Origin of the sequence: Streptomyces sp. NPDC057137, from assembly GCF_042670825.1 — a bacterium.
Classification (GTDB): Bacteria; Actinomycetota; Actinomycetes; order Streptomycetales; family Streptomycetaceae; genus Streptomyces.
In genome coordinates, this window is sequence record NZ_JBHUUW010000016.1 from 91,915 (window position 1) to 141,941 (window position 50,027).

The window sequence follows — 50,027 nt, forward strand, 5'->3', positions numbered from 1 at the left end:
TCATCGACACCTACTGGTCGCGTTTCGAGGGCAAGTACTTCGCGGGCGACGGCGCCAAGAAGGACGATGACGGCGACATCTGGCTGCTGGGCCGCGTCGACGACGTGATGCTGGTGTCGGGCCACAACATCTCCACCACGGAGGTCGAGTCGGCGCTCGTCTCGCACCCGAAGGTCGCCGAGGCGGCCGTCGTCGGCGCCACGGACGAGACGACCGGCCAGGCGATCGTCGCCTTCGTCATCCTGCGCGGTACGGCGTCGGTGGACGACGGCCTGGTGGCCGAGTTGCGCAACCACGTCAGTACGGCGCTGGGGCCGATCGCCAAGCCGAAGCGGATCCTGCCGGTGGCCGAGCTGCCGAAGACCCGGTCGGGCAAGATCATGCGGCGGCTGCTGCGCGATGTCGCGGAGAACCGTCAGCTCGGTGACGTCACGACGCTCACCGACTCCTCGGTGATGGATCTGATCCAGACGCAGCTCCCGAGCGCGACCAGCGAGGACTGAGCACCCCACCGTGCAGCGGGAGCCCCCGGCGTATCGCGCCGGGGGCTCCTCTTTGTAAAGTGGGCGGCGCGTCAACAATGTAATAAGAATCCAAAGGTGCGCCGGGAAGTCTGGTCGGCAGGCAATTCGTCATGCCCGCCGAACCGACCGGAGGACCCCTCGTGGCCACCCCGCGCACCTTTCTCGGACGCCTCCCGCTCCCCGAGCGGACGTATCTCGCGAGCGCGCTGCGGACCGAGACGGTCGGCGGTGTCCTGCTGCTCGTGGCCGCGGTCGCCGCCCTGATCTGGGCCAACACCCCGCTCAGCGCCAGCTACACGACCGTCGGCGACTTCCATCTGGGCCCGGCCTCGCTCGGCCTGGACCTCTCGATCCGGCACTGGGCCGCCGACGGACTCCTCGCCGTCTTCTTCTTCGTCGCCGGCATCGAGCTGAAGCGCGAACTGGTGGCCGGTGAACTGCGGGACCCGAAGGCCGCCGCCCTCCCCGTGATCGCGGCGCTCTGCGGCATGGCCGTGCCCGCGCTCGTCTATGTGCTGGTCAACGTCGTGGGCGGCGGATCCACGGACGGCTGGGCCGTCCCCACGGCCACCGACATCGCCTTCGCGCTCGCCGTGCTCGCCGTCCTCGGCACCTCGCTGCCGTCCGCACTGCGGGCCTTCCTGCTCACCCTCGCTGTCGTGGACGACCTCTTCGCGATCCTGATCATCGCGATCTTCTTCACCAGCGACATCGACTTCCTGGCCCTGGCGGGCGCCTTCGTGGCGCTCGCCGTCTTCTGGCTCCTCCTGAGGAAGGGGGTGCGCGGTTGGTACGTGTACGTCCCGCTGGCCCTCGTCGTCTGGGCCCTGATGTACAACAGCGGCGTCCACGCCACCGTCGCCGGTGTCGCGATGGGCCTGATGCTCCGCTGCGTCAGGCACGAGGGCGAGGAGCAGTCCCCCGGTGAGCACATCGAACACCTCGTCCGCCCGCTGTCGGCCGGTCTCGCCGTGCCGCTGTTCGCGCTCTTCTCGGCGGGTGTCTCCATCAGCGGCGGCGCGCTGGCCGACGTCTTCACCCGGCCGGAGACCCTGGGGGTGGTCCTGGGGCTGGTCGTCGGCAAGGCGCTCGGCATCTTCGGCGGCACCTGGCTGGCCGCGCGCTTCACCAAGGCCGAACTGAACGAGGATCTGGCCTGGCCGGACATCCTCGCCGTGTCGACGCTCGCCGGAATCGGCTTCACCGTCTCGCTGCTCATCGGCGAACTCGCCTTCACCGGCGATCCCGGGCTGACGGACGAGGTGAAGGCCGCCGTCCTGACGGGTTCGGTGATCGCCGCCGTACTCGCCGCCGTACTCCTGCGGCTGAGGGTGCGCACGTACCGGGCGCTGTACGACTCCGAGGAGCTCGACGAGGACAGGGACGGGATCCCCGACATCTACGAGCAGGACGACCCGGCGTACCACTTGAGAATGGCCGCGATCTACGAGGGGAAGGCGGCCGAGCACCGCCGGTTGGCGGAACACGCCGCAGCGACGCGCGATGAGGGCGCCGGTCCGGCATGATCTGACATCCGACATTGATCCGGCTTCCGGCATGATCTGAAGGCGCGGAGCCGGAAGAATCGCAGATCTGCGAGAGCGCAGCCGAAACGAGGGAGTCAACGATGAGCGACCCCGGCAGCCATGCCGCCGTCACCACCGAACCTGTCGACGCCGTTCCAGCCGTCCGGGCCAACGGCGCCGACCGCAGCCTCGGTCAGTTGGTCTCATCGGCGACCGCGGAGGTGTCCGCGCTGGTGCACGACGAGATCGCGCTGGCCAAGGCCGAGGTGCGACAGGACGTCAAGCGGGGCGTGATGGGCAGCGCCGCGATCGGTATCGCGGGAGTGTTCGCGCTTTTCTCGCTGCCGGTGCTGAGCTTTGCCGCCGCGTACGGGATCCACAACTGGGGCCTCGGGCTCGCCTGGTCGTTCCTGATCGTGGGAGGAGCGTTTCTGCTCATCGCGGGACTGCTGGCGCTGATCGCCCTGCGAAAGTTCAAGAAGGTCAAGCCGCCGGAGAAGACGATCGCGTCCGCCAAGCAGACGGCCGCCGTGCTCCAGACGGTCAAACCGCATCCGCGCCCCGTCCATGAGGCGGACAAGACTGTGGCACGCTCGTCTGTATGACCGCCCCCGAAAACGGCCCTGGCACCAACTCCGGCACCGTTCCCGGCGCGACTGCCGCAGCCGTCGCGACTGTCGCGGCCGATGTGCGCCTCGACGGGCCCTGGACGCACCGGGACGTGGCGGCCAACGGGGCCCGCTTTCACATCGCCGAGATGGGCGACGGGCCGCTGGTGCTGCTGCTGCACGGCTTCCCGCAGTTCTGGTGGACCTGGCGGCACCAGCTTCCCGCGCTCGCCGAGGCCGGGTACCGGGCCGTCGCGATGGACCTGCGGGGCGTGGGCGGCAGCGACCGTACGCCCCGGGGTTACGACCCTGCCAACCTGGCCCTCGACATCACCGGTGTGGTGCGTTCGCTCGGCGAGCCGGACGCCGCGCTCGTCGGACACGACCTCGGCGGGTATCTCGCCTGGACCGCGGCCGTGATGCGGCCGAAGCTGGTGCGCAGGCTCGCCGTGTCGTCGATGCCGCACCCGCGCCGCTGGCGCTCCGCGATGCTGTCGGACATCTCGCAGAGCAGGGCCGGCTCGTACATCTGGGGTTTCCAGCGGCCGTGGCTGCCGGAGCGTCAGCTCGTCGCCGACGACGGGGCGTTGGTGGGTGAGCTGATCCGCGACTGGTCGGGGCCGCAGCCGCCCGACGACAAGACGGTCGACATCTACCGGCGGGCGATGACCATCCCCTCGACGGCGCACTGTTCGATCGAGCCGTACCGCTGGATGGTGCGGTCGATGGCGCGGCCGGACGGGATCCAGTTCAACCGGCGGATGAAGCGTCCGGTGCGGGTGCCGACCCTCCAGTTGCACGGGTCGCTCGATCCGGCGATGCGTACGCGCAGTACGGCGGGGTCCGCCGAGTACGTCGAAGCGCCCTACCGGTGGCGGCTGTTCGACGGTCTTGGCCATTTTCCGCACGAGGAGGACCCCGTGGCGTTCTCCACGGAACTCATCAACTGGCTGCGGGATCCCGAGCCGGACCGCTGATCAGCGCCGTGTTCGACGGGTCGACACCTCCCCCATGAACACTTGTACGACGAACAGCCAATTGCCTCACGCATAGGCCAATTGGCCGACGCCGGGGCGATTACCGACCATGGGCCCCGGGCAAACGTCGGGGTATGGGCTGGACGCACGACTACGGTGACGCAGCACGCAACCGCCGCTCGGCCTCGGTGCCGATCACCCACGAGAGGGGCGGCCCGGAAGGTCAGGGCCATGATCTCCGACTCGGTATTCCACTGATTCTCCGCCGAAGGGCCCGTTGGGTCTCGGCACGGCTGCGGCATCCGCGCAGCTAGGCACGACGGGATCAGGATCCGGGCCGGGCATCAGATCGGACATCAGGGATCAGGATCGGCGGAAGCGAGAAGGAGCAACGGAGCACGGGAGCAACGGAGGACAGAGCCGGGCCGGACCAGGATTTCCTGGCCCGGCCCGTCCTCGTTTCCGGCGCCGTCCGCGTTGTTCTCGTTCCAGCGCTGTCGGTTCCGCGTTCTGCCGCTAGAGCGCGCATCCCTGGCTGTCGACCTGCTGGTTCGCCTTGCGGCCCAGGTCGATGTCCTCGCGGATCTCGTCGGCCGTCAGGGCGTAGCCGGTGTCCGGGTCGTCCAGCGAGCGGGCGAAGATCACGCCGTACACCTTGCCGTCGGTGGTGAGCAGCGGGCCGCCGGAATTGCCCTGCCGGACGGTCGCGAAGAGCGAGTACACATCGCGCCGGACCTCGCCGCGCCGGTAGATGTCCGGCCCGTTGGCGTCGATACGGCCCCGGACACGGGCCGAGCGCACGTCGTACGCGCCGTTCTCCGGGAAGCCGGCGACGATCGCGCTGTCGCCGCTGCTCGCGTCCTTGTCGGTGAACTGGAGCACGGGGGCGCGCAGATCGGGCACGTCCAGGACGGCGATGTCCCGCTCCCAGTCGTAGAGGACGACCTTCGCGTCGTACAGCCTGCCTTCGCCGCCTATCTGGACGGTGGGCTCGTCCACGCCGCCCACGACGTGCGCGTTGGTCATGACGCGGCGCTCGGCGAAGACGAAGCCGGTGCCTTCGAGGACCTTGCTGCAGCTCTGCGCCGTACCGACCACCTTGACGATGGAGCGCTGCGCGCGGGCGGCGACGGGGCTTCCGACGAGCGCCGGGTCCGGCGGGTCGACCGCGGTGATGGGCTCGTTCGCGAACGGGCTGAAGACCTGCGGGAACCCCTTCTCGGCGAGGACGGAGGAGAAGCCCGTGAACCAGGTCGCCGTCTGACCGGGCATCACCCGCGAGACGCCGAGCAGCACCTTCGAGTTACGGACCTCCTTGCCGAGCGTCGGCAGCGAGGTCCCGGCCAGGGCGGAGCCGATCAGCCAGGCGACCAGCAGCATGGCGACGACATTGACCAGCGCGCCGCCCGTGGCGTCCACGGCGCGCGCCGGTGACCAGGTGATGTGGCGGCGGAGCTTGTTGCCGAGGTGGGTGGTGAAGGCCTGTCCCACGGAGGCGCACACGATCACGACGACGACGGCGACGACCGTGGCCGTCGTCGTGACCTCGGCCTCCTCGGTGATCTGGTCCCAGAGCACCGGGAGCAGATAGACCGCGACGAGACCGCCGCCGAGGAAGCCGATCACCGACAGGATGCCCACGACGAAGCCCTGGCGGTAGCCCACGATCGCGAACCACACGGCGGCGAGCAGCAGCAGGATGTCCAGCACGTTCACTGTCAATAGCCTCGCTAGCCTCGCTGATTCGTCTCCCGTCGCCCCGTCGGGCGGGGGTCCGGACCTGCGGCGGAATCACTGTCCGACAGCCGTACCATCGGGCCGCCGGCACAGCGATTGGGCAAGCCTGTCATGAGCGCCGGTCGAGCGGGACCTCCTTCGAGCGGTCCCATGGGCGCTCCCAGCCCGAGAAGTGCAGAATGCGGTCGATCACCCCGGCGGTGAAGCCCCAGACGAGCGCCGAAGCGACCGTGAAAGCGGGGCTGTTGATCCCGCTCGGGTGTGTGGCCATGACGCGGTTGGCCGGGTCCGTGAGATCCGCCACGGGCACGGCGAAGACCCGGGCCGTCTCCGCGAGATCGACGGCGCCGACCGGGGTGGGGGTGTGCCACCAGCCGAGGACCGGGGTCACCACGAACTCGCTCACCGGGATGTAGAGCTTGGGCAGCACGCCGAAGAGCTGGACGCCGGAAGGGTCGAGCCCGGTCTCCTCCTCGGCCTCCCGCAGCGCGGCGCGCAGCGGTCCGGTCGTGGCCGGGTCGCCGTCCTCGGGGTCGAGGGCGCCGCCGGGGAAGGAGGCCTGTCCGGCGTGCGAGCGCAGGGTGCTGGCACGCTCCATCAGCAGCAGCTCGGGGCCGCGCTCGCCCTCACCGAAGAGGATGAGTACGGCGGACTGCCGTCCGAGGCCGTTCTCGGGCGGCAGGAAGCGGCTCAGCTGTTCCGGCGCCACGGTCCGCATGGCGCGCACCACCGGGTCCAGCCAGTCGGGCAGGCCCTCGGTGGTGACGGGGACGTCGGTCCCCTGGTCGCCGTGGACGTGTTCTCCGTGGACGTGGTCGCCCTGGATGTGGTCGCCCGGGACATGTGCGGCACGCGCTGTGCGTGCGGTCCGTGCGGCATGCGTGTCAGCCCGTGTCATCGGCACCCCCGACGTACAACGCCCGCTGTCGCCCGGATCGTTCCAGCCGCATGTGCCGCAGCCCTTCCTCTCCCGCTCGTTCTGCTCGCCCCGTTCGCCCGCCGCCCCGCCGGTCTGTCCACCGGTCTGTCCACCGGTCTGTCCGGTGATACGGCTCCGGCCCGCCGTGCGCTCACCGCGCGGGCGCTCATTCGGCCCCGGCGGGGGTGCCGAGGGGCGGTGCGGGCTTGCCCGGGTAGTCCGGCGGCGGGGAGAGCCGCTGTCCCGGGTAGCCGCCCATCTCGTACTTGAGCAGCTTCTTGGCCTTCTCCGGGTCCGTCTCGCCCTCTCCGTAGGAGGGGCAGAGGTGTGCGATCGGGCAGGCGCCACAGGCGGGTTTACGTGAATGGCAGACCCGGCGTCCGTGGAAGATGATCCGGTGCGAGAGCATCGTCCACTCGCTCTTGGGGAAGATCGCGGCGATCTCCGCCTCGACCTTCTCTGGATCCTCCTGGTCGGTCCACTTCCAGCGGCGCACGAGCCGGCCGAAGTGGGTGTCGACAGTCAGGCCAGGGACACCGAAAGCGTTGCCCAACACCACATTGGCCGTCTTGCGGCCGACACCCGGCAGCGTCACGAGGTCCTTCAGCGTGCCGGGCACCTCGCCGTCGTAACGGTCACGGAGCGCCGTCGACAGCCCTATGAGGGACCTCGCCTTGGCCCGGAAGAAGCCCGTGGGGCGGATGACCTGCTCCAGCTCCTCGGGCACGGCGGCGGCCATGTCCTCCGGGGTCGGATACTTCGCGAACAGCGCGGGCGTCGTCTGATTGACGCGCAGGTCCGTCGTCTGGGCGGACAGGACCGTGGCGACGAGCAGCTCGAAGGGGTCGCGGAAGTCCAGCTCCGGGTGGGCGTACGGATAGACGTCGGCCAGCTCGCGGTTGATCCGGCGGGCGCGCCGGACCATCGCCAGGCGGGACTCCGGCTTGGCACTCTTCGGCCGCTTGGCGCTCGTGGCCTCGGTCGCGGGCTCGGCGCCCTTGCTCGCGGTCTTGGTCTTGACCTCGGACTTGGCCTTGCTCGCGGGCTGCCCGTCGGCAGGCTTCACGCTTGCGCCTTTTGCGGCTTTGTTCGACTTCACGGAGGGCTGTTCGCCCACAGCGGAATTCTGCTTCGGTGACACTCTTCCAGCTCCCTTGCGCTGCCCTCTCACCGGCGAGTTGGACACCCGGCCAGCCTAGAGCCCGGCACTGACATCCGCCCCGGGCCCGGCCGATCACCACCCGAATCGGGCCCCGGGGCACGGTCCGGGGCCGCTGTACGTCAAACTTGTGACTGATCGCACGTTTTCGACAACGGGTGACCGGTACGGAGACAGAGTCGCCGCCGGCCCGCGCCACCCTTGAACACGCAGCACGTCCGGCATCATGGGACCGACGGTCCCCTGAGCAGGTCGACAAGGAGAGATTTCGTGGACGATGTTCTACGACGCGCCCCGCTCTTCGCGGCGCTCGACGACGAGCAGGCCGCGGAGCTCCGCGCCTCGATGAGTGAGACGACGCTCGCCCGTGGCGACGCGCTGTTCCACGAAGGCGACCCCGGCGACCGCCTCTATGTGGTCACCGAGGGCAAGGTCAAACTGCACCGCACGTCCCCCGACGGCCGCGAGAACATGCTGGCCGTCCTCGGCCCCGGCGAACTGATCGGCGAGCTGTCGCTCTTCGACCCCGGCCCGCGCACCGCCACCGCGAGCGCCCTCACCGAGGTCAAGCTCCTCGGCCTGGGCCACGGCGACCTCCAGCCCTGGCTGAACGCCCGCCCCGAGGTGGCCACCGCGCTGCTGCGCGCCGTCGCCCGGCGCCTGCGCAAGACGAACGACCAGATGTCCGACCTGGTCTTCTCCGACGTGCCCGGCCGCGTGGCCCGTGCGCTCCTCGACCTGTCGCGCCGCTTCGGTGTGCAGTCGGAGGAAGGCATCCACGTCGTCCACGACCTCACGCAGGAAGAGCTGGCCCAGCTGGTCGGCGCGTCCCGCGAGACGGTCAACAAGGCGCTCGCCGACTTCGCCCAGCGCGGCTGGCTGCGCCTGGAGGCCCGCGCGGTGATCCTCCTGGACGTCGAGCGCCTCGCGAAGCGCTCGCGCTGACCCGCGCCGGCGTCCCAAGCACACGCGCCGGACGCCGCTGTACGACTCCGTGAAGGCCGCCCCGCTCCCCGAGCCGGGCGGCCTTCCGCATGCCGCCACGAGGCCGCCACGACCCGCCCCTGAGGGGTCCTACGGCCCGGAGATCAGCCCGTGCTCCCGCAGATACTCCAGCTGCGCCCGCACCGACAGCTCCGCCGCCGGCCACAGGGACCGGTCCACGCCACTGCCTCCGTACACATGCGCCACGATCTCCGCCGCCGAGCGGTAGCCGTTGTCCACCGCCGTCTCGACCTGCGCGAGCCGGCTCGCGCGGTGCGCGAGGTAGTACTCGACCGCGCCCTGGGCGTCCTCCAGTACGGGCCCGTGGCCCGGCAGCACCGTGTGGACGCCGTCGTCGACGGTCAGTGAGCGCAGCCGCCGCAGCGAGTCGACGTAGTCGCCGAGCCTGCCGTCCGGGTGGGCCACCATCGTCGTACCGCGGCCGAGGATGGTGTCGCCCGTCAGCACCGCGCGGTCGGTCGGCAGATGGAAGCAGAGCGAGTCGGAGGTGTGCCCGGGGGTGGCCACGACGCGCAGCTCCAGCCCGCCCTCGGTCACGACGTCACCGGCCGCCAGTCCCTCGTCGCCGAGCCGCAGGGCCGGATCCAGGGCCCGTACGGACGTACGTGTCAGCTCGGCGAAGCGCGCCGCGCCCTCCGCGTGGTCCGGGTGGCCGTGGGTGAGGAGGGTCAGCGCGACGCGCTTGCCCGCCTGCTCGGCGGTGGCGACGACCGCCCGCAGATGCCCCTCGTCGAGCGGGCCGGGATCGATCACGACCGCGAGCGCGGAGTCCGGCTCGGAGACGATCCAGGTGTTCGTGCCGTCGAGGGTCATCGCCGACGCGTTGGGCGCGAGCACGTTGACCGCGCGGGCCGTCGCGGCGCCCGAGAGGACGCCTCCGCGCGGCTGTCCCGGCAGGGCCGCGGCGTCCGTCATCGGTCCCCACCCCCCAGCGGAACACGCAGTGGCACGCGCTTGGTGAACTCGTCCTGGCCCGGCCAGGAGAGCACCACCTCGTCGCCCTCCACCCTCGGCCTGGCCAGCACCGGCGCGAGGTCCCGCCCGGCGGCGGCGGCCAGCGCCTCGGCCGCGGAGCCGTACGGCTGGAGCTGGCGCAGGGTCGCCACGGTGGGAGGCATCATCAGCAGCTCGCCCTCGTCGTATCCGAGTGCCGCGTCGGCGGGCCGGATCCACACCGTCCGGTCGGCCTCTGTAGAAGCGTTGCGCGTACGCTGCCCGGCCGGCAGCGCGGCCACGAAGAACCAGGTGTCGTACCGCTTGGGCTCGAACTCCGGAGTGATCCACCGGGTCCACGCCGCCAGGAGATCGCTGCGCAGGGTCAGCCCGCGCCGGTCCAGAAAGTCAGCGAAGGACAGCTCACGGTCGACGAGAGCGGCCCGGTCGGCCTCCCAGTCGTCCCCCGTGGTGTCGCCGACGACGGTCTCGGCCGTCTCACCGGCCAGCAGGACCCCGGCCTCCTCGTACGTCTCGCGCACCGCGGCACAGACGATGGCCTGCGCGGACGCGGCGTCCACGCCGAGCCGCCCCGCCCACACGTCACGCCCCGGCCCCGCCCAGCGGACGGGCCGGTCGTCGTCGCGCGGGTCGACGCCCCCGCCGGGATACGCGTACGCACCTCCGGCGAAGGCCATGGAGGTGCGGCGGCGCAGCATATGTACGAAGGGCCCGGCGGATCCGTCGACGGCATCACGCAGCAGCATCACGGTCGAGGCCCGCCGTGCGGGGGCAACGCTCAGCTCGCCCTGGGCGAGCGCGCGGATGCGGCCGGACCACTCGGGCGGGAACCACTGACCATTGGGCATGCCGGGATGCTACGGGCTTCCCGGACGATGTTCGAGAGTCACTTCCCGGGGTCGGCGCCGACGACGGCCGGGCCCCGGGCGCGCGCGGACAGATCAGTCCGCGACCAGCTCCACCTGGATCTCGATCTCGACGGGGGCGTCCAGCGGCAGGACGGCGACGCCCACCGCGCTGCGCGCGTGCACGCCCTTGTCGCCGAAGACCTGCCCGAACAGCTCGCTCGCCCCGTTGAGGACGGCCGGCTGGCCCGTGAAGTCCGACGCGGAGGCGACGAACCCCGTGACCTTCACGACGCGCGCGACGCGGTCCAGGTCGCCGGTGACGGACTTCACCGCGGCCAGCGCGTTGAGCGCGCAGACGCGGGCCAGGTCCTTGGCCTCCTCGGGCGTCACCTCGGCGCCGACCTTGCCGGTCACCGGAAGCTTGCCGTCCACCATCGGGAGCTGCCCGGCGGTGTAGACGTACACGCCGGACCGCACGGCCGGCTGATACGCCGCCAGAGGCGGTACGACCTGCGGAACCGTCAGCCCCAGTTCGGCGAGAGCCGCCTCGACCACGCCGCTCACGCGGACCTCTCTCGCTTCAGATAGGCCACCAGCTGCTCGGGGTTGTTCGGCCCCGGAATGACCTGGACGAGCTCCCAGCCGTCCTCGCCCCAGGTGTCCAGAATCTGCTTCGTCGCGTGCACGAGAAGAGGCACCGTCGCGTATTCCCACTTCGTCATGGGCCGACTGTATCCGCACCGCGCGACGACCTCGTACGGAGCCTGCTGAGGTTCTCGAACAGAGCTCGCGGGGGATCTCGTACGGAGCCCGTGGACGACCTCGTGCGTAGCCCGCGGCCCGACTGGTTAGGCTCGAATGTGTGAGCAGGCTCCAGGTCGTCAGCGGCAAGGGCGGCACCGGTAAGACCACGGTCGCCGCGGCCCTCGCGCTCGCCCTCGCGACGGAGGGCAAGCGCACCCTCCTTGTAGAGGTCGAGGGCAGACAGGGCATCGCACAGCTCTTCGAAACGGAGGCTCTTCCTTACGAGGAACGGAAAATCGCCGTCGCCCCTGGCGGCGGCGAGGTGTACGCCCTGGCCATCGACGCCGAGCGCGCGCTCCTCGACTACCTCCAGATGTTCTACAAGCTCGGCAGCGCGGGCCGCGCCCTGAAGAAGCTCGGCGCCATCGACTTCGCCACCACCATCGCGCCGGGCGTGCGGGACGTCCTGCTGACCGGCAAGGCGTGCGAGGCCGTACGCCGCCGGGACAAGCAGGGCAGGTTCGCGTACGACTACGTCGTGATGGACGCCCCGCCCACCGGCCGCATCACGCGCTTCCTGAACGTGAACGACGAGGTGGCCGGGCTGGCCAAGATAGGGCCGATATACAACCAGGCGCAGGCGGTCATGCGGGTGCTCAAGTCGCCGGGCACCGCCGTACACCTGGTGACCCTTCTTGAGGAGATGCCCGTCCAGGAGACCGCCGACGGCATCGGCGAGCTGCGCGGCGCCGAGCTGCCCGTCGGCAAGGTGATCGTGAACATGGTGCGCCCGCACCTCCTCGACGAGGAGGCGGTCAAGGGCGTGGCGGGCGACCGTCGTAAGGAGGTCACCAAGGCGCTCGCGGCGGCCGGCGTGAGCGCGCCCACGAAGCTCGTGGGGCCGCTCCTGGAGCAGGCCGCCGAGCACGCCCAGCGTGTGGAGCTGGAGCGCGAGCAGCGAGCCGTCCTGGCGAAGCTCGGGCTGCCTACGTACGAACTCCCCCTGATCGGCGAGGGCATGGACCTCGCCGGTCTGTACCGCCTGGCGGGGGAGCTACGGAATCTTGGGGAGGCCTGATGACTCTGGACCCGGCGGCGGCCCCGCTCGAAGTCGATCCGCTGCTCGACGACCCGGAGACCCGCATCATCGTGTGCTGCGGCTCCGGCGGCGTCGGCAAGACGACGACGGCGGCGGCTCTCGGCGTACGGGCGGCGGAGCGCGGCCGCAAGGTGGTCGTGCTGACCATCGACCCGGCCCGCAGGCTCGCCCAGTCCATGGGCATCGACTCGCTCGACAACACCCCCCGGCCGGTCAAGGGCATCGAGGGCCCCGGTGAACTGCACGCGATGATGCTCGACATGAAGCGCACCTTCGACGAGATCGTCGAGGCGCACGCGGACCGGGACCGGGCCCGCGCCATCCTGGAGAACCCCTTCTACCAGTCCCTGTCGGCCGGTTTCGCGGGCACGCAGGAGTACATGGCGATGGAGAAGCTGGGGCAGTTGAGGGCCCGCGAGGAGTGGGACCTCATCGTCGTCGACACCCCGCCGTCGCGCTCCGCGCTGGACTTCCTGGACGCGCCGAAGCGGCTGGGCTCGTTCCTGGACGGCAAGTTCATCCGGCTGCTGATGGCCCCGGCGAAGATGGGCGGCCGGGCCGGGATGAAGTTCCTGAACGTCGGGATGTCGATGATGACCGGCACCCTCGGGAAGCTGCTCGGCGGCCAATTCCTGCGCGACGTACAGACGTTCGTCGCGGCCATGGACACGATGTTCGGCGGTTTCCGTACGCGCGCGGACGCGACGTACCGGCTGCTCCAGGCACCCGGCACGGCGTTCCTGGTGGTGGCGGCGCCGGAGCGGGACGCGCTGCGCGAGGCGGCGTACTTCGTGGAGCGGCTGGCCGCCGAGGGGATGCCGCTCGCGGGTCTCGTCCTCAACCGCGTGCACGGCAGCGGCGCTTCCCGGCTGTCGGCCGAGCGGGCGCGGGCCGCCGCAGAAAATCTTGAAGAGGGTCGCATTGTGGATCAGAGCCCCGGGAAGAATGGTGTTCGTGAGGCCGCTGCCCCCGCGGGCTCCTCTCCCGACGCCCCCGAGGCACCCCACACGTCCGAGCCGCACAAGGAATCGCCCCGCGACGAGTCACCCCACGACGAATCGCCCCGATCTCCGCAGTCCACGTCGAAGTCCACGTCGCAGTCCGCATCCCGGCAACTCCCGGACCAGGCACTGGAATCACAGACGTCCGAGCAGCCATCGGTGAATCAGCTGACGGCCGGTCTGCTGCGCCTGCATGCCGAGCGCATGCAGGTGCTCAAGCGTGAGCAGCGCACCCGTGACCGCTTCACCGCGCTTCACCCCGAGGTCCCGGTGGCCGAGGTGGCGGCGCTGCCCGGCGATGTGCACGACCTCGCCGGGCTCCGAACCATCGGCGACCGCCTCGCGGGCGGAAGCGCGGCGACCGGAGCCGCGTGACCGACGGGGTGTTGGGGCGGGCGCGCTTGCCGCCACCCGCTTGCCGCTCGCTGCCGCGTACGGCGGCCTACCCCACCGCCGCCCACGTGTCATCGATGACGTCGACGTAATGGCGTGAGCCGTACGTCTCGTCGTCGTCCTCAAGGCCGGCGGGCAGAATGCCCGCGCTGCGCTCGTACTCGGTGCGTGCGGTTTCGAGCAGCCGTCGCCAAGAGGTGACAGTGGGGCGCCTGCGCAGCAATGCGCGTCGCTCCCGCTCGGTCATTCCGCCCCACACGCCGAATTCGACGCGGTTGTCCAGCGCGTCGGCCAGGCACTCCGTCCGCACCGGGCATCCGGTGCACACCGCCTTGGCCCTGTTCTGCGCTGCGCCCTGTACGAACAATTCATCCGGATCGGTAGTGCGGCATGCTGCCTGCGCACTCCAGTCGGTTACCCAGCCCATCCCGGCGCCGTCCTCTCCCGAATCGAGGCTCCCCCACGGCGGAAGCGGCATATTCACCGCTGCCAGTTGAGGACGTTACGGAAGGTGGGCACAGCGCAACACCCCCTTCGGGCCCAATCTTGAATGGCCCGAACGGACTATGCGTACGCGGCAGATCACCCAGGGGAGTGACCCAGGGACATGCGCGACGAACCCGACAAGTCGGGACGATTCTATTGCGTCACAACGGGCTTCGAATGACGTACAGGGCTAAATCGGACGGCACTTCGGACGGCACTTCACGCAGCACCCTCGGACAACGCTTCCGACATTTCGTGGTTAGCCAGATGTTCACGTCGGGGACTTGATACGAAACCGCACTGCTGTGACAGTTGAGTGCAGCTTAGGCCAGAGCCTTTGTGCGTGTCCGGCGAATGAGAACGTAGGCTGCTGCCATGCCAAAGAAGCGCTCGGGCGGCGGTCTGACCGGGACCCAGCAGGCCGCCAAGTTCGTCGGTGTCAGTGTGCTCGCGGGAGCCGTACTGGCGGGAATCGCCTTGCCCGCCTTCGGAGTTCTGGGCCTGGCGGCCAAGGGGACGGTCGAGGGATTCGACGAGATCCCGGCCAATCTCAAGACGCCGCCGCTCAGCCAGCGCACCACGATCCTCGACAAGGACGGCGGCCCCATCGCCACCGTCTACTCGCGCGACCGCACCGTGGTCCCGCTCACCGACATCTCGCCGTACATGCAGAAGGCGATCGTCGCGATCGAGGACTCGCGCTTCTACGAGCACGGGGCGGTCGACCTCAAGGGCGTTCTGCGCGCGGCCAATCGCAACGCGCAGTCGGGCGGGGTCTCCCAGGGCGCGTCGACCCTCACTCAGCAGTACGTGAAGAACGTCTTCGTCGAGGAGGCCGGCGACGACCCCGACAAGGTCGCCCAGGCCACCCAGCAGACCATCGGCCGCAAGATCCGCGAGCTCAAGTTCGCGATCCAGGTCGAGGAGGAACTGGGCAAGAAGAAGATCCTCGAGAACTACCTGAACATCACCTTCTTCGGACAGCAGGCGTACGGCATCGAGGCCGCCTCGCACCGTTACTTCTCCAAGTCGGCGAAGGACCTGAAGCTGGAGGAGGCGGCGCTGCTGGCGGGCATCGTCCAGTCGCCGAGCCGGTACGACCCGGTGAACGACACGGAGGAGGCGACCAAGCGTCGTAACACCGTGATCCAGCGCATGGCCGATGTGAAGGACATCTCGCAGGCCGAGGCGGACAAGGCCAAGAGCACCAAGATCGACCTGAAGGTCAGCCGCCCCAAGAACGGCTGCATCACGGCGGTCAAGGGCGCGGGCTTCTTCTGTGACTACGTACGGAAGGTGTTCCTCACCGACCCCACCTTCGGCAAGACGCAGGAGGACCGGGCCAAGGTCTGGAACCAGGGCGGTCTGACCGTACGGACGACGCTCGACCCGCAGGCGCAGGACTCGGCGCAGGAGTCGATCAAGAACCACGTCTACAAGACGGACGAGGTCGCCACCGCCCTGTCGATCGTCGAGCCGGGCACCGGCAAGATCCTGGCGATGGGGCAGTCGCGGCCGTACGGCGGCGGCAAGAACGAGACGTACATGAACCTGTCCGTCGACGAGGACATGGGCGGCGGCGCCGGCTACCAGCCGGGCTCGACCTTCAAGCCCATCGTCGCGGCGGCGGCTCTGGAGCAGGGCATCCAGCCGACGCAGTCGTACCCCTCGCCGTACCAGATGGCCTACCCGAGCCCGGTGCAGACCTGCAAGGGTCCGTGGTCGGGCACCGACAAGGTCGAGAACGAGAACGAGACCGAGGTCGGCCCGTACGGGATGAAGGAAGCGACCGCCAAGTCGGTCAACACCTACTACGTACAGCTGATCAGCCAGATCGGCGTCTGCCCGGTGACCGAGCTGGCCAGGAAGATGGGTGTCGAGCGGGCCAACGGCGACCCGATCCAGCAGGTGCCGTCGATCACGCTGGGCACGCAGGAGATGTCGCCGCTGACCATGGCGTCCGGGTACGCGACGTTCGCCAACCGCGGCACGTACTGCACCCCGATCGCCATCTCGTCGATCACCGGTCCGAACGGCAAGGAGATGGACGTCCCGAAGTCGAAATGCTCGCGGGCGATGTCGGAGAAGACGGCCGACACCATCAACACCCTGCTGGAGGGCGTGGTCGAGGACGGTACGGGCCAGGAGGCCGGCCTCGGCAGCAGGCCGAGCGCGGGCAAGACCGGTACGACCGACTTCCGGCTCGCCGCGTGGTTCGTGGGCTACACGCCGAACATGGCGGGTGCGGTGTGGGTCGGCGACCCGCAGCACAAGAAGAAGATGGTGGACATCACCATCGGCGGCCAGTACCACGACAAGGTCTTCGGTGGCGCCGTGCCCGGACCGATCTGGCGCGACGCGATGAGTGGCGCGCTGGACGGCAAGGAAGCGCCGGGGTTCAACACCATCAACATCCCGAATCCTGAGAAGGACAAGGACAAGGGTCGTGACCGTGACCGGCTGGGAGACAACGGCGGGAACGACAACGGCAACGGGGACAACGGCGACAACGGTGGGAACGGCGGCGAAGGGGACGGGAACGGCGACGGAGGCGGGGACGGGGACAACGGCGACGAGGACCCGGGGCAGGGTTCGGGGCAGCCGGGTGACCCGGGCGGGGGCGACAACGGGGGCATCACGTTCCCGGACTTCCCGTAGCCGTAGGACGTAGAAGAGGGGCTCCCGTCGAATCATCGACGGGAGCCCCTCTCGTACGCGTACGGGGTGTCGGCGTCAGCCGGCAGCGAGGCTCCGCTTGACGGCGGCGGCGACGCGACCGCCGTCGGCACGCCCCGCGACCTTCGGACCGACGATCTTCATGACGGCGCCCATCGCGCGCGGCCCTTCGGCGCCGGCGGCCTTCGCCTCGCCCACGGCCTGCGTGACGATCGCGCCGAGCTCGTCGTCGGTCAGCTGCTGCGGCAGATACGCGTCGAGCAGCACACCCTCCGCCTTCTCCCGCTCGGCCTGCTCGGCCCGCCCGCCCTGCGCGAAGGCCTCGGCCGCCTCACGGCGCTTCTTGGCCTCCTTGGCGATCACCTTCTGCACCTCGTCGTCGGACAGCTCGCGCGCCGACTTGCCGGAGACCTCTTCCTTGGAGATCGCGGCGAGGGTCAGCCGAAGGGTGGCGGAGCGCAGCTCGTCGCGTGCCCTGATCGCGGCGATGAGGTCGTCGTGCAGCTTGGACTTGAGCGTGGTCATGCGGACAGTGTGTCAGGTACGCCCCACGGCCCGCCGTTCAGTTTCCGGGGCCCCCGGGGCGGGCCCGGGTGGGCGGCCCGAGTCTGCGACGATGACACCATGCGCGCACGCTACGGAATCCCCCTGAAAGTCACCGCAGGAATCGCGGCCGTCGGCGCGGCCGGCATCGCCTACGCCGCCGGTTTCGAGGCCCGCTCCTTCCGACTGCGACGGGTCTCCGTACCCGTACTCCCCGAAGGCATGCGACCGTTGCGCGTCCTCCAGGTCTCAGACATCCACATGGTGTGCGGCCAGCGCAAGAAACAGCGCTGGCTCCGCTCACTGGCCGGCCTGCGCCCGGACTTCGTGGTGAACACCGGCGACAACCTCTCCGACCCGGAGGGCGTACCGGAGGTGCTCGACGCGCTGGGCCCGCTGATGGAGTTCCCGGGCGTCTACGTCTTCGGCTCCAACGACTACTACGGCCCCGCGCTGCGCAACCCGGCGCGCTACATCTTCGAGAAGGCCCAGGGCAAACACGGCCTGAACGGCAACTCGCCGGCCGTCAACGTCGTCCACAACCCGTGGGAGCCGATGCGCGACGCCTTCGACGAGGCGGGCTGGGTGGGCCTCACCAACGCCCGCGGCCGGCTCAAGATCGACGGCCACGAGATCGCCTTCACGGGCGTCGACGACCCACACATCAAGCGCGACCGTTACGCGGAGGTGTCGGGCGGCCCGGAACAGGACGCGGACCTGTCGATCGGCGTGGTCCACGCCCCGTATCTCCGCATGCTGGAGGCGTTCACGTCGGACGGCTATCCCCTGATCCTGGGCGGCCACACCCACGGCGGCCAGCTCCGCATCCCCTTCTACGGAGCCCTGGTCACCAACTGCGACCTGGACACGGCCCGCGCGCGGGGCCTCTCCACGTACGACGCCGGAGGCCACACGTCGTACCTCCACGTCTCAGCGGGCTGCGGCACGAACCGCTACACCCCGGTCCGCTTCGCCTGCCCCCCGGAGGCCACGCTCCTGACCCTCACCACGCGCCGCTGAGCCCTGCTGCCCGGGCCTGGGGGCCCGCTGCGCGGCACAAAACCGGATTTCGCCTGCGGGCGCCGGTGGGCTAAAGTAATCGATGTCGCAGCGAGACGGGCGACATCGGGGTGTAGCGCAGCTTGGCAGCGCGCTTCGTTCGGGACGAAGAGGTCGTGGGTTCAAATCCCGCCACCCCGACAGCCAAAACAGCAGGTCAAGGGCCTGATCCTCAATGAGGATCAGGCCCTTCCTGCGTCTCCGGTGATCGTTTGCGAATCCGACGACGGAAGGCCGAGCGGCCGTGTCGGGAACAGTCGGTCCGGACTGCGCGGTTGCATGGGGTGAGGGGCCGGCGTCGTACGGGTGGGGAGCGCGGAGACCGTGAGGTTGTCGGCGCTGTCAGGATGCCGGTGCGCCCGGTGTGCACTTGGACCAAGACGTATTTCTGAATGTATTTCTACAGAGGGACTGTTTTTCATGGTTGACCGGCCTTTGACGCTCATGGCAGTACACGCTCACCCCGACGACGAGGCCACCGGAACCGGAGGGATCCTCGCGCGGTATGCGGCGGAAGGCATCCGCACCGTTCTCGTGACCTGTACCGACGGCGGTTGCGGGGACGGACCGGGAGGCGTCAAGCCGGGCGAGCCCGGGCATGATCCGGCGGCCGTCGCCTCGATGCGCCGTCAAGAACTCCAGGCGAGTTGTGACGTCCTGAAGATCGGCGATCTGGAGATGCTGGACTACGCCGACTCCGGGATGATGGGTTGGCCGAGCAACGACGCCCCCGGATCCTTCTGGCGGACCCCCGTGGAGGAGGGCGCTGCCCGGCTCGCGGAACTCATGCGGCACTACCGGCCCGATGTGGTCGTCACCTACGACGAGAACGGCTTTTACGGCCACCCCGACCACATCCAGGCCAACCGCATCACGATGGCGGCGCTGGAAATGGCTGAGCTGACGCCGAAGGTGTACTGGACGACGATGCCCCGCTCGCTGATGCGGCGGTTCGGCGAGACCATGCGCGAGTTCGGGGAGGACATGCCCGAGCCGGATCCCGCCGAGGCCGCCGCGATGGCGGAGATCGGCCTCCCCGACGACGAGATCACCACATGGGTGGACACCACGGCGTTCAGCGGCCAGAAGTTCGACTCGCTGGCCGCGCACGCCAGTCAGGGCGAGAACATCTTCTTCCTCAAAATGGGCAGGGAGAAGTTCGGCGAGTGGATGGGCATGGAGACCTTCGTACGTGTGAAGGACGCCACCGGCGCTGCCGTACCCGAGAACGATCTCTTCGCCGGACTGCGCTGATCCGCTCGGCACCGTACTCAGTGGGGTGGCGATGACGACGTGGTTCCGGAGTTACTGGGACGAGGAAGACACCTGGTTCTACTTCGAGGTGGGCGACGACGATTGGGTCACTCGGCAGGTCGAGCTCCAAGGGCCTGAGCTGCGTCCCGTCGCGGCCGCCCGGGACACGGACTCCGACATGCGGTACGGGATCACCGCCGAAAGGCCCGTCACCGAGTGGGAAGGCCACATGCCGGAACCGCTGACAGGCGAGCGGTTCGAGAGCATCTGGGTCGCCGCGCGAACTCAGCTCGGTGCGCGCTCCGCCTGAGAACCCGTCAACCCGTCGACCCGAGTCGATCGGCAGGTTACAGGAGAACGGTGGCCGGTCCCGGGAAACGCGCGGGGGCGGGGGCCGTGGTGGCCCCCGCCCCCGTCGCTCGCCGTCAGCTCTGGTCGTGCGTCGCGAGATCGGTGCGGAGGTTCGACAGGATCTTCGCCGCGTGGTCGAGGCCCGCCGCCTCGCAGCGCTTGATCGCCGCTGCGAGCCTGGTCATCGCCGCCTGGGGGGAGTTCAGGCCGTTGGCCTCGATCAGCGCGGCGACGCGGATCGCCTCCGCGCGCGGGGTCTCGCCCTGTTCGCCGCCTTCGTCGTAGGCGGCGATGGCGCGCTCCATCTCCGCCAGCGCCTCGCTGAAGCGCTCGGCCGCCGCGAGTGCGCGGGCGCGTTGGTAGGAGGTGGCTCCGGTCTCGTACCAGTGGACGAAGTCCTCGGCGTCCTTCGCGACTGCGGTACGGATCCGGTCCGCCTCGGCGAGATGGGCGAGGGCCGCGTCGATGCCGTCGGATCCTTCGGATGTCATCGTGAGGGCCGCGAACTCGCGCGTCATTTCGGCGATCAGGCCCGCTTGGCCCGCCTGGCCCGCTACCTTTCCGGCGTCAGCCGTGTCCGTCGCGTCGCGGTACGCGAGCAACGCGCGTTCGTACGCGGCGTGGGCCGCGTCCCACCGGTCCGCCCGTGCCAGAGCGACGGCGGATTCCGCGGTGACCAGTGTGTGCGTGGTCTGGTCCTCCCAGGCCGCGGTCGCCTCCGCGAGTCGTACGAACTGTTCGGCGGACGCCTGGTGCTCCTCCAACTCCCGTAGCCCGCGCGCCAGGTTGAGCCGTATCTGCGCGAGCAGCCGATCGTCGAGCGACCCCGAGGCGTCGTCCAGGACCATGGACTCCAGGACCGCCACGGCGTCGGCCTCCTGCCCGGACCGGCCGAGGACGTCGGCGAGTTGGAGACGGGCCTCCGCCGCCGCGTTGTCTTCGCCGTCCCTGTCGAACCGTGCCGCCGCCTCGGACAAGTGCCGCACCGCGCCGGTCAGGTCGCCGGCGTGCGAAGCCCCGTGGCCCAGCAGCATGTGGCTGAACGCGACGGGGAACGACGTGTCGTCGTACCGGGCGGCGCCGGCCATGGCCTGCCGTACCGCCGCCATCGCCTCCTCGGGCTTGTCCTGCTGGAGCAGGATCTGGCCCAGCTGGGCCTCCAGCCGTGGTGCCCGCCAGGGCTTGCCGCTCGCCTCAAGGGCGTCCAGGGCGGTGCGCAGTTCCGCGACCGCCTCGTCCGGTCTGCCGCCGCGGGCCGCGAGGTCGGCGGTATATCTGCGTACGCCGACGCCCAGGTGCGGGATCTCGAACCGGTCCGCCTCCGACAGCGCGGCGGCCACCGCGGCGTCGAACCTCTCACGCGTCGGCGCTGAGACATCGGGTAGTTCCGCCACCGCCTCCGCGTGGGCGGCGAAGGCCCGGCACCCGAGCACCGTCAGGTACTTCTGTCGGGCGTCGGCCTCGTGCGCTGTATCCGTCGCCAGATCCGCCGTCAGCAGTTTTTCGGCCTCGTGCAGCAACTCGTCGAGCACCGACCACTCCGGGAAGTCGCCGCTCTCCTCCGCCGAACGCCACTCGAACGACCTGACACGAGCCCGCGCCGCCAGCGCGTACCACGGCAGATCGGCCTCCCGCTCGAAGATCTCTGCCGCTTCGGCCATGGCGGCATTGGCCTCCGCCCACCGCTCCTTCTCGTACTCGGCGAAGCCGCGCTGCTCGGCCAGTTCGGCCCGCAGCCGGGCCTCCGGGCCCAGCTCCGGATCGTGTACGTGGTCGTCGGCCGCCACGCGTTCGGCGATCCGCTGCCACAGCGCGGTGTCGCCGGGGTGGCCGTCGGCCGCCATCTCCCTGGCCCGGTTCACCAGCGCCACGAAGTCGTCCGGTATCTCCCGTGCGGAGACCGGCGCTGCGGCAGTAACAGGCACGGTCGTGCTCGCAGCCGCTGTCGTCCGCAGCCCCAACGGCAGCGGCTCGGCCAGCAGCGCCGGCTGCGCCAGCCGCTCCCGCCGCCGGTCGCCGACCGCCGTCGTGCCGTTCCGCGCGTCGAAAGCCGTCACCAGGGCGTCCGACTCCCCGCCCACGTGCGCGAGCAGGCTCTCCGCCGTCCAACTCCGCCCGAGCGGACCGGCGACGGTCGTCGTGGCGTACCCGTCCGCGACCAGGCGCGTCAGCAGCACCTCCACTCCGGTGAGGAAACCGAGCAGGGAGAGCGGGGCACCGGTGGTCTCGAAGAGGGCGCGGTTCTCCGCGAGGATCTCCAGGGCCCGGCCCTCGTTGCGGGACAGCGTGCTGAACTCGATGTGCAGGCCCACCTCTTCGGCCAGGCCCGCCTTGCCGCGGGCGAAGCGGTAGCCGGTCAGGTGGTGCGAGCGCGCCTCGTCGACGCGGCCCAGGCGCAGCAGCGGCAGCAGCGCGTGTGCCTGGCTGACGTACGGCTCCTCCGCGCACGTCTGCCCGCCGTCGAAGACCGGCTGCCAGATGTCCAGCGCACGCCGCTCGTCGCCGGAACGCACGTGGTGCAGCGCCCGGTGCCGGGTCTCGCACGCCTCGCAGTCGCTCATCTGCTCGCGGGGCCGGGTCACCCACAGGTCGTACGCCGAGCGGCCGGATCCGATGTGCGCGGCGATCCGGTGGCGCATGGCGGCCACCGGCTGCATCCCGTGTCCGGCCTCGCGGTAGTGGTCGCGCATCTGGTCCGTCCAGCCGCGGATCGCGGCCAGCGGGACCTCGGGCACCTGGAGCAGCGACGTCGTCACCCACTTGAAGCGCCAGAGGACCTGGTTCGCCTCCCACTCGTTGAACGCGTCGGGCTTGTCGTCCTTCAGCTTCAGGATGCGCGCGAAGACGACCGGTGCCTTGCGGTGCTCGCCGCTGTACTCGTACGCGGACATCAGCTCCAGCAGCGCCGTTACGAGGAGGTCGGCCTCCTCGAACTGCTCTGCCGCGTCGACCAGTTCCTCCGCCGTCACGGTGCGGGGCAGGCCGTAGGGGCGGTCGTTGTTCTCGCGCAGCGCGTCGAGAACGGCCGCCGGGGTCTCCAGCATCTACTGCTCCTTCCGGGGCTCGGGCGCGGGGCCCTGGTCGGGGGTGGTGCCCTGCTCGCGGGTGGTGCTGTTGTCGCCGGTGGTGCCCTGGTCGTGCATGGCGTGGGTGAGGAGGCCGATGAAGGCCCGGTTGAGCAGCGCGCTCTCCGCCGCCCGGAGCGGGCGGCGGGTCATCAGCAGGGCCTGCCCGTACAGCGCCTCGACGGCGGTGACGGCCAGCCCGCGCTCGTTGATCGTCGCGGCGCGGCGTACGAGCGGGTTGAGGTGGTTGAGGACCAGCTGCGCGCGGGGTGTCTCGGCCCGTAGCGAGCCGAGGATCTCGGCCCACAGCCCGTCGCTCCCCTCGGCGAGGCCGGCCCGCGTCCGCTCGTGGCGCGCCTCACGGTTGTCCAGCAGCAGGGCGGGGGCCGTTACGGGGTGGAAGCTGCGCAGGACGACGTCGCAGTCGTACGCGCCGATCACCTCACGCGCGATGGCGAGGAACGCCGCCGCGGCCAACTCGGCGGACGGGTCGACCGAGTCCAGGTGCGCGGTGACGGTCGCGGGGTCCAGGTCGGTGACGGCGGTGCCGGGCCGGATCTCGGGGAGGCGGTGCACCAGGTCCCGGTCGTAGGTGTAGCCGCCGTTGACGACGCCCAGGCCCGCCGCGGCGGCGATGGGCGCCACCTGCCGGAACTCCTCGACGCTGCGGGTGACCAGGATCGTGGGGTGCGCGCGGGCGAACTCCTCCAGCGTGACGTTGCCGTCGGTGGTCTCGAACGGCAGCCAGGGCAGCAGCATCCGCAGCAGTTCGTCGTCGTAGCGGGCCAGGGCCTTGACGGCGAGGTGGTGGGTGTCGATGAACCGGTGCAGGAGGGTGGGGTCGCTGGCGGCCAGCCCGGTGAGCCAGTCGCGGATACGGGCGCCGAGGGCGTCCCGGATGGCGGCCAGCGTCTCGTCCTCGTACAGCGCCTCGCGCGAAGCCGTCGGCCGCAGGCTGGTGGCGTCCACGACGCAGCGGACGAAGAACGCCCACTCCGGCAGCAGTTCGGTCGCGCGGTCGGAGAGCAGCATGCCCTTGAGGTGTACGCGATGGCCCGCGCGCTCGGAGGGGCTGACGGCCGTGGGCAGGACGTACGCGACACCGCGCAGACCCGCCGCCGGGAGATCCAGGTCGATGGTGTCGAGCGGGACAAAACCGAAGGTCGTACGGCAGTGCTCGGCCAGCGCGTCACGGCGGGCGAGCGGGGATCCGTGCCGGCGCTCCCAAGGAGGTGTGTCGTTGATCCGGTCGTGGCCGCCGCCGGGGTCGACGACGGTGACCTCGTACGGCAGCAGACCGCCGTAATGCCTTGCCAGCGCGGTCACTTGGTCGGGGCGGGTCCACTCGGTGCCGTCCACGCGGGGCGTCAGCCGTACGGTGGTGCCGGGCTCCGGGTGCTCGTGCGACGGCAGCGTACGGATGGTGTACCGGCCGTCCGAGTGGCCGCGCCACTCCACGACCGGGGCGTCCGGGTGGGCGGCGGACCGGCTGACGACGGTGATCTCGTCGGCGACGACGAAGCAGGCCAGCAGTCCGATCCCGAACTGACCGATGAAGTCCCCGCGCGCGGCTTCGAGTTCGCCTTCGGCGGCGCGCTTGGAGCTGCGCCCGATGGTGGCCAGGAAGGTGTGCACGTCGGCCTCGGACAGCCCGATGCCGGTGTCGGTCACGGTGAGGGTGTCACCGGTGCGGACCGTGATGGTGGCGGGGGCGCCGGGGAAGCGGGCCTGGCGGGCGGTGATCGCGTCGGTGGCGTTCTGGAGCAGCTCGCGGAGGTAGACGCGGGGGCTGGAGTAGAGGTGGTGGGACAACAGGTCCACGAGGCCGCGTAGATCGACCTGGAAGGTGTGGGACGTGTGGTCGGACGTGTGGGACGTCTCGGAACTGGGCACCTGGGAGGCTTCCTTGGCAAGGGGTGAGGGTCGGGAGGTGGTGGGTGGCCGGGGGCGAATACGGCCCCGGGCGGGTGATCGGGCGGGCTCGGCGGACCGACCGGCCCAGTGGGCCGGCCCAGGGGCGTCGCGCACGCTCAGCCGTGGCGCGCGATCAGCCGCCGGCCTTGTCACGCCACTTGCCGAAGGCCTTCGTCGCGTCATTGCTGATGTACTGCCAGGGGAAATTCGTGACACGCCCCTCAAGGGCGTTGAAGAATTCCGCCGCGGCCTTCTTCTCGCCGGCCAGTGAGAAGGCCATGGCGAAGGTGTTGAACGTGGAGACCCAGTCGCGCGGACGCTCGTAGGCGGGGTGCCGTACGGAACGGTCCGCGGCCTCGTGCAGTTCGGCGACGACATCGGGGCGACGTATGTACGCCCTGTCCTCGCCCCCGTCGAGGTCGAGCCAGTGCTCCAGGTGGGCGAGCGCGACGAGTTCACCGAGGGGGCTGCCCTCGGGGCCCTTCAGCATCGACGTACGGGCGAACCCGTGCATCCCCTCGTGCGAGCCGCTCCACTTGGCGCACACCTGCTGCAACTGCTGCTCGTGCGCCCCCGGATGCCCGGGACAGCGGCTGACGGCCGCCTCGAAACGAAGCCGTGCGGCCTCCTGCCCGACCTGGAGTCCGCGCCCGGCCATCTGGAGGAAGTACCACGGCGCGACCCAGTCCGGCTCGCGCTCCGCCACCTCGTACAACTCCTCCTCGGCGACGCGCAACCGCTCGTGGAAGGTCTTGAACTGATCCCGCGAGACGTGCTTCGCCCGCAACGCGGTCCGCGCCTCCCACGCCCAACTGACCCTGCGGGCACCCGACACGAGCAACGCGAGTGTCGACTCCGGCTCCGCGGCGATCACCGCCGGGATCCACCGCTCGATCCCTTCGACATCCACGACCGCCGCCAACAGCCAGGTGCGCTCCTGCCCGTCGGGTATCCCGGCCAGCCGCTCCCGCAACGCGGGCCAGTCCCGCCTCATGGCGGCGGCGCGCATCCGCGCCAGATCCGGATCCCAACTGTCCGCGTCCAGACGCGGCGCGGGTCTGGTAAAACGCCCGAACAAGCCCACAACGGCCCCCTCATGCCTGATACGTCGCGCCCCCCTGGGCAACGGCCGCAGATCGATATCCCCTGGGAAGTGATTATCACGTCCCACTGACAGAGCACCACGAACTATCCGGTCCCGGGGTGCGACGTACGAACCGCCCGTCCGGGGACGTTGCGTCAGGGCAGCCAGGCCGTCAGGCCGTCGCGCTGTCCACAGCCCGCAGGATCGCCTCCCAGGGGAGTTCGCGGGGCGGCGGGTCCGCGTCGGGCTCGTGGAGGGGCCAGACTTCGGGGCCCTGGATCAGGTGGGCGCCGGACTGGGTGAGGTGGGTGAGGTGGGTGGGCCAGGCGGGGTGGCGGGCGTGGGAGGCGTTGATGTGGGGGAAGACGATCACCGGGAGGTTGGGGGTGCCCAGGGCTTCCGTGAGGTGGGTGAGGGCCTGGTTGTCGGCGATGCCCAGGGCGAGTTTGGCGACCGTGTTGGCCGTTGCCGGGGCCGCCACGTAGCAGTTCGCCGGGGGGTGCGGGCGGGGCTCCGTGGGGAGGCGGGGGTGGTCGCGGACCGGGAGGCCGGTCAAGGTTTCGAGGCGGGTCCACTCGCCGCTCGCCCGGAGCCAGCGGCCCGCCGTGGGGGTCAGCGTGACCGCCACCCGCCAGCCGCGGGCCATCGCCGGTTCGACCAGGCCGGTGCGGAGCGAATCCACCCCGCCGGCCGCCGACGCCACCACTCCCAGGACGCCGCGGGGCGTACGCGCTTCGCTCATCGGCACAGTCTCGCAGGACTGGGGGCGCCCTTCCGGGGCACACGGTCGGCAACGTCACAACCACCGTCATTCCGGGCGGGGTTGGTCGTACACCGGCAGGAGAGAGCGAATGCTCGCAATAGCGGCGGCTGTGGTCTTTTTCATCGCCTTCATCATCAACGCCACCGAGACGTCGACCGAGGTCATCTTCGGTACGACGAGTCTCACCCTCGTCGGACTCACCCTCGCCGCACTGCACCTGGCCGGCGTCGGGGCGGCAGTGCAGGCACGGCGTGGTCGGCGGCGCTGACCACCCCGCCTGTGCCCGGCGGTTACGCCGCGAAGCCCCAGCCCTGCCCCTCCAGGAACAGCGTCCCCGTGTCGCGCTGGGGCTCGGCGAGGTGGTCCGTGGTCGTCACCTCGTCCTTGTCCTTCGGGGCGTCAGCGCTTGCGCAGGCGCAGCGACGTCCAGCTCGCGTCGGCCGTCCAGCCGCCGTCGACCGGCAGCGCGGCGCCGTTCACGAAACCGCTCCGTGCCGGGTCCGCCAGGAACGCCACCGCCTGGGCGATATCGTCCGGCGCGGCGAACCGCCCCATCGGTACCCGTTCCTCGATGTCCTCGTCCGTGTAGCCGCCGGACGCCTGGTCGGCGGCGTCCATCTCCGTCTTCACCCAGCCGGGGCAGACCGCGTTGACCCGTACTCCCCTGCCGCCCCACTCCCCCGCCAGCGTGCGCGTGAGGCCGATCAGGCCGTGCTTGCTCGCGTTGTACGCCGCGCGGTCGGAGACGCCGTGCAGTCCGGCGATCGACGCGATGTTGACGATCGAGCCGCCGCCCGCGTCGAGCATCAGCCGGCCCACCGCGCGGGACAGCAGGAACGGGCCGGTGAGATTGACGTCCAGGACGCGCCGCCACTGGTCGGCCGTGGTCTCCTCGGCCGGGACGAGCAGGGAGACACCCGCGTTGTTGACGAGCACGTCGGCATGGCCGAAGCGCTCGCGGACCTGGGCGGCGAGCCCGGTCACGTACGCCTCCGACGCGACGTCCCCGACCACGGCCACGGCGTCCGCCCCGGCCGCGCGGACGGCGGCGATGGTGTCCACCGGGTCCACGATGTCGGCCAGGACCAGTGCGTATCCCTCCGCTGCCAGGACCTCGGCCACCCGGCGGCCGATGCCCTGGGCCACACCCGTCACCACGGCCACGCCACGCGTGTCGCCACCTGCGAGTTCAGTCATCAGTAACGCTCCACCAGATGCTCGCGGCCCACCGGAGGCTCGTACGGCTCCGGCCAGAAGTCCGTGACCGCCGCTATCCGGCCCTCGGCGTCGCCCGTGAAGAAACTGACCGCGGACATCTCCTGCACCGTCTCCTCCCCGCCCACCGTGACACGCAGCCACGTCACCACCTGCCGGGTGTCCGGATCGGCCACGATCCGTTCCGTACGCACCCGCCAGTCCCCCGGATACTCCTGGTTGAAGCGCAGATACGTCCCCTTGCCGCGAATCCGCTCGCGCGTCTGCGGCAGGTCGTAGACGACATCGTCCGCGAGGGTGTCGGCGAACGTCGTCCAGTCGCGGGCGTCCGCGGCGGCCCAGTACGTCTCCACCGTTCTCCGAAGCTCGGTCATACCCAGAGTCTGCACCGCGCCACTGACAATCGGCCGTCGTCGAGAGCCCGCCCACGGCGCGAGCAATGACCGCACGGTCGTTCGGTTAGTACACTGGGCGTGTGACAGCCACAAGCACCGACGGACGCATCGCGCGCGGGAACCAGACCCGTCAACTGATCCTGAAGCACACCGTCCGGATCGCCTCGGTCGAAGGCCTCGGGGCCCTGTCGCTCGGCCGGCTGGCCGGGGAGCTGGAGCTGAGCAAGAGCGGGGTGTTCGCCCTGTTCGGCTCCAAGGAGGAGCTTCAGCTCGCCACCGTGCGCGCCGCCGCCAAGGTGTACGTCGACCATGTCGTCCGGCCCGTCCTGGACATGCCCGCCGGGCTCGCCCGGGTGCGGCGGCTGTGCGACGGGTGGCTCACCTACTCCGAGAGCCGGGTCTTTCCCGGCGGCTGCTTCTTCTACTCGGTCTCGGCCGAGTACGACGCACGCGAGGGCAAGGTCCACGACGCCGTGGCGCGGGCGCGCCTCGACTGGACCGCGTTCGTGGGGCAGAACATCGAGGACGCCAAACAGGCGGGCGAGGTTACGGCCGACACCGACGTCCCCCAGCTCACCTTCGAGATCGTGTCGCTCCTCGAAGGCGCCAACGCCGAGTCCGTCCTGCACGACGACTTCAGCTGCTACGCCAAGGCCGCCAAGGCCGTTCTCAACCGGCTGCGGGCAGTGGCGACGGATCCGGCCGGGCCGGCGCTCGCGCCGCCCACTCCCTGACCACGAAGTCCCTTACGGATGACACGACTTGCGGGTCACCGAGTATCCGCCGGTGGCCGAGCCCCCGCGTGACGACCAGCTCCGCCCGATCGCCCAACGTGTCGGCGAGGGCGCGCGAGTGGGCCGGATCGACCATGTCGTCGTCCTCGTCGTGGACGACCAGGACCGACAGCGGCCGCCCTACCTCCGCCACAGTGCGCGGGACCGCGAAACGCGACCAGATGTCCCCCTCGCCGGGGAACAACTCCCGTTCGATACGCCTGCGAAGCCCGGCGTTCAGCCGTGCCCGCAGCCCCAGCCGCGCGCAGAACCCGTCCACCAGATACCCGAAGTCGGGCACCCCGCTGATCGCCACAACACGCTCCGTCCGCAGGCCGCCGTCCCGGAGCGCGAGGAACGTCGCGGTGACCCCGAGGGAGTGCGCCACGACCACCTCGAACGGTCCGTGCTCGCCGTCCAGCGCCCAGGCGATGTCGCGCAGATCGACGATCGTCATGCTCTCGCCGGCGCCTTCGCCGTGGCCGGGCGCGTCGAAGGCGACCGGGCTGAGGCCGAGGTCCAGCAGTTCGGAGACCAGCGCGGCGAAGCGTGAGCCGCGCGACTCCCAGCCGTGCACCAGCAGCACCGGGCGTTCACCCGTCCCCCACCGGTAACTGACGGCCTTCTCCCCGCCGACGGCGACCTCTCCCACCTCGGCCCGCTCCATCACCGGGCGCTCGTCGGGCCGGAGGCGGCTGCGGCCGCGCGGCTTCCTGAAGAGGCGGAAGGCAGCCCGGCCGGCGAGGCCCGGTGACACGTAGGACGCGCTGTTCAGGGCCGTACGGACAGCTGTCGTCGTGAAGTCCATGCCACGTTCTCCTCAAGTCGGGTGCCGGGATATTAGCACGACCGTTCGGCTAGTTTTCTGTAGAAACTGAACGTACGGTCGTGCTAACGACTCGACGGAAGGCGGCAGGCACCCATGGGGCCCAATCAGGAGTTCAAGGACGAGCTGGACAGTCTCATCGACCACCAACTCCTTCCGGAGGAGCGCGACTTCAGCCGCGTGCCGCCTTCGGCCCAGCGCGGACGCCTGCGCGGACGCCAGCGCGGACGCCAGCGCGGACGCCTGCGTGGGCGTCTACGTGGGCGCCTGCGTGAACACCGGTGCACTACGGCCGGCCGTTCGACCTCGTACTGGCTCGGACGCCCTGAACGGCGGGTCCGCAAGCAGCAGAATGGGGCGCATGACTGAGAAGAACGATCACGAGCCGCACAACGCCTCGGCACCCGACTGGGAGAAGCGTTTCCGGGCGCCCCGCGTCTCGCTCCCCGACTGGGCCGAGGACGCCCCCGACCGTTCGCTGTTCGTGTCCAACGCGACGGGGACGTACGAGCTGTACGCGTGGGACCGCGCCACCGGCGCCCAGCGGCAGGCCACCGACCGCCCCAACGGCACCACGGACGGCGTGCTGACTCCCGACGGCCGGTGGATCTGGTGGTTCAGCGACACCGACGGCGACGAGTTCGGCGTCTGGAAGCGACAGCCGTTCGGTGGCGGCCCCGACGAGGACGCGGCGCCCGGCATCGAGCCGGCGTACCCCAGCGGGCTCGCCCTCGGTCGTGACGGGACGGCGGTCGTCGGCTGCTCCACCGACGAGGACGGCTCCACGATCCATGTCCTGCCGCCCGGCGGCACCCCCGTCGAGATCTACCGGCACCGCGAGTCGGCCGGCGTCGGCGACCTGTCGCACGACGGGACGCTCATCGCCGTCGAGCACACCGAGCACGGCGACGCGATGCACTCCGCGCTGCGCGTGGTCCGCCTCGACGGTACGACGGTCGCCGAGCTGGACGACACCAAGGGCGGCGCGCTCGAACTCGGCCTGTCCGTCCTCGGTTTCGCCCCGGTCGACGGCGACACCCGTCTCCTCGTCGGGCATCAGCGGCGCGGTCGCTGGGAGCCGATCGTGTGGGACGTGGCGACGGGCGAGGAGACCGATCTGGCGATCGAGCTGCCCGGAGACGTATCGGCCGAGTGGTATCCGGACGGGTCCGCGCTGCTGATCGTGCACAGCTTCGAGGCGCGCAGCGAACTGCGGCGCTACGACTTCGCGCGGCGCGAGCTGATCGAGGTCGAGACGCCCGCCGGGACGGTGTCCGGGGCGACGGCCAGGCCCGACGGCGCGGTGGAGTACCTGTGGTCGTCGGCGGCCCGCCCGCCGGTGGTGCGGTCCACGTCGGGCGAGGTCGTGCTGGACCCGCCGGGGGCGAAGGCGCCCGGGTCGGTGCCGGTGACGGACGTGTGGGTGGACGGGCCCGGCGGCCGTATCCACGCGCTGGTGCAGCGGCCCGCGGGCGAGGGTCCGTTCCCGACGGTCTTCGAGATCCACGGCGGGCCGACCGCGCACGACCGGGACTCCTTCGCGGCGGGGCCCGCGGCCTGGGTGGACCACGGTTACGCGGTCGTACGCGTCAACTACCGCGGCTCCACCGGCTACGGCCGCGAGTGGACCGACGCGCTCAAGCACCGCGTCGGCCTGATCGAGCTGGAGGACATCGCGGCCGTGCGCGAGTGGGCGGTGTCGTCGGGTCTCGCGGACCCGGCGAAGCTCGTGCTCTCCGGCGGCTCGTGGGGCGGCTATCTGACGCTGCTCGGCCTCGGCACCCAGCCGGACGCGTGGGCGGTGGGGCTGGCGGCCGTACCGGTGGCCGACTACGTCACCGCGTACCACGACGAGATGGAGGCCCTGAAGTCCATGGACCGCACGCTGCTCGGGGGTACGCCGGAGGAGGTCCCGGAGCGGTACGAGGCGTCGTCACCGCTGACGTACGTCGACGCGGTACGCGCGCCGGTCTACATCTCGGCCGGCCTGAACGACCCGCGCTGCCCCATCCAGCAGGTGGAGAACTACGTCGACCGCCTGTCGGCACGCGGCGCGCCGCACGAGGTGTACCGGTACGACGCGGGCCACGGCTCCCTGGTGGTCGAGGAGCGGATCAAGCAGGTCGCCCTGGAGCTGGACTTCGCGGAGCGGCACATTCGGTAGGCGTTCGCCTGGGCCCGTTCCCGGGTCCCCGATCGCCGGGCGGGCCGCGAATACCGCCCGTCCGGCGACGGAGGACCGGCGGAAGGCCGACGGAGGACCGACGGAGGACCGCAGAGGGGACACGGAGGCCGCGGAGGACCAACCCGCCCCACGGGTCCCCGGGCCCGCTGCGTACCGTAGAGGGGTGTACCGGTTCCTGCTGACGCCCCGGTGGTGGGGCATCAATGTCTTCGTGCTGCTGGCCATCCCCTTCTGCATCTTCATGGGGACCTGGCAGCTCGGCCGTTTCGAGGACCGCGTCGACTCGCATCGGAGCGCCGAGTCCGCGCCCGATCCGGGCAAGCGGGCCGCCGCGCCGCTCGCGGAGCTGCTGCCCGTCGACCAGGCGACCTCCGGTCGGCACGCCACGGCGAGTGGTACGTACGCGGACCAACTCGTCGTACCGAAGCGGGAGTTGGACGACAAGTCCGGCTCGTACATACTGGCGCTCCTGCGGACCGACAGTGGCCGGGCGCTGCCCGTCGTACGCGGCTGGCTGCCGGCCGGTGAGGCCGTACCCCCCGCCCCGAAGGGCGAGGTCACCGTGACCGGCGCGCTTCAGGCCCCGGAGAACGCGGGCACCGACGGCGCCGACTCCCGCGGCGGCCTGCCGAGCGGACAGGTCGGCATCATCAGCGGGGCGTCGCTGGTCAATCTCGTGCCCTACGAGGTGTACGACGCCTGGGTCACCCTCACCGAGCCCGAGGACGGGCTGACGCCCGTACCGGCGCGGGCGCCGCAGGGCAGTGGGCTGGATCTGAAGGCGTTCCAGAACCTCGGTTACACGGGCGAGTGGTTCGTCTTCGTCGCGTTCGTGCTCTTCATGTGGTTCCGGCTGTTCCGGCGCGAGACGGAAGCGGTCAAGGACCGCGCGCTGGGCCTGGAGACGGCCGCGTAGCACCGGCCGGCGCGGGAGTCCGGCGCGGGGAGTCCGGTGCGGGGACGGGGACTGCGGGGACCGGCACCGGGGCGCTTCACCGGATCGCATCACCTGGTCCCACCGCCCGGCCCGGTGGCCGGGCCGACCCGCACGTCGTCACGACGCTTCCAGCACGCCCGTCCGGTAGATCGTCCCCGCGCACGCGTTCTCGATCGTCGTCGTCGCCGCCGGTTCCGAGCCGGACTCCGGGGTGTGTACGACGTCGATGCTGCCGTCCTCGGGTCCCTCCTCGCTGCCGAGCTGCGGGGACGGCTGCTCGATCGGCGTCGATCCGGTGCCGTTCGTCGCGCCGCCCAGGTCGCCGTCCGAGGGCGAGGGGTTCGGTGACGGCTCCCCGGTCGGACAGGTGTCGGTCGGCACCCAGGCGAACATCACCTCGTACGCCCCCGAGGGCGGCAGCACCAGGCTGGTCGACTCCATCGACGGGTCGGGCAGACCGCTCGCGGGGTCGCCCGGGGTGTGGTCCACCACTTCGATCTTGCTCGGGTCGGCGGCGCCCGTCGTCAGGAAGCCGACGGAACCGTGGCCGCTGACCGAGCAGTCGGTGCCGGAGGCGTTGGAGATGCGGAACCGGCCGTACACCGTGCCGTCGGCCTGCGGTTCGCCCGCGTCCGCCGTCACATCGAGCTGGCTCGCGTCGCACGTGGCGGTGGAGCTGGTGAAGCTGCTCTCCGGATCGCCGCCGCCACCACCGGACGTACCGCCCGTGTTCCCACCGTCGCTCGTCTCGGGCTTGTCCTTGTCGCCCGAGCCGTCCTTCCCGCTGTCCGTCTTGTCCGACGGGTCGGTGCCGTCCTTCTCACTGTCTTTCGGGCCGCCGTCGGAGCCGGTGCCGCCCTGGACCTGCTCCCCGTGGCCCACGTTGAAAGACTTGTCGTCCGACGAGCTGCCGGTGTTCGCGACATGAACGAAGGCGGGCACCGCCGTACTGATCAGGAGCGCCGCCGCCGCGACACCCACGAAGGCCTGGCGCTTGCGCGCGCGCCTCGCGGGCACCGCCCTGCGCAGGTGGTCGAGGGCTCCGGCGGAGGGCTCGATCTCCTGGACGGCACCGTGCAGGAGCCGGCGCAGCGCCAGCTCGTCGTCGATCCCGCCGCCGTCTGCCCCACCGTCACCACTACTGCCACCGGCACTACCGCCGACACCGGCACCGGCACCGGCACCGCCGAAGAGCGCGGCGAGGGGCTGGGACTGAGTCACATCTGCTGGGGGGTGGGGGTCACTGTCGGCGGCGTCTTCCGCGCCCCGCGTGCCGTCGGCCACACTGTGGAGGTCTCCGCCCGGTTCTTCTTCCGGCCCGTTGTTCACAGTTCCATTTCCAGTCGACGTAGCTGTCGGACCGTCCGGCCCCTCCGGCCTTTCGTGGTCCTGGTCGTGCTCGTGCCCGCTCATGCCGTGGCCTCCATGGCGATACGCAGCGCCGCGATGCCCCGCGAGCCGTACGCCTTCACCGAGCCCAGGGATATGCCGAGCGTCTCGGAGACCTGCGCCTCCGTCATGTCGGCGAAGTAGCGCAGCACCAGCACCTCGCGCTGGCGGCGTTGCAGCCCGCGCATCGCCTTGATCAGCGCGTCGCGCTCCAGCAGGTCGTACGCGCCTTCCTCGGCACTCGCCATGTCGGGCATCGGCTTCGACAGCAGCTTGAGCCCGAGGATGCGGCGACGCAGCGCGGAACGCGACAGGTTGACGACGGTCTGGCGCAGATACGCCAGGGTCTTCTCCGGTTCACGTACCCGATTGCGCGCCGAGTGCACGCGGATGAACGCTTCCTGTACGACGTCCTCGCAGGAGGCCGTGTCGTCCAGAAGCAGTGCCGCGAGACCGAGCAGTGAGCGGTAGTGCTGTCGGTAGGTCTCGGTCAGGTGGTCGACGGTGGTACCTGTTGCCATCGCGTCGTCAGCGCCCTCGCGCCGGTCCGATATACCGGCCGGGCGCGCCGCTGGCATGGGAGCGATCACCGGCATACCACCGGGCCTGCGGGGTCGACGGGTCGGCCGCACCGAAGTGCCGCGAACCGGGACGACCGCTGTGAAATCGAGAACCTCTGCCACGCCTGTTGGACACGCTTCCCCCGCCCAGGGTTGTACGCGTTCGCCGCCGCATTTGACGATGCACCAATTGCCCTCATGCGTAACCGATCTCCCCCACATGCCCCATTTGCCCACGGCACCACACAGGGGCGACCGCATAGACGCTTCCGGCCAACCAGCGGTTGCAGAAAGTCGAAAGAGCATCGTCCGCCACCGGAACACCCCAGTTCAAGTGGTACAGACCAGCGATTTGCTCACAGGGCGTTCACAGATTCTACAAACCGTCCGGCGGCCGCCCCGGGCGGCTCCCCCTCTCCGGACCTCGTCGGACCTCGCCCGGACCTCGCCCGGACCTCGCCCGGACAACTCTCCCCAACCCCGGCTACGCCCGGGTGAATTCCCCGGCCACGGCCTCCGCGATCTGCGCGCTGTTGAGCGCCGCGCCCTTACGGAGGTTGTCCCCGCACACGAACAGCTCCAGCGCCCGCTCGTCGTCCAGCGACCGCCGTACCCGCCCCACCCACGTCGGGTCGGTCCCCACCACGTCCGCCGGCGTCGGGAAGTCGCCGGCCGCCGGATTGTCGAACAGCACCACACCCGGCGACGTCGCCAGGATCTCGTGCGCCCGGTCCACCGTCACCGGCCCCTCGAAGCGCGCGTGCACGGCGAGCGAGTGCGCGGTGATCACGGGGACGTGCACGCACGTCACGGCGACCTTCAGATCGGGCAGGTCGAGGATCTTCCGGGTCTCCTCGCGGATCGCCATCTCCTCCGACGACCAGCCGTCCTCCATGAGCGACCCGGCCCACGGCACGACGTTGAGCGCCAGCGGCCCGCCGAAGGGCCCGGTGATGTCGCCCACCGCACGCCGTACGTCCCCGGGGTTCGTCCCCAGCTCCGTACCGGCCACCACGGACATCTGCCTGCGCAGCGCCGAGATGCCGTCCTGTCCGGCGGCGCTGACCGCCTGGTAGGAGGAGACGACCAGCTCGCGCACCCCGAACTCGGCGTGCAGCGAGCCGACCGCGACGATCATCGAGAGCGTGGCGCAGCCCGGACTCGCGACGATGCCGCGCGGGCGGAGCCGTACGGCATGCGGATTCAGCTCGGGCACCACGAGCGGTACGTCGGGGTCCATCCGGAACGCGGCGGAGGCGTCGATCACGACGGCGCCCTGGGAGACCGCGATAGGTGCCCACTGGGCGGACACCGCGTCCGGTACGAGGAACAGCGCGACGTCCACGCCGGCGAGCGCGGCCTCGCTGAGCGCCACGACCTCGGTCTCCTCGCCCCGTACGGCCAGCTTGCGGCCGGCCGCGCGGGGTGAGGCGAGAAGGCGGATCTCGCCCCAGACGTCGGCGTGCTGCGACAGGATCTGGAGCATGACGGCGCCGACGCCCCCGGTCGCGCCTACGACCGCGAGCGTCGGCCGGCCGTTCATCGGCCCGCGCTTCCGCGACTTCTGATCATCGTCCGGTGCCTCCGTAGACCACGGCCTCGTCGGATTCGGTGTCGAGGCCGAAGGCGGTGTGCACGGCGCGCACGGCCTCGTTCACATCGTCGGCGCGGGTGACGACCGAGATCCGGATCTCGGAGGTCGAGATCAGCTCGATGTTCACGTTCGCCTCGGACAGCGCCTCGAAGAAGGCGGCCGTGACGCCCGGGTTCGTCTTCATACCGGCGCCGACGAGCGAGATCTTGCCGATCTGGTCGTCGTAGCGCAGCGAGTCGAAGCCGATCGTGCCCTTCGCCCTCTCCAGGGCGTCGATGGCCTTGCGGCCCTCGGTCTTGGGGAGGGTGAAGGAGATGTCGGTCAGCCCGGTGGACGCGGCGGACACGTTCTGGACCACCATGTCGATGTTGATCTCCGCGTTCGCGATCGCGCGGAAGATCCCGGCGGCCTCGCCCGGCTTGTCGGGAACGCCGACGACGGTGATCTTGGCCTCGGAGACGTCGTGGGCGACTCCGGAGATGATGGCGTGCTCCACCTGCTGGTCCCCTTGCGGCTCGTTGCTGACCCAGGTGCCGCGCAGTCCGGAGAAGGACGAGCGGACGTGGATCGGGATGTTGTATCGGCGTGCGTACTCGACGCAGCGGTGCAGCAGCACCTTGGAGCCGGACGCGGCCAACTCCAGCATGTCCTCGATGGAGATCCAGTCGATCTTCCGGGCCTTCGGGACGACGCGGGGGTCGGCGGTGAACACACCGTCGACGTCCGTGTAGATCTCACAGACCTCGGCGTCGAGCGCGGCGGCGAGGGCGACGGCGGTGGTGTCGGAGCCGCCCCTGCCGAGCGTGGTGATGTCCTTCTTGTCCTGCGAGACACCCTGGAATCCGGCGACGATGGCGATGTTGCCCTCGTCCAGCGCCGTACGGATGCGGCCGGGCGTGACATCGATGATGCGCGCCTTGTTGTGGACCGAGTCGGTGATGACACCGGCCTGGCTGCCGGTGAACGACTGGGCCTCGTGGCCCAGGCTTTTGATCGCCATGGCCAGCAGCGCCATGGAGATGCGCTCTCCCGAGGTCAACAGCATGTCCAGTTCCCGACCCGCGGGGATCGGGGACACCTGCTCGGCGAGATCGGTCAGCTCGTCCGTCGTGTCGCCCATCGCGGATACCACGACGACCACTTGGTGGCCGTTCTTCTTGGCATCGACGATTCGCTTGGCAACGCGCTTGATGCCTTCGGCATCGGCAACGGAGGAGCCTCCGTACTTCTGCACGACAAGGCCCACGTGCGCTCCTCGATCAGTCATGCCGCAGTCGTTCATCACTGCGGTCGGCTCAGTCTAACGAGCAGCCGCATTCCGCTTGAGGTATATCGCATCGTGAGATGTCCCGCTCACGCCTTGATCACCCAAGAAGGTCGTCCGAGGTCACCCAGGAAGGCGGGGCGGCTGCCCGGTGGACATCCATGCCCGGTCTGACGCGGACCACGCGGAACGTGGGCCGGGTCACACGCGCGAACCGGGCCAGTCAGCCGCGCCGACCACGCCGAGCACGCAGACCACGCCTCATCATCGGCCCAGACCCGGGATCCTCCAGAGCGACCCGCCGCCTCCCCCGAGGTCGGTGGCGTAGGCGTCGCCCCGCTCGTCCATCGTGAAGCCGACGGAGTTCAGGCCCCGGATGTCGGCGAAGTGGACCTTGCGGCCGGTGGCCGGGTCCAGGCGGGTGACCTGGTCCGCCACGGCGAAGTACACCTGACCGTCGGGGCCGACGGAAATGGACGTGGGCTCGTACGTCTCCGAGGCCAGGGTCTCGGTGGCGCCCGTGGCCAGCTTCGTACGGAGGACGCGCCCGGCCATCATGTCGGCGGTGTACGCGTTGCCCTTGCCGTCGAGCGCGATGCCCTGCGACAGGCCGAGGCCGTCGGCGACGACGCGGGGGTCGCGGCCGTCCCGTACCTCCACCAACCGCCCGTCCCCGCCGGTGACATAGGTGCTGCCGACGGCGGCGTCGTGGACGACGGCCTGGAGCGCGCCGAGCCCGGAGGCCAGGACCTGCCGGGCGCCGGTGGCGAGATCCACGCGCTGGAGACTGCCGCCGAAGTCGACGACGTACGCGCTGCCGCCGTGGACGTCGATGCCACGGAGATTGCCGAGCCCGCGCGCGACGACGGCGGAGGCGCCGGAGGCGAGGTCCACCTTGCGCAGGTCGCCGTTCTGGTACGTGACATAGGCGCTGCCCTGCCCGTCGGGCGCGACCCTGAGGGGTTCGCCGAGACCGCTCGCGAGGCGGACGCAGGCGGTGGACGGGCAGGCGATGGTGGTGACGGCGGGGGCGGGCGGCGCGACGGGGGCGGCGCTCGCCGGGATGCCGCCGGCCGCGACGAGGCCGCCTGCGGCGAGGGTTCCGGCAACGACGCACTGGATGATCTTCCCGATCACGGAACCTCCGTAAGAACGCCGGTGTATATGGAGGTATACGGCGGAAGGGGGACGTCCGTTCAGATCCAGATGTCGGTCGACACATCCGTCAGCTCATCGGCGATGGCCTCGTCGATCTGGCGTCGGGTCTGCGCGGCCACGCGCGGGTTGGTGGCCGCGTAGTGCGTGTACGCGTTCAGCCCGGTCGCCAGCGCGAACCCCCGCCCCCGCGCCCACGTGGCGTCGTCCACGCCGAGCGCCGCGCGGAAGACGGGTCTGGTCGCGGCGGAGAGGGTGGTCCAGGCGACCATCAGGTCGCAGGCGGGGTCGCCCACGCCGAGCCCGCCGAAGTCGATGACGGCGCTCGGATGCCCGTCGACGGTCAGCAGATTGCCGGTGTGGAAGTCACCGTGGAACCAGACGGGCGCCGCGTCCCACGCCGGAGCCGCCAGCGCGGCGTCCCACACGCGCGTCATGGCGTCGGTGAAGACGCCACCGGTGCGGGCCTTGATGGCGGTACGGGTCGCGTCGTCGCGCTCCACGAGCGACCAGCGGCTCAGGCCGTGGTCCTCGTCGGCCACGGTCGGCACTCGCTGAAGTGCCTTGAGGAACCTCCCGAGTTCGGCGGCGGCCCCCGCCGGATCGGCGAACCCGTCCGCCGTCGCGACGTCCCCCTCCAGCCACCGTGCGACGGACCAGTGATACGGATACCCGAACCCCGGCACCCCGAGCCCGAGCGGCACGGGCGTGGCCAACGGCAGCTCGGGCGCGAGCCGGGGCAGCCACGCGTGCTCCTTGCGCGCCTGCCCTGCGGCCCAGTCACCTCTCGGCAGCCGTACGGCCATGTCGTCACCGAGCAGGAAGATCACGTGATCGGACCCCCCGTCGGCGAGCCGCGCGAGCCCGAGCCCGCTCCACTGCGGAAATTGGGCCGCCAACAGCCTTCGTACGAGGTCGACTTCGATCTCGGGCACGCGTGCTCCCCCTCAGTCGGTCCGGGTGGTCCGTCCGGGTCGTCCGTTCAGTCCGTCCGGTCGATCAGTTCTGCCGATTCTGCCTCTGCGTGATGTTGACCATCCACGTGGTCCCGAACCGGTCCACGAGCGCGCCCGCCTCGTCACCCCACGCCTGCTTCTCCAGAGGCATGGTCACGGTGCCTCCGACGGACAACTTCTCGAAGTGGCCGCGCAGTTCGCCGTCGTCGCCGCCGAGGGAGACCGCGACATTGCTGCCCGGGTGGTACGGCACCCCCTCCGGCACGTCCCAGGCCATCAGCGTGTAGCCGCCCGGGGTGTCGAGCCGGGCGTGCACGATCTTGGCGGCGTCGGGCGCGTCGGGCGCGTCGGGCGCGTCGGGCGCCGCCGGGGGGCCGAAGTCCGCGGCCGTGCCCAGCTCCAGCTCGCCGTCGAACACCTCGTGGTAGAACTCCATCGCCTGCCGCGCGTTCCCGTTGAAAGCGATGTACGGGTTGAGTTGGGACCCCATCTGATGCTCCTTCGTGTGGGCGAGTTACGACTCCCGAGGAGCCTCCCAACGAATCACGACACCCCATGTCACGTATTCCTCTACGGTCTTCGTATGCGCGCCGATCGGCTGGTCTCACTGGTCCTGCTGCTGCGCCAGCGCGGTCGGCTGACGGCGGACACGCTGGCCCGCGAGCTGGAGGTGTCCACCCGCACCGTGCTGCGGGACATCGAGGCGCTGTCCGCGTCCGGCGTCCCGGTGTACGCCGAACGCGGCCGGCACGGCGGATTCGCGCTGCTGCCCGGTTTCCGGACCGAGCTGACCGGACTGAACCACGACGAGGCCCTTGCCCTGCTGGTCGCCGGATCGCGGCGCGGCGCGCAGGCGTTCGGCCTCGGCCCGGCGCTCGCCTCGGCCATGCTCAAGGTGGTCGACGCGCTGCCCGAAAGCCATCGGGACACCGCGGCCGGCGTGGCCGAGCGACTGCTCATCGACCCGGAGACCGACCTCCTCTCACGTCGGCTGGACGCCGAGGAGGTGCCTGGCCCCATAGCCGCCGAGGTCCGGCGCGCGGTGTTCGCCGGGCACAAGCTGCGCATCCACTACGCGGCGGTGGACCAGACCCCGAAGTGGCGCACGGTGGACCCGATCGGCCTGGTCACCGTACGCGACCAGGGCTACCTGCTGGCCACGCGATCCGGCGCGGACCGCACCTACCGGCTGTCCCGGATCCTGGACGCCGAGGAACTCCCCGACCCCGCGCAGCGACCGGACCGGGTCGATCTGGACCGGGCCTGGCAGGAACGCGGCACACGGTTCCGGACCGGCGGCGACCGCCAAGTCACCGCGCTGGTACGGGTGGACCCGGCCCGGCGGGAGGACCTGGTGGGCACCGCGCTGGCCGTCCTCACCGAGCAGACCGACGCGGACGGCCTGCTGCGGCTGGAGGTGACCTTCCAGGACGCGGGCCACGCCGAATGGGCGCTGTGGCAGCTCGCCATGAACGCGGAAGCCCTGTCCCCGCAGTGGCTCCGCACGGCCCTGCACGACCGCGCCACCGCCGTCGCCACCCGCTACGCGCCGCCGTAGTTCACCCGCTAGGGACCCCAGTACGCGGCCCGTACCTCCCCCTCCGCGAAGTCCCGGCGTGGCAGACGCAGGCCGAGGGACTGCTCCAAGGCGTGGAAGTACAGCTCGAACGTGTTGGTCAGTTCGGGGTGGTCCAACTCGGCACGGCGCACGGCCCTGTTGAGGAAGTCCAACTCACCGCCCCGCAGATAGGGGGCGCTGCCGCGCTCGTACCAGATCAGCTCCAGCACGCCCCAGTCGTCATCGACGCGGCGTCCGTCCCGTATGTAGTCGAAGGTGTAGATGGCCTTCGCGGAGGTGGCGGTGAGCCACACGCTCTCCTTGATCCCGAGCGCCGCGTACGCCTCCTTGTCGGCGAAGGACCCCGGCGGCGTGGCGTGGTGGAGCAGGAACGTCCACCCGCCCGCCTGCCCGAAACAGCAGCTCTCCCACTGGCGGTCCCAGTGGGCCCGGCCGCCGTCCACGGCCCGCAGGTCCCTCAGGCGCGTACCGGCCGCGACCTGCGCGGGGTCGGCCCCGTACAGCAGGGCCAGCCGCTCGGCGTCGACCGTGCGGCCGGGCGCCGCGCGGAAGAAGGCAAGCGTCGTGTACGGGTCCTGCTCACGCCAGGACCCGGCTATCCAGGCGAGCCCATCGAGCGGGTCGCGCCCGCACGCCTCGACCGGCCCCGTGTCGTCCAGTCCGCCACCGAGGAACCGTCTGCCCCACGCCGGATCGATCCGGCCCAGCATGTCGGCCACCTCCTGGAGGCTGCCGCCGCGCCGGCGCATCGCGGCCTCGGCGATCAGGTAAAGCGCCTGTTCGAGGTCGCGGGTGGCGAAGACCTCCCGGTAGGGACCGTGACGGCCGCGCACCGTGCCGTCCTCGTCCAGCAGCAGGCACAGGCCGCCGTCCTCCCCCTCCCCCGCCTCCTCGGCGCGCTCGGCGCACTCCTCCAGCTCGTCGTCCGAGAGCGCCACGGGCGGCAGCGCGACCTCGTCGAGCAGGGCGTGTCGCGCGGCCGTCCGCTGCCAGGCCTCCGAGAGCGTCCGCTTGGTGATCTCCATGGCGTCAATATAAAAGCGGGCACTGACAACCGGCCGACCCCATCGGCCCCTACGCCCTGGGGACCATCCACGGCCGTCACATCACCCCCAAGACGGAGGGGAGTTGGGGCCGCGCGGCCGATGTTCCCGACGTACGCCACCTGAATCATCGTTCCTGTCCGAACACGCGACCGGAAGGAACGAATACGTGCGTAGACGATGGCGACGATGGCTCGGACCCCTGTTGGCCGTCAGTGTCACGGCAACGCTGGCTCCCGCGCTCGCCACCTCGACGGCCACCGCCGCTCCGGCCGCCACCCCGTCGACCGCCAAGGGCTCTCTGGACCGGTACGTGAAGCAGAAGCCGCAGTGGAAGCGGTGCGACGCGGCCACTCCGGCGGAGTTCGAGTGCGCCACGATCAAGGTCCCGCTGGACTACCGGGTTCCCGGGGGCAAGCGGCTCGACCTGGCCATATCCCGGATCAGGAGCACCGCGCCCGACAAGCGGCGCGGTGTCCTGTTCTCCAACCCCGGTGGCCCCGGAGGGCAGGGGCTCTACATGCCGCTGGGGATGCGGGAGAGCCTCCCCGAGTCCGCACAGCAGAAGTACGACCTCATCGGCTTCGACCCGCGCGGGGTGGGAGAGAGCAGCCCGGTCTCCTGCGGTCTGAAGCCGGAGGAGGAGAACTGGCTGCGGCCTTACAAGGAGGAGACGTTCGACAAGGACGTCGCCTGGGCGCGCGACGTCGCGAACAAGTGCGAGGAGAAGGCGGGCGACACGCTCCCGTACATCACCACGCGCAACACCGTGCGCGACATGGATCTGCTCCGGGCGGTCCTCGGTGAGAAGAAGATCTCGTACGTGGGTTACTCGTACGGCACCTACCTGGGCGCCGTCTACACCCAGCTCTTCCCGGGCCGGGCCGACCGGTTCGTGCTGGACAGCGCGGTCGATCCGGCGCGCGCCTGGCGGGGGATGATCCAGTGGTGGGCGGAGGGCGCGGAGCCCGCGTTCGACCGGTGGACCGAGTGGGCCGCCGAACGTTCGGAGACGTACGGCCTCGGTGACACCCCGAAGAAGGTCGACCGGACCTTCTGGGACCTGGTCGCGCAGGCCGACGAGAAGCCCATCGAGCTGGACGGGTACCCGAACACCGGGGATGACATCCGGAGCGGGATGCGCGGGGCGGTCTTCACCCCGAAGTACGCCGCCGAGGGAGTCGTGGAGCTGAAGAAGGCCGCGGCCGGACAGCCCGCCTCCGCGAAGAAGCTCGCGGCGTTCACCGGTGGCACCACGGGTGCCACGGGTGCCACGGGCGCCACGGGCGCTGCCGCTGCCGCCGAGGTGCCGTCCGACAACATGACGGCGAGCTTCCTGGCCGTGGTCTGCGGCGACAACTCGGCCGCGTGGTCGAGGGATCCCGAGAGCTATCGGCGGGACGCCATCGAGGACAAGGGCCGTTACCCGCTCTACGGTGACTTCGCGTCCAGCATCAAGCCCTGCGCGTTCTGGGACAGATCCAAGGAACCGGCGACCGAGGTGAACAACAAGGTCGGCTCCCTGATCGTCCAGAACGAGTGGGACTCGCAGACCCCGCTGCCCAGCGGCCAGGCCCTGCACGCCGACCTGAAGGGCTCGAAGATGCTCACCGTCCTCGGCGGCGAGGGCCACGGCGTCTACCCGAACGGCAACGCGTGCACGGACGGCACGGTCACCGACTACCTGCTCACCGGCAAGCTCCCGGCGAAGGACGTGACCTGCCAGGCGACACCCGCCTCGAACGCGGAGGCACGGAAGAACCAGAAGCGGAGCGGCGTGCTCCCCGGCTCTCCGCTCGCGGAACGCGCCCCGGACCGCTTCTGAGCCCGGCCGCACCGCCCCGTTGAGGACGGGGGCGGGACCTCCCGGCGGGGTCCCGCCCCCCTGGCGCGTCTGAGTAGCCGGGCTCATGCGACGGGCGCCCGGGCCCGCTTTGATCGACACCATGAACGCCGCCGACCCGACCGCAGCGCAGGCCACCCGTCGACTCCGCAAGTGGGCCACCGTCTCTGCCTTGTTGCTGGTGCCCGCGACGATTCTGGCGGGAATCCTCGCCCTCACCGGCGAGCGCGCCGGCAGATGCCTCACGTACGGCGGCTGCGACAGCAACCCCGGCTGGCTGTACCAGGGCAGCCTCCTGGTCGCCGGCATCGCCTGGGTGACCGTCCTCTGCGTCCCGCGCAAGACTGTGGGCGGGACCGCGTACGTGGTCCAACTGGCCGCGCAGGGAACGTTCCTGATGGCGGTCGTCACGACCTACCCGTAGCGGCGGCGTACCGGAGGAAGCGCCGTACCCCCTCAGCTCTGGTCCGCCACCACCTTTGAGCCGGTCGTGTGGTCGGCGCGGCCGGTCGGCCGTCCTGCCGTGTTGCGGCACAGGCGAGTGAGCGGTGGTGAACGACTTTGGGGGGATGACAAGCACTGACACCCCTCCTCCCTTCGGCGGGCGCCTGCTCATCGGTGCCACCGGCTCCGCCGCCGTCGCCATGCTTCCGATGTACATCAGCGCTCTGCGCGGCGCGTTCACCGGGACCGTCACCGTCGTGATGACGCATACGGCGGGCATCTTCCTTCCCCCGCACACCGTCGGGTTGTTCGCGGACCGGGTGGTGACGGGGACGACCCCGGACGACTGGGCCCGGGAGAACCACGAGACCCTTGCCGCGGAACACGACATGATGGCCGTCCTGCCGGCCACCGCGAACATGCTGTCCGTCACCGCGACGGGCGCCGTACCGAACATGCTGTCCGCGACGATCACGGCCGCGGACTTCCCCGTGGTGTTCTTCCCGGTGATGGCCGGTGAGATGTGGCGGAAGCCCGCCGTTCAGCGCAACGTCGAGCAGGTGCGCCAGGACGGGTACCACGTCGTCGATCCGCCGTGGGGGCAGCGTTACGACGTCGGGCTCGGCGGGTTCGTCGAGACTCCCATGCCTCCGGCGCCTCCCCAGTTCGTCGAGGTCATCAGGGAGTTCATGCCGCAGCGCTGAACGCCCCCGCGGAAACGGCCGGTTGAGCGTCAGTCGGCGGGCAGGCCGAACCAGCGGAGGAGTACGGGGCGTGCGTCGTCGGGGGCGTCCTCCGGGCCGTGGGCGTAGCGCGCGAGCAGGGTCAGGTAGTCGTCGTGGAACGCGCCCAGCTCAGCCTTCGTGAGGTGGGTGAGGCTGCGTGAGCCCCGCATCCAGCCTTCGGACTCCGCCTGGCCGGCGGTGAACTGCCGCGCGAGCTCGACGTCCTCCTCCATCCTCATCCGGTCCAGCTCGACCGACATGGCGCGCTCGGCCTCCGTCAGCTCACCCTGCGGCGGTCTGCGGATGTCGAGGCCGCGCACCCCGCGCCACCAGCGCTCACGCCCGGTGGAGCGCTCGGGGATGTCCTCGACGAGGCCGCTGCCCTCCAGCACGCGCAGGTGGTAGCTGAGCGTCCCGGTGTTCTCGTCGAGGGCGGCGGCCAGGGTGGTCGAGGTGGCCGGGCCCGCCGTGCCGAGGTGGCGCAGGATGCGCAGGCGCAGGGGGTGGGAGAGGGCCTTGAGCACCTTGGGGCTGTCGACCGTGTGCCGCTCCGCGTCTTCCGCTCCCTGCTCGTTCGCTCTCCGCTCGTTCGTCATGGCAGCAGTCTATCCGAATCGCAGAATTTTCTCTGCAGAACTTCCTATGCAGAGAAAATTCTGCAATGCTGTGACGTATGACGCCGAACCGAGTGACCTTGAACCGCACCGTCCGCCGCTTCGCAAGTGCCGCCGCGGGGGCCCTGCTTGCCGGACTCGCGCTGGGTGCCGCACCCGCGCAGGGAGCCGAACGGGCGGCGGATCCGCCGGTGTTCGACTTCTCCGCCTGCCCGACCGCCGAGGAACTGCCCGCGGGCGCGGACCCCGGGACCTGGCGCTGCGAGGTCATGCACGCCACGGGGCATCTGCGCATGGGTGACGTCGACGAACCGCTCACCAAGCCGATGAAGATCACCTTCGCCGAAGGCCGGGTGAACGGTGAATTCCGGCAGGTCTTCGGGGAGATGACCGCCGCACCCATCCGGGTGGGACGCACTCCGTTGACCCTGACTCCGCAGTACGGCGGCTACTCGGACTTCCTGTCCGACGACACCCGGCGCGGCGAGTTCGACATCAAGTTCGCCATCGGCTCGGCGTACGGGCCGCCGGCCCGGCCGTCGTCGGGCTGCTCGGTGGGCAGCGACAAGGACGCGGTCCACCTGGTGCTCAAGGACACCGATCCCACCCGGGTGATATCCGAGGACCCACTGGTCGTCGCCTTCGGCGCCCAGGACACGGCCTTCGCCGCCCCGGCCACGCGGGGCTGCGGCCCCCTGAGCCGCGTGCTCGACCGGGCCCTGGGGCTGCCGTCCGCGGCGGGGGCGAACGCCTTCGACATGGATGTCACGGTGGGCATCCGGCCTTACCGGTGACCGGTGAGCCCGTCGATGAACTCCCGCGCGGACACGATCAGTTGAGCGTTGTCCGAGGCGACGCCCCAGTCGAGCGGGGATGGTCGGCGCGGGTCCGGGCGCCGTTCGGGCAGGCCTGAAGGATGCGGTGCCCCTACGCCGGGTCCGCCACCGGTCGCATGCCCAGCGTGCCCAGTTCCTCCGCCATCACCTTGCCCGCCTCCTCCGCCAGCGCGTCCTCGCCCAGGTCCTGGTCCGTGTCCAGGCCGTCGAGCTCGGGGAGGGGCTGGTCGAGGCGGACGTGGGCCACCAGGGACTGGAGGGCGCGGAGTGCGGCCGAGGCCGTGGAGCCCCAGTTGGAGAAGTACGAGAACTGCCACCACCACAGCGCCTCGGTCGTCCGGCCCGCGCGGTAGTGCGCCATGCCGTGGCGCAGGTCGGCGACGATGTCGGCCAGGTCGTCCGAGATACGGCACGGAACCGGCGCCTTGCGGGGCTCGTACGGGTCGAAGACCTCCGAGTACACGTCGATCGGCTCAAGGATCACCGCGAAGCGCTCGCGCAGGTCGTCGACGTCCGGCTCCGGGCCCAGGTCCGGCTCGTACCGCTCGTCGGGAAGGATGTCCTCGTGCGCGCCCAGCCGGCCGCCGGCCAGGAGCAGTTGGGAGACCTCCAGGAGCAGGAAAGGCACGGCGCTGTCGGGCTCGTCGCCCTTCGCGACCTCCGTGACCGCGACGATGAAACTCTCGACCTGATCGGCGATCTGGACCGCGAAGTCGTCCGGGTCCTGCGTGGTGGAGTGCAGCGTGGCGTCAGACATCGAGAAGTCGTCTCCCCTCGAAGGCACGCCCCAGCGTGACCTCGTCGGCGTATTCCAGGTCGCCCCCCACGGGGAGACCGCTGGCAAGGCGCGTGACGCGCAGGCCCATCGGTTTGATCATGCGGGCGAGATACGTGGCCGTGGCCTCGCCCTCCAGGTTGGGATCGGTCGCCAGGATCAGCTCGGTGACCGTACCGTCGGCGAGACGGGTCAGCAGCTCACGGATCCGCAGGTCGTCGGGGCCCACGCCCTCGATGGGGCTGATCGCGCCGCCGAGCACGTGGTACTTGCCGCGGAACTCGCGGGTGCGCTCGATGGCGACGACGTCCTTGGGCTCCTCGACGACACAGATGACCGTCAGATCGCGGCGCGCGTCGCGGCAGATGCCGCACCGCTCCTCCTGCGCCACGTTGCCGCACACCGCGCAGAAGCGGACCTTGTCCTTCACTTCGAGCAGGGTGTGCGCGAGGCGGCGGACGTCGGTCGGTTCGGCCTGGAGGATGTGGAAGGCGATCCGCTGCGCGCTCTTGGGACCGACGCCGGGCAGTCTGCCCAGTTCGTCGATGAGGTCCTGGACCACGCCTTCGTACAACGGATTGCCTTTCCTGGAGCGGTAGTTCGGGTCGCTGTGTCGCTGGTCGGCTCGTCGGCTGTTCGTACGGTAGTTGCTGCGGCGCCCCGCTAGAAGGGCAGGCCCGGCATTCCGCCGAGACCCTGGGCCAGCGGGCCCAGCTTCTCCTGCTGCAACTGCTGCGCGTTCTCGTTCGCCGCGTGGACCGCGGCGATCACGAGATCCGCCAGCGTCTCCGTGTCTTCGGGATCGACCGCCTTGGGGTCGATGACGAGGCCGCGCAGCTCCCCGGAGCCGTTGACGGTCGCCTTCACGAGACCGCCGCCCGACTGGCCGTCGACCTCGGTCGCGGCCAGTTCCTCCTGGGCCGCCGCGAGGTCCTGCTGCATCTTCTGGGCCTGCTGGAGGATCTCCTGCATGTTGGGCTGGCCACCACCGGGAATCACGGTCACTCCTGGCAAATCGACGTCGGATGTTCGGCAGGTCGAGCCTACGTGGTCACCACGCAGGCCGTCCTACCCCACAGGAACGAACTCTTTCGAGTGAGAGTGCCCGGCTCCTCTACCTGATCACGGCCCCCACGCGGGGGAAGCGCCCGGATTTCGGGCGCGGGGCCCACCATTCGGCGGTAGGAAGTGCGGTACGCGTTCGTATCCACGTAGCCGCGCATCCGTTCCGTTCCACGTTTCCATCTTCCACTCAGCCACGCCGTTACGCAGAGGAGCCCCGGTGAGCCAGCCGGACATGCAGCCCGGGGGGCCGGCCCGGGACGAGGGGGCGCGGGGTGCGCCGGGGAGTGTGAATGGGAGCGGGAGCGGGGGTGCTGCGGGGCCGGGGGCCGCGCCGTGGGGGGCCGTCTCCGGGGCCTTTCCCGGAGCCTTCCCCGTCGGGGACTGGAGCGAGCCCACGCGGCGGCTCGACGAGCTGTACCGGTGGGCGGAGGCGGGTGCGCTGCGTACGGTCGCCCGCTACCGCGCGGAGCGCGTACGCAAGCGCCGCTGCGCGCGGGCCCTGCGGGCCGCGACGGCGCTCGGCGTGGTCGCGGGCGCGTCGCTGCCGCTGCTGGACCTGACGGGCGTGCTGGGCGGGACGGCGACCGGCTGGGGGTATCTGTCGCTGCTGCTGGCCGCGGCCTGTCTGGGCTGCGACCGGTATTTCGGGCTGACGTCCGGCTGGATGCGGAACGTCGCGACGGCGCAGGCGGTGGAGCGGCGGCTGCAGGCGCTCCAGTACGACTGGGCGTCGGAGTGCGTACGGGAGGTGCTCGGCCCGACGGACGGCACGGCGAGCGAGGCGGCGGAGCGGTGCCTGGGGCTGCTGCGGAGGTTCTCGGAGGACGTCACGGAGCTGGTGCGGGCGGAGACGGCGGACTGGATGGTGGAGTACCGGGCCGGGCCCGCGCCGCTGGTGACGCAGTCGCTGGCGATGGGGGGTGCGGGGCGGGCGGAGGCCGGCGGGCTGCACCCGGGGCGCTTCCCGCTGCCGCCGGGGACGCGGCCGAACATGCCACGTCAGCGACCGCCGGATGTGCGGTAGGCGCACCTTTCCCCAATCCCGCCCCTTCCCGAAACCGGGGCAGGCCCCGGACCCCGGTCCGGTCCGGTAGGCGACGGCGCCGTGCCGGGTCCGCCCGGCGGTCGGTTCGTCCTCAATCGCCGGACGGGCTCAATGAGCCCG

50 protein-coding genes and 1 tRNA gene (1 of these 51 running past the window's edge) are annotated in these 50,027 nt (G+C 70.6%); 23 read left to right on the top strand and 28 right to left on the bottom strand.

What is annotated here, in order from left to right; all coding sequences use genetic code 11:
• The 5 genes from acs to ACFT9I_RS16105 form a co-directional block, all read left to right on the top strand.
• A protein-coding gene (acs, locus tag ACFT9I_RS16085) for an acetate--CoA ligase (protein ID WP_382564629.1) crosses the window boundary here: on the top strand, nucleotides 1-503 show its 3' portion. Its footprint begins 1,456 nt before the window's first position; only the last 503 of its 1,959 coding nucleotides appear in the window; its start codon lies beyond the left edge, outside the window; the stop codon is at nucleotides 501-503.
• Nucleotides 504-634: 131 nt separating this feature from the next.
• Nucleotides 635-2,050, top strand: coding sequence for a Na+/H+ antiporter NhaA (gene nhaA / locus ACFT9I_RS16090; protein WP_382564631.1), 1,416 nt, complete (start codon nucleotides 635-637; stop codon nucleotides 2,048-2,050).
• Between the two features lie 101 nt (nucleotides 2,051-2,151).
• On the top strand, nucleotides 2,152-2,655 hold the full coding sequence (locus ACFT9I_RS16095; RefSeq protein ID WP_382564633.1) for a phage holin family protein: 504 nt from the start codon (nucleotides 2,152-2,154) through the stop codon (nucleotides 2,653-2,655).
• A complete protein-coding gene (locus ACFT9I_RS16100; RefSeq protein WP_382564635.1) occupies nucleotides 2,652-3,635 on the top strand; it encodes an alpha/beta fold hydrolase in 984 nt (327 codons plus the stop codon). The genes ACFT9I_RS16095 and ACFT9I_RS16100 overlap by 4 nt, the downstream gene beginning before the upstream one ends.
• 134 nt (nucleotides 3,636-3,769) lie before the next feature.
• Complete coding sequence (locus ACFT9I_RS16105) at nucleotides 3,770-3,949, top strand: hypothetical protein (RefSeq protein ID WP_382564636.1); 180 nt, start codon at nucleotides 3,770-3,772, stop codon at nucleotides 3,947-3,949.
• A 202-nt stretch (nucleotides 3,950-4,151) separates the two neighbouring features.
• On the opposite strand, the gene ACFT9I_RS16110 is transcribed toward ACFT9I_RS16105, so the two are convergent.
• From ACFT9I_RS16110 to nth, 3 genes are all read right to left on the bottom strand, one after another.
• Nucleotides 4,152-5,351: a MarP family serine protease gene (locus tag ACFT9I_RS16110; protein WP_382564638.1), complete on the bottom strand. Its 1,200-nt coding sequence runs from the start codon at nucleotides 5,349-5,351 to the stop codon at nucleotides 4,152-4,154.
• 130 nt (nucleotides 5,352-5,481) lie between these two features.
• A complete protein-coding gene (locus ACFT9I_RS16115) occupies nucleotides 5,482-6,270 on the bottom strand; it encodes an NUDIX hydrolase (RefSeq protein ID WP_382564640.1) in 789 nt (262 codons plus the stop codon).
• A 187-nt stretch (nucleotides 6,271-6,457) separates the two neighbouring features.
• Complete coding sequence (nth, locus tag ACFT9I_RS16120; RefSeq protein WP_382564641.1) at nucleotides 6,458-7,357, bottom strand: endonuclease III; 900 nt, start codon at nucleotides 7,355-7,357, stop codon at nucleotides 6,458-6,460.
• Nucleotides 7,358-7,720: 363 nt separating this feature from the next.
• On the opposite strand from nth, the gene ACFT9I_RS16125 reads away from it, so the two are divergent.
• Nucleotides 7,721-8,395 carry a Crp/Fnr family transcriptional regulator gene (locus ACFT9I_RS16125; RefSeq protein ID WP_023539685.1) on the top strand — a complete coding sequence of 225 codons (675 nt, stop codon included), beginning with the start codon at nucleotides 7,721-7,723 and terminating at the stop codon, nucleotides 8,393-8,395.
• Between the two features lie 129 nt (nucleotides 8,396-8,524).
• Here ACFT9I_RS16125 and ACFT9I_RS16130 read toward each other — a convergent pair whose 3' ends face one another.
• From ACFT9I_RS16130 to ACFT9I_RS16145, 4 genes are all read right to left on the bottom strand, one after another.
• Nucleotides 8,525-9,370, bottom strand: a complete 846-nt coding sequence (locus ACFT9I_RS16130) for an MBL fold metallo-hydrolase (RefSeq protein WP_382564643.1) — start codon at nucleotides 9,368-9,370, stop codon at nucleotides 8,525-8,527.
• The gene (locus tag ACFT9I_RS16135; RefSeq protein WP_382564645.1) at nucleotides 9,367-10,257 is read right to left on the bottom strand and encodes an NUDIX hydrolase; all 891 of its coding nucleotides are present in this window, start codon (nucleotides 10,255-10,257) and stop codon (nucleotides 9,367-9,369) included. Before ACFT9I_RS16135 ends, ACFT9I_RS16130 begins: the two co-directional genes overlap by 4 nt.
• Before the next feature lie 93 nt (nucleotides 10,258-10,350).
• Nucleotides 10,351-10,821 carry a RidA family protein gene (locus ACFT9I_RS16140; RefSeq protein WP_382564647.1) on the bottom strand — a complete coding sequence of 157 codons (471 nt, stop codon included), beginning with the start codon at nucleotides 10,819-10,821 and terminating at the stop codon, nucleotides 10,351-10,353.
• Entirely contained in the window at nucleotides 10,818-10,979 is a 162-nt protein-coding gene (locus tag ACFT9I_RS16145; protein WP_354605355.1) for a DUF4177 domain-containing protein, read from the bottom strand. Before ACFT9I_RS16145 ends, ACFT9I_RS16140 begins: the two co-directional genes overlap by 4 nt.
• A gap of 140 nt (nucleotides 10,980-11,119) precedes the next feature.
• Here ACFT9I_RS16145 and ACFT9I_RS16150 point away from each other — a divergent pair, with 140 nt between their 5' ends.
• A complete protein-coding gene (locus ACFT9I_RS16150; protein WP_382564649.1) occupies nucleotides 11,120-12,079 on the top strand; it encodes an ArsA family ATPase in 960 nt (319 codons plus the stop codon).
• A complete protein-coding gene (locus ACFT9I_RS16155) occupies nucleotides 12,079-13,476 on the top strand; it encodes an ArsA family ATPase (RefSeq protein ID WP_382564651.1) in 1,398 nt (465 codons plus the stop codon). Before ACFT9I_RS16150 ends, ACFT9I_RS16155 begins: the two co-directional genes overlap by 1 nt.
• 67 nt (nucleotides 13,477-13,543) lie before the next feature.
• Here the strand turns inward: ACFT9I_RS16155 and ACFT9I_RS16160 are convergent, their stop codons facing one another.
• Entirely contained in the window at nucleotides 13,544-13,921 is a 378-nt protein-coding gene (locus tag ACFT9I_RS16160) for a WhiB family transcriptional regulator (protein WP_382564653.1), read from the bottom strand.
• A gap of 434 nt (nucleotides 13,922-14,355) precedes the next feature.
• Between ACFT9I_RS16160 and ACFT9I_RS16165 the strand changes: the two genes are divergently transcribed.
• The gene (locus tag ACFT9I_RS16165) at nucleotides 14,356-16,638 is read left to right on the top strand and encodes a transglycosylase domain-containing protein (protein WP_382564655.1); all 2,283 of its coding nucleotides are present in this window, start codon (nucleotides 14,356-14,358) and stop codon (nucleotides 16,636-16,638) included.
• A gap of 75 nt (nucleotides 16,639-16,713) precedes the next feature.
• Here ACFT9I_RS16165 and ACFT9I_RS16170 read toward each other — a convergent pair whose 3' ends face one another.
• On the bottom strand, nucleotides 16,714-17,181 hold the full coding sequence (locus ACFT9I_RS16170; RefSeq protein WP_382564657.1) for a GatB/YqeY domain-containing protein: 468 nt from the start codon (nucleotides 17,179-17,181) through the stop codon (nucleotides 16,714-16,716).
• 99 nt (nucleotides 17,182-17,280) lie between these two features.
• Here ACFT9I_RS16170 and ACFT9I_RS16175 point away from each other — a divergent pair, with 99 nt between their 5' ends.
• The 4 genes from ACFT9I_RS16175 to ACFT9I_RS16190 all read left to right on the top strand — a co-directional run bounded on the left by ACFT9I_RS16175 (nucleotide 17,281) and on the right by ACFT9I_RS16190 (nucleotide 19,822).
• Nucleotides 17,281-18,219, top strand: coding sequence for a metallophosphoesterase (locus ACFT9I_RS16175; protein ID WP_382564659.1), 939 nt, complete (start codon nucleotides 17,281-17,283; stop codon nucleotides 18,217-18,219).
• A 106-nt stretch (nucleotides 18,220-18,325) separates the two neighbouring features.
• Nucleotides 18,326-18,399, top strand: a tRNA-Pro gene (locus ACFT9I_RS16180).
• Nucleotides 18,400-18,678: 279 nt separating this feature from the next.
• Complete coding sequence (locus tag ACFT9I_RS16185; protein WP_382564661.1) at nucleotides 18,679-19,512, top strand: PIG-L family deacetylase; 834 nt, start codon at nucleotides 18,679-18,681, stop codon at nucleotides 19,510-19,512.
• A 31-nt stretch (nucleotides 19,513-19,543) separates the two neighbouring features.
• A complete protein-coding gene (locus ACFT9I_RS16190) occupies nucleotides 19,544-19,822 on the top strand; it encodes a hypothetical protein (RefSeq protein ID WP_382564663.1) in 279 nt (92 codons plus the stop codon).
• Nucleotides 19,823-19,937: 115 nt separating this feature from the next.
• Here ACFT9I_RS16190 and ACFT9I_RS16195 read toward each other — a convergent pair whose 3' ends face one another.
• The 4 genes from ACFT9I_RS16195 to ACFT9I_RS16210 all read right to left on the bottom strand — a co-directional run bounded on the left by ACFT9I_RS16195 (nucleotide 19,938) and on the right by ACFT9I_RS16210 (nucleotide 26,668).
• Entirely contained in the window at nucleotides 19,938-22,907 is a 2,970-nt protein-coding gene (locus tag ACFT9I_RS16195; protein WP_382564665.1) for a hypothetical protein, read from the bottom strand.
• Entirely contained in the window at nucleotides 22,908-24,821 is a 1,914-nt protein-coding gene (locus ACFT9I_RS16200) for an HSP90 family protein (RefSeq protein ID WP_382564666.1), read from the bottom strand. It lies immediately after the preceding gene.
• Between the two features lie 154 nt (nucleotides 24,822-24,975).
• Nucleotides 24,976-25,920: a hypothetical protein gene (locus tag ACFT9I_RS16205; RefSeq protein WP_382564668.1), complete on the bottom strand. Its 945-nt coding sequence runs from the start codon at nucleotides 25,918-25,920 to the stop codon at nucleotides 24,976-24,978.
• Nucleotides 25,921-26,098: 178 nt separating this feature from the next.
• A complete protein-coding gene (locus tag ACFT9I_RS16210; protein WP_382564669.1) occupies nucleotides 26,099-26,668 on the bottom strand; it encodes a flavoprotein in 570 nt (189 codons plus the stop codon).
• Between the two features lie 109 nt (nucleotides 26,669-26,777).
• On the opposite strand from ACFT9I_RS16210, the gene ACFT9I_RS16215 reads away from it, so the two are divergent.
• A complete protein-coding gene (locus ACFT9I_RS16215) occupies nucleotides 26,778-26,957 on the top strand; it encodes a hypothetical protein (RefSeq protein ID WP_382564671.1) in 180 nt (59 codons plus the stop codon).
• A 131-nt stretch (nucleotides 26,958-27,088) separates the two neighbouring features.
• Here the strand turns inward: ACFT9I_RS16215 and ACFT9I_RS16220 are convergent, their stop codons facing one another.
• On the bottom strand, nucleotides 27,089-27,886 hold the full coding sequence (locus ACFT9I_RS16220; RefSeq protein WP_382564672.1) for an SDR family NAD(P)-dependent oxidoreductase: 798 nt from the start codon (nucleotides 27,884-27,886) through the stop codon (nucleotides 27,089-27,091).
• A complete protein-coding gene (locus ACFT9I_RS16225) occupies nucleotides 27,886-28,278 on the bottom strand; it encodes a nuclear transport factor 2 family protein (protein WP_382564673.1) in 393 nt (130 codons plus the stop codon). Before ACFT9I_RS16225 ends, ACFT9I_RS16220 begins: the two co-directional genes overlap by 1 nt.
• Before the next feature lie 101 nt (nucleotides 28,279-28,379).
• Between ACFT9I_RS16225 and ACFT9I_RS16230 the strand changes: the two genes are divergently transcribed.
• Nucleotides 28,380-29,033, top strand: coding sequence for a TetR/AcrR family transcriptional regulator (locus tag ACFT9I_RS16230; protein WP_382564675.1), 654 nt, complete (start codon nucleotides 28,380-28,382; stop codon nucleotides 29,031-29,033).
• On the opposite strand, the gene ACFT9I_RS16235 is transcribed toward ACFT9I_RS16230, so the two are convergent.
• Entirely contained in the window at nucleotides 28,969-29,880 is a 912-nt protein-coding gene (locus ACFT9I_RS16235) for an alpha/beta hydrolase (protein ID WP_382564677.1), read from the bottom strand. The two genes, ACFT9I_RS16230 and ACFT9I_RS16235, sit on opposite strands and share 65 nt — an antisense overlap.
• A gap of 379 nt (nucleotides 29,881-30,259) precedes the next feature.
• Here ACFT9I_RS16235 and ACFT9I_RS16240 point away from each other — a divergent pair, with 379 nt between their 5' ends.
• Both ACFT9I_RS16240 and ACFT9I_RS16245 read left to right on the top strand, forming a co-directional pair.
• The gene (locus ACFT9I_RS16240; protein ID WP_382564679.1) at nucleotides 30,260-32,062 is read left to right on the top strand and encodes a S9 family peptidase; all 1,803 of its coding nucleotides are present in this window, start codon (nucleotides 30,260-30,262) and stop codon (nucleotides 32,060-32,062) included.
• Nucleotides 32,063-32,246: 184 nt separating this feature from the next.
• The gene (locus ACFT9I_RS16245) at nucleotides 32,247-32,999 is read left to right on the top strand and encodes an SURF1 family protein (RefSeq protein ID WP_382564681.1); all 753 of its coding nucleotides are present in this window, start codon (nucleotides 32,247-32,249) and stop codon (nucleotides 32,997-32,999) included.
• A gap of 138 nt (nucleotides 33,000-33,137) precedes the next feature.
• Here ACFT9I_RS16245 and ACFT9I_RS16250 read toward each other — a convergent pair whose 3' ends face one another.
• The 7 genes from ACFT9I_RS16250 to ACFT9I_RS16280 form a co-directional block, all read right to left on the bottom strand.
• On the bottom strand, nucleotides 33,138-34,241 hold the full coding sequence (locus tag ACFT9I_RS16250) for a DUF4232 domain-containing protein (RefSeq protein WP_382564683.1): 1,104 nt from the start codon (nucleotides 34,239-34,241) through the stop codon (nucleotides 33,138-33,140).
• A 188-nt stretch (nucleotides 34,242-34,429) separates the two neighbouring features.
• On the bottom strand, nucleotides 34,430-35,092 hold the full coding sequence (locus ACFT9I_RS16255; RefSeq protein WP_382564685.1) for a SigE family RNA polymerase sigma factor: 663 nt from the start codon (nucleotides 35,090-35,092) through the stop codon (nucleotides 34,430-34,432).
• A gap of 361 nt (nucleotides 35,093-35,453) precedes the next feature.
• Nucleotides 35,454-36,512 carry an aspartate-semialdehyde dehydrogenase gene (locus tag ACFT9I_RS16260; protein WP_382564687.1) on the bottom strand — a complete coding sequence of 353 codons (1,059 nt, stop codon included), beginning with the start codon at nucleotides 36,510-36,512 and terminating at the stop codon, nucleotides 35,454-35,456.
• 25 nt (nucleotides 36,513-36,537) lie between these two features.
• A complete protein-coding gene (locus ACFT9I_RS16265; protein WP_382564721.1) occupies nucleotides 36,538-37,809 on the bottom strand; it encodes an aspartate kinase in 1,272 nt (423 codons plus the stop codon).
• Nucleotides 37,810-38,091: 282 nt separating this feature from the next.
• Nucleotides 38,092-38,964, bottom strand: coding sequence for a hypothetical protein (locus ACFT9I_RS16270; RefSeq protein WP_382564689.1), 873 nt, complete (start codon nucleotides 38,962-38,964; stop codon nucleotides 38,092-38,094).
• A gap of 59 nt (nucleotides 38,965-39,023) precedes the next feature.
• Nucleotides 39,024-39,917 carry an aminoglycoside phosphotransferase family protein gene (locus ACFT9I_RS16275; protein ID WP_382564692.1) on the bottom strand — a complete coding sequence of 298 codons (894 nt, stop codon included), beginning with the start codon at nucleotides 39,915-39,917 and terminating at the stop codon, nucleotides 39,024-39,026.
• A gap of 64 nt (nucleotides 39,918-39,981) precedes the next feature.
• Complete coding sequence (locus ACFT9I_RS16280; protein WP_382564694.1) at nucleotides 39,982-40,428, bottom strand: VOC family protein; 447 nt, start codon at nucleotides 40,426-40,428, stop codon at nucleotides 39,982-39,984.
• A 93-nt stretch (nucleotides 40,429-40,521) separates the two neighbouring features.
• On the opposite strand from ACFT9I_RS16280, the gene ACFT9I_RS16285 reads away from it, so the two are divergent.
• Complete coding sequence (locus ACFT9I_RS16285) at nucleotides 40,522-41,496, top strand: helix-turn-helix transcriptional regulator (RefSeq protein ID WP_382564696.1); 975 nt, start codon at nucleotides 40,522-40,524, stop codon at nucleotides 41,494-41,496.
• A gap of 8 nt (nucleotides 41,497-41,504) precedes the next feature.
• Here ACFT9I_RS16285 and ACFT9I_RS16290 read toward each other — a convergent pair whose 3' ends face one another.
• Complete coding sequence (locus tag ACFT9I_RS16290; protein ID WP_382564698.1) at nucleotides 41,505-42,542, bottom strand: hypothetical protein; 1,038 nt, start codon at nucleotides 42,540-42,542, stop codon at nucleotides 41,505-41,507.
• Nucleotides 42,543-42,729: 187 nt separating this feature from the next.
• Between ACFT9I_RS16290 and ACFT9I_RS16295 the strand changes: the two genes are divergently transcribed.
• The 3 genes from ACFT9I_RS16295 to ACFT9I_RS16305 all read left to right on the top strand — a co-directional run bounded on the left by ACFT9I_RS16295 (nucleotide 42,730) and on the right by ACFT9I_RS16305 (nucleotide 45,551).
• On the top strand, nucleotides 42,730-44,385 hold the full coding sequence (locus ACFT9I_RS16295) for an alpha/beta hydrolase (RefSeq protein WP_382564700.1): 1,656 nt from the start codon (nucleotides 42,730-42,732) through the stop codon (nucleotides 44,383-44,385).
• A gap of 121 nt (nucleotides 44,386-44,506) precedes the next feature.
• Nucleotides 44,507-44,827 carry a hypothetical protein gene (locus tag ACFT9I_RS16300; protein WP_382564702.1) on the top strand — a complete coding sequence of 107 codons (321 nt, stop codon included), beginning with the start codon at nucleotides 44,507-44,509 and terminating at the stop codon, nucleotides 44,825-44,827.
• 145 nt (nucleotides 44,828-44,972) lie between these two features.
• Nucleotides 44,973-45,551, top strand: a complete 579-nt coding sequence (locus ACFT9I_RS16305; protein ID WP_382564704.1) for a flavoprotein — start codon at nucleotides 44,973-44,975, stop codon at nucleotides 45,549-45,551.
• A gap of 29 nt (nucleotides 45,552-45,580) precedes the next feature.
• Here the strand turns inward: ACFT9I_RS16305 and ACFT9I_RS16310 are convergent, their stop codons facing one another.
• On the bottom strand, nucleotides 45,581-46,168 hold the full coding sequence (locus ACFT9I_RS16310) for an ArsR/SmtB family transcription factor (RefSeq protein WP_382564706.1): 588 nt from the start codon (nucleotides 46,166-46,168) through the stop codon (nucleotides 45,581-45,583).
• Between the two features lie 77 nt (nucleotides 46,169-46,245).
• On the opposite strand from ACFT9I_RS16310, the gene ACFT9I_RS16315 reads away from it, so the two are divergent.
• Nucleotides 46,246-46,980 (top strand): hypothetical protein, encoded by a 735-nt coding sequence (locus ACFT9I_RS16315; RefSeq protein ID WP_382564708.1) that lies wholly within the window; start codon nucleotides 46,246-46,248, stop codon nucleotides 46,978-46,980.
• 133 nt (nucleotides 46,981-47,113) lie between these two features.
• Here the strand turns inward: ACFT9I_RS16315 and ACFT9I_RS16320 are convergent, their stop codons facing one another.
• The 3 genes from ACFT9I_RS16320 to ACFT9I_RS16330 form a co-directional block, all read right to left on the bottom strand.
• Nucleotides 47,114-47,779 carry a DUF5063 domain-containing protein gene (locus ACFT9I_RS16320; RefSeq protein WP_382564710.1) on the bottom strand — a complete coding sequence of 222 codons (666 nt, stop codon included), beginning with the start codon at nucleotides 47,777-47,779 and terminating at the stop codon, nucleotides 47,114-47,116.
• Nucleotides 47,772-48,371, bottom strand: a complete 600-nt coding sequence (gene recR, locus ACFT9I_RS16325) for a recombination mediator RecR (protein ID WP_382564712.1) — start codon at nucleotides 48,369-48,371, stop codon at nucleotides 47,772-47,774. Before recR ends, ACFT9I_RS16320 begins: the two co-directional genes overlap by 8 nt.
• A gap of 89 nt (nucleotides 48,372-48,460) precedes the next feature.
• Entirely contained in the window at nucleotides 48,461-48,796 is a 336-nt protein-coding gene (locus ACFT9I_RS16330; RefSeq protein WP_382564713.1) for a YbaB/EbfC family nucleoid-associated protein, read from the bottom strand.
• A gap of 283 nt (nucleotides 48,797-49,079) precedes the next feature.
• Here ACFT9I_RS16330 and ACFT9I_RS16335 point away from each other — a divergent pair, with 283 nt between their 5' ends.
• A complete protein-coding gene (locus ACFT9I_RS16335) occupies nucleotides 49,080-49,886 on the top strand; it encodes an SLATT domain-containing protein (RefSeq protein WP_382564715.1) in 807 nt (268 codons plus the stop codon).
• The last annotated feature ends 141 nt before the right edge of the window (nucleotides 49,887-50,027 follow it).

Coding starts and splice junctions, on each gene's coding strand:
- ACFT9I_RS16210 (WP_382564669.1), bottom strand. CDS start 26,668: ATGAGCGAAGCGCGTACGCCCCGCGGCGTCCTGGGAGTGGTGGCGTCG.
- ACFT9I_RS16320 (WP_382564710.1), bottom strand. CDS start 47,779: ATGTCTGACGCCACGCTGCACTCCACCACGCAGGACCCGGACGACTTC.
- ACFT9I_RS16260 (WP_382564687.1), bottom strand. CDS start 36,512: ATGAACGGCCGGCCGACGCTCGCGGTCGTAGGCGCGACCGGGGGCGTC.
- nhaA (WP_382564631.1), top strand. CDS start 635: ATGCCCGCCGAACCGACCGGAGGACCCCTCGTGGCCACCCCGCGCACC.
- ACFT9I_RS16170 (WP_382564657.1), bottom strand. CDS start 17,181: ATGACCACGCTCAAGTCCAAGCTGCACGACGACCTCATCGCCGCGATC.
- ACFT9I_RS16095 (WP_382564633.1), top strand. CDS start 2,152: ATGAGCGACCCCGGCAGCCATGCCGCCGTCACCACCGAACCTGTCGAC.
- ACFT9I_RS16290 (WP_382564698.1), bottom strand. CDS start 42,542: ATGGAGATCACCAAGCGGACGCTCTCGGAGGCCTGGCAGCGGACGGCC.
- ACFT9I_RS16220 (WP_382564672.1), bottom strand. CDS start 27,886: ATGACTGAACTCGCAGGTGGCGACACGCGTGGCGTGGCCGTGGTGACG.
- ACFT9I_RS16215 (WP_382564671.1), top strand. CDS start 26,778: ATGCTCGCAATAGCGGCGGCTGTGGTCTTTTTCATCGCCTTCATCATC.
- ACFT9I_RS16165 (WP_382564655.1), top strand. CDS start 14,356: ATGCCAAAGAAGCGCTCGGGCGGCGGTCTGACCGGGACCCAGCAGGCC.
- ACFT9I_RS16155 (WP_382564651.1), top strand. CDS start 12,079: ATGACTCTGGACCCGGCGGCGGCCCCGCTCGAAGTCGATCCGCTGCTC.
- ACFT9I_RS16115 (WP_382564640.1), bottom strand. CDS start 6,270: ATGACACGGGCTGACACGCATGCCGCACGGACCGCACGCACAGCGCGT.
- ACFT9I_RS16285 (WP_382564696.1), top strand. CDS start 40,522: ATGCGCGCCGATCGGCTGGTCTCACTGGTCCTGCTGCTGCGCCAGCGC.
- ACFT9I_RS16160 (WP_382564653.1), bottom strand. CDS start 13,921: ATGGGCTGGGTAACCGACTGGAGTGCGCAGGCAGCATGCCGCACTACC.
- ACFT9I_RS16145 (WP_354605355.1), bottom strand. CDS start 10,979: ATGACGAAGTGGGAATACGCGACGGTGCCTCTTCTCGTGCACGCGACG.
- ACFT9I_RS16105 (WP_382564636.1), top strand. CDS start 3,770: ATGGGCTGGACGCACGACTACGGTGACGCAGCACGCAACCGCCGCTCG.
- ACFT9I_RS16305 (WP_382564704.1), top strand. CDS start 44,973: ATGACAAGCACTGACACCCCTCCTCCCTTCGGCGGGCGCCTGCTCATC.
- ACFT9I_RS16135 (WP_382564645.1), bottom strand. CDS start 10,257: ATGCCCAATGGTCAGTGGTTCCCGCCCGAGTGGTCCGGCCGCATCCGC.
- ACFT9I_RS16130 (WP_382564643.1), bottom strand. CDS start 9,370: ATGACGGACGCCGCGGCCCTGCCGGGACAGCCGCGCGGAGGCGTCCTC.
- ACFT9I_RS16225 (WP_382564673.1), bottom strand. CDS start 28,278: ATGACCGAGCTTCGGAGAACGGTGGAGACGTACTGGGCCGCCGCGGAC.
- ACFT9I_RS16315 (WP_382564708.1), top strand. CDS start 46,246: ATGACGCCGAACCGAGTGACCTTGAACCGCACCGTCCGCCGCTTCGCA.
- ACFT9I_RS16100 (WP_382564635.1), top strand. CDS start 2,652: ATGACCGCCCCCGAAAACGGCCCTGGCACCAACTCCGGCACCGTTCCC.
- ACFT9I_RS16175 (WP_382564659.1), top strand. CDS start 17,281: ATGCGCGCACGCTACGGAATCCCCCTGAAAGTCACCGCAGGAATCGCG.
- ACFT9I_RS16195 (WP_382564665.1), bottom strand. CDS start 22,907: ATGCTGGAGACCCCGGCGGCCGTTCTCGACGCGCTGCGCGAGAACAAC.
- ACFT9I_RS16190 (WP_382564663.1), top strand. CDS start 19,544: ATGACGACGTGGTTCCGGAGTTACTGGGACGAGGAAGACACCTGGTTC.
- ACFT9I_RS16310 (WP_382564706.1), bottom strand. CDS start 46,168: ATGACGAACGAGCGGAGAGCGAACGAGCAGGGAGCGGAAGACGCGGAG.
- ACFT9I_RS16240 (WP_382564679.1), top strand. CDS start 30,260: ATGACTGAGAAGAACGATCACGAGCCGCACAACGCCTCGGCACCCGAC.
- ACFT9I_RS16235 (WP_382564677.1), bottom strand. CDS start 29,880: ATGGACTTCACGACGACAGCTGTCCGTACGGCCCTGAACAGCGCGTCC.
- ACFT9I_RS16280 (WP_382564694.1), bottom strand. CDS start 40,428: ATGGGGTCCCAACTCAACCCGTACATCGCTTTCAACGGGAACGCGCGG.
- ACFT9I_RS16300 (WP_382564702.1), top strand. CDS start 44,507: ATGAACGCCGCCGACCCGACCGCAGCGCAGGCCACCCGTCGACTCCGC.
- ACFT9I_RS16185 (WP_382564661.1), top strand. CDS start 18,679: ATGGTTGACCGGCCTTTGACGCTCATGGCAGTACACGCTCACCCCGAC.